The organism is Streptomyces sp. A0958 (genome assembly GCF_004795035.1).
Lineage (GTDB): Bacteria > Actinomycetota > Actinomycetes > Streptomycetales > Streptomycetaceae > Streptomyces.
This window is the reverse complement of the sequence record NZ_SSBK01000021.1, coordinates 1-55180: the sequence shown is the minus strand read 5'-3', so window position 1 is coordinate 55180 and position 55180 is coordinate 1. Positions and strand designations below refer to the sequence as shown.

General features: G+C 72.7%; 55 protein-coding genes, 1 other RNA gene and 2 pseudogenes (1 of these 58 cut by a window edge). 25 read left to right on the top strand and 33 right to left on the bottom strand.

The features are described 5' to 3' along the window. Both E6P78_RS20860 and E6P78_RS20855 read left to right on the top strand, forming a co-directional pair. Nucleotides 1–1009, top strand: the 3' portion of a protein-coding gene (locus tag E6P78_RS20860; RefSeq protein ID WP_136205149.1) for a Zn-dependent alcohol dehydrogenase. It extends 68 nt beyond the left edge of the window; 1009 of the gene's 1077 nt are visible here — the last part of the coding sequence; its start codon lies off the left edge, out of view; it ends in the stop codon at nt 1007–1009. A gap of 50 nt (nt 1010–1059) precedes the next feature. Continuing rightward, complete coding sequence (locus E6P78_RS20855) at nt 1060–2001, top strand: 3-oxoacyl-ACP reductase (RefSeq protein WP_136205148.1); 942 nt, start codon at nt 1060–1062, stop codon at nt 1999–2001. A 132-nt stretch (nt 2002–2133) separates the two neighbouring features. Here E6P78_RS20855 and E6P78_RS32855 read toward each other — a convergent pair whose 3' ends face one another. Beyond that, nucleotides 2134–2307, bottom strand: a complete 174-nt coding sequence (locus E6P78_RS32855; RefSeq protein ID WP_168712664.1) for a hypothetical protein — start codon at nt 2305–2307, stop codon at nt 2134–2136. A gap of 122 nt (nt 2308–2429) precedes the next feature. Next, entirely contained in the window at nt 2430–3755 is a 1326-nt protein-coding gene (locus E6P78_RS20850) for a hypothetical protein (protein WP_206307863.1), read from the bottom strand. A gap of 210 nt (nt 3756–3965) precedes the next feature. Here E6P78_RS20850 and E6P78_RS20845 point away from each other — a divergent pair, with 210 nt between their 5' ends. From E6P78_RS20845 to E6P78_RS20835, 3 genes are read left to right on the top strand one after another with little or no spacing between them, the layout of a single operon-like run. Further along, the gene (locus E6P78_RS20845; protein WP_136205147.1) at nt 3966–4802 is read left to right on the top strand and encodes a Nif3-like dinuclear metal center hexameric protein; all 837 of its coding nucleotides are present in this window, start codon (nt 3966–3968) and stop codon (nt 4800–4802) included. Next, nucleotides 4799–5542: a C4-type zinc ribbon domain-containing protein gene (locus E6P78_RS20840; protein WP_206307864.1), complete on the top strand. Its 744-nt coding sequence runs from the start codon at nt 4799–4801 to the stop codon at nt 5540–5542. Before E6P78_RS20845 ends, E6P78_RS20840 begins: the two co-directional genes overlap by 4 nt. Continuing rightward, nucleotides 5542–6969, top strand: coding sequence for a bifunctional RNase H/acid phosphatase (locus E6P78_RS20835; RefSeq protein WP_136205145.1), 1428 nt, complete (start codon nt 5542–5544; stop codon nt 6967–6969). Before E6P78_RS20840 ends, E6P78_RS20835 begins: the two co-directional genes overlap by 1 nt. Before the next feature lie 200 nt (nt 6970–7169). Here E6P78_RS20835 and eda read toward each other — a convergent pair whose 3' ends face one another. Both eda and yaaA read right to left on the bottom strand, forming a co-directional pair. Then, nucleotides 7170–7790 carry a bifunctional 4-hydroxy-2-oxoglutarate aldolase/2-dehydro-3-deoxy-phosphogluconate aldolase gene (gene eda, locus E6P78_RS20830; protein ID WP_136205144.1) on the bottom strand — a complete coding sequence of 207 codons (621 nt, stop codon included), beginning with the start codon at nt 7788–7790 and terminating at the stop codon, nt 7170–7172. A gap of 64 nt (nt 7791–7854) precedes the next feature. After that, the gene (gene yaaA, locus E6P78_RS20825) at nt 7855–8655 is read right to left on the bottom strand and encodes a peroxide stress protein YaaA (protein WP_136205143.1); all 801 of its coding nucleotides are present in this window, start codon (nt 8653–8655) and stop codon (nt 7855–7857) included. Nucleotides 8656–8935: 280 nt separating this feature from the next. Between yaaA and E6P78_RS34015 the strand changes: the two are divergent. Continuing rightward, nucleotides 8936–9259 (top strand): annotated as a pseudogene (locus tag E6P78_RS34015) (hypothetical protein); the annotation flags it as partial. A 24-nt stretch (nt 9260–9283) separates the two neighbouring features. On the opposite strand, the gene E6P78_RS20810 reads toward E6P78_RS34015, so the two are convergent. Further along, entirely contained in the window at nt 9284–10087 is an 804-nt protein-coding gene (locus E6P78_RS20810) for a hypothetical protein (protein WP_240799303.1), read from the bottom strand. A gap of 26 nt (nt 10088–10113) precedes the next feature. After that, nucleotides 10114–10857, bottom strand: coding sequence for a MerR family transcriptional regulator (locus E6P78_RS20805; protein WP_136205141.1), 744 nt, complete (start codon nt 10855–10857; stop codon nt 10114–10116). Nucleotides 10858–11007: 150 nt separating this feature from the next. On the opposite strand from E6P78_RS20805, the gene E6P78_RS20800 reads away from it, so the two are divergent. Together E6P78_RS20800 and rnpB are read left to right on the top strand one after the other, a co-directional pair. Next, nucleotides 11008–11517 (top strand): helix-turn-helix domain-containing protein, encoded by a 510-nt coding sequence (locus E6P78_RS20800; protein WP_136205140.1) that lies wholly within the window; start codon nt 11008–11010, stop codon nt 11515–11517. A 66-nt stretch (nt 11518–11583) separates the two neighbouring features. Beyond that, an RNA gene (gene rnpB / locus E6P78_RS20795) (RNase P RNA component class A) lies at nt 11584–11983 on the top strand. A 186-nt stretch (nt 11984–12169) separates the two neighbouring features. Here the strand turns inward: rnpB and E6P78_RS20790 are convergent. Continuing rightward, a complete protein-coding gene (locus E6P78_RS20790) occupies nt 12170–12487 on the bottom strand; it encodes a hypothetical protein (protein ID WP_136205139.1) in 318 nt (105 codons plus the stop codon). A 182-nt stretch (nt 12488–12669) separates the two neighbouring features. On the opposite strand from E6P78_RS20790, the gene E6P78_RS20785 reads away from it, so the two are divergent. After that, a complete protein-coding gene (locus tag E6P78_RS20785; protein WP_136205138.1) occupies nt 12670–13470 on the top strand; it encodes a MerR family transcriptional regulator in 801 nt (266 codons plus the stop codon). Then, nucleotides 13467–14681, top strand: a complete 1215-nt coding sequence (locus E6P78_RS20780; protein WP_136205137.1) for a glycosyltransferase — start codon at nt 13467–13469, stop codon at nt 14679–14681. The genes E6P78_RS20785 and E6P78_RS20780 overlap by 4 nt, the downstream gene beginning before the upstream one ends. Nucleotides 14682–14710: 29 nt before the next feature. On the opposite strand, the gene E6P78_RS20775 is transcribed toward E6P78_RS20780, so the two are convergent. From E6P78_RS20775 to E6P78_RS20760, 4 genes are all read right to left on the bottom strand, one after another. After that, the gene (locus E6P78_RS20775; protein ID WP_240799302.1) at nt 14711–15400 is read right to left on the bottom strand and encodes a class I SAM-dependent methyltransferase; all 690 of its coding nucleotides are present in this window, start codon (nt 15398–15400) and stop codon (nt 14711–14713) included. A gap of 91 nt (nt 15401–15491) precedes the next feature. Continuing rightward, nucleotides 15492–16037: an NUDIX hydrolase gene (locus E6P78_RS20770; RefSeq protein ID WP_136205135.1), complete on the bottom strand. Its 546-nt coding sequence runs from the start codon at nt 16035–16037 to the stop codon at nt 15492–15494. Beyond that, on the bottom strand, nt 16034–17485 hold the full coding sequence (locus tag E6P78_RS20765) for an NUDIX domain-containing protein (RefSeq protein ID WP_136205134.1): 1452 nt from the start codon (nt 17483–17485) through the stop codon (nt 16034–16036). Before E6P78_RS20765 ends, E6P78_RS20770 begins: the two co-directional genes overlap by 4 nt. Before the next feature lie 41 nt (nt 17486–17526). Beyond that, complete coding sequence (locus E6P78_RS20760; protein WP_240799309.1) at nt 17527–19374, bottom strand: ABC transporter ATP-binding protein; 1848 nt, start codon at nt 19372–19374, stop codon at nt 17527–17529. 508 nt (nt 19375–19882) lie between these two features. Here E6P78_RS20760 and E6P78_RS33070 point away from each other — a divergent pair. Next, nucleotides 19883–21562, top strand: coding sequence for a cytochrome bc complex cytochrome b subunit (locus E6P78_RS33070; RefSeq protein WP_136205132.1), 1680 nt, complete (start codon nt 19883–19885; stop codon nt 21560–21562). On the opposite strand, the gene E6P78_RS20750 is transcribed toward E6P78_RS33070, so the two are convergent. Continuing rightward, nucleotides 21523–21912: a cytochrome c oxidase subunit 4 gene (locus E6P78_RS20750; RefSeq protein ID WP_136205131.1), complete on the bottom strand. Its 390-nt coding sequence runs from the start codon at nt 21910–21912 to the stop codon at nt 21523–21525. The two genes, E6P78_RS33070 and E6P78_RS20750, sit on opposite strands and share 40 nt — an antisense overlap. Then, nucleotides 21909–23627, bottom strand: a complete 1719-nt coding sequence (gene ctaD, locus E6P78_RS20745) for a cytochrome c oxidase subunit I (RefSeq protein ID WP_136205130.1) — start codon at nt 23625–23627, stop codon at nt 21909–21911. Before ctaD ends, E6P78_RS20750 begins: the two co-directional genes overlap by 4 nt. Nucleotides 23628–23889: 262 nt before the next feature. Between ctaD and E6P78_RS20740 the strand changes: the two genes are divergently transcribed. Beyond that, nucleotides 23890–24081: a DUF2795 domain-containing protein gene (locus E6P78_RS20740; RefSeq protein ID WP_136205129.1), complete on the top strand. Its 192-nt coding sequence runs from the start codon at nt 23890–23892 to the stop codon at nt 24079–24081. Nucleotides 24082–24221: 140 nt separating this feature from the next. Here the strand turns inward: E6P78_RS20740 and E6P78_RS20735 are convergent, their stop codons facing one another. After that, nucleotides 24222–24599 carry a VOC family protein gene (locus E6P78_RS20735; protein WP_136205128.1) on the bottom strand — a complete coding sequence of 126 codons (378 nt, stop codon included), beginning with the start codon at nt 24597–24599 and terminating at the stop codon, nt 24222–24224. A 122-nt stretch (nt 24600–24721) separates the two neighbouring features. Continuing rightward, a complete protein-coding gene (locus E6P78_RS20730; protein WP_136205127.1) occupies nt 24722–25609 on the bottom strand; it encodes a PhzF family phenazine biosynthesis isomerase in 888 nt (295 codons plus the stop codon). Here E6P78_RS20730 and E6P78_RS20725 point away from each other — a divergent pair, their 5' ends adjacent. Then, nucleotides 25610–25840, top strand: a complete 231-nt coding sequence (locus E6P78_RS20725) for a hypothetical protein (protein ID WP_136205126.1) — start codon at nt 25610–25612, stop codon at nt 25838–25840. It abuts the gene before it with no gap. A gap of 48 nt (nt 25841–25888) precedes the next feature. Here E6P78_RS20725 and E6P78_RS20720 read toward each other — a convergent pair whose 3' ends face one another. Both E6P78_RS20720 and E6P78_RS20715 read right to left on the bottom strand, forming a co-directional pair. Then, nucleotides 25889–26356, bottom strand: coding sequence for a lamin tail domain-containing protein (locus E6P78_RS20720; protein WP_136205125.1), 468 nt, complete (start codon nt 26354–26356; stop codon nt 25889–25891). Nucleotides 26357–26444: 88 nt separating this feature from the next. Then, complete coding sequence (locus E6P78_RS20715) at nt 26445–27218, bottom strand: SDR family oxidoreductase (protein ID WP_136205124.1); 774 nt, start codon at nt 27216–27218, stop codon at nt 26445–26447. A gap of 327 nt (nt 27219–27545) precedes the next feature. Between E6P78_RS20715 and E6P78_RS20710 the strand changes: the two genes are divergently transcribed. Beyond that, complete coding sequence (locus E6P78_RS20710; protein ID WP_136205123.1) at nt 27546–29174, top strand: alkaline phosphatase D family protein; 1629 nt, start codon at nt 27546–27548, stop codon at nt 29172–29174. 17 nt (nt 29175–29191) lie between these two features. On the opposite strand, the gene E6P78_RS20705 is transcribed toward E6P78_RS20710, so the two are convergent. Next, nucleotides 29192–30187 carry a Gfo/Idh/MocA family oxidoreductase gene (locus E6P78_RS20705; protein ID WP_206307861.1) on the bottom strand — a complete coding sequence of 332 codons (996 nt, stop codon included), beginning with the start codon at nt 30185–30187 and terminating at the stop codon, nt 29192–29194. A 78-nt stretch (nt 30188–30265) separates the two neighbouring features. Here E6P78_RS20705 and E6P78_RS20700 point away from each other — a divergent pair, with 78 nt between their 5' ends. Beyond that, on the top strand, nt 30266–31582 hold the full coding sequence (locus tag E6P78_RS20700) for a multidrug effflux MFS transporter (protein ID WP_136205122.1): 1317 nt from the start codon (nt 30266–30268) through the stop codon (nt 31580–31582). Nucleotides 31583–31611: 29 nt separating this feature from the next. Further along, nucleotides 31612–32610 carry a small ribosomal subunit Rsm22 family protein gene (locus E6P78_RS20695; RefSeq protein WP_136205121.1) on the top strand — a complete coding sequence of 333 codons (999 nt, stop codon included), beginning with the start codon at nt 31612–31614 and terminating at the stop codon, nt 32608–32610. Here the strand turns inward: E6P78_RS20695 and ddaH are convergent. Continuing rightward, entirely contained in the window at nt 32607–33422 is an 816-nt protein-coding gene (gene ddaH, locus E6P78_RS20690) for a dimethylargininase (RefSeq protein WP_206307860.1), read from the bottom strand. The genes E6P78_RS20695 and ddaH overlap by 4 nt on opposite strands. Nucleotides 33423–33742: 320 nt before the next feature. Between ddaH and E6P78_RS20685 the strand changes: the two genes are divergently transcribed. After that, nucleotides 33743–34489, top strand: a complete 747-nt coding sequence (locus E6P78_RS20685) for a bifunctional DNA primase/polymerase (protein WP_136205119.1) — start codon at nt 33743–33745, stop codon at nt 34487–34489. 36 nt (nt 34490–34525) lie between these two features. Here the strand turns inward: E6P78_RS20685 and E6P78_RS20680 are convergent, their stop codons facing one another. The 7 genes from E6P78_RS20680 to E6P78_RS20650 form a co-directional block, all read right to left on the bottom strand. Then, nucleotides 34526–35434, bottom strand: a complete 909-nt coding sequence (locus E6P78_RS20680; RefSeq protein ID WP_136205118.1) for a hypothetical protein — start codon at nt 35432–35434, stop codon at nt 34526–34528. Next, nucleotides 35385–36353: an iron uptake transporter permease EfeU gene (gene efeU / locus E6P78_RS20675; protein WP_136205117.1), complete on the bottom strand. Its 969-nt coding sequence runs from the start codon at nt 36351–36353 to the stop codon at nt 35385–35387. The genes E6P78_RS20680 and efeU overlap by 50 nt, the downstream gene beginning before the upstream one ends. Nucleotides 36354–36383: 30 nt before the next feature. Beyond that, on the bottom strand, nt 36384–37661 hold the full coding sequence (efeB, locus tag E6P78_RS20670) for an iron uptake transporter deferrochelatase/peroxidase subunit (protein ID WP_136205116.1): 1278 nt from the start codon (nt 37659–37661) through the stop codon (nt 36384–36386). 23 nt (nt 37662–37684) lie between these two features. After that, nucleotides 37685–38821, bottom strand: a complete 1137-nt coding sequence (gene efeO, locus E6P78_RS20665; RefSeq protein WP_136205115.1) for an iron uptake system protein EfeO — start codon at nt 38819–38821, stop codon at nt 37685–37687. Nucleotides 38822–39011: 190 nt separating this feature from the next. Then, entirely contained in the window at nt 39012–39851 is an 840-nt protein-coding gene (locus E6P78_RS20660) for a heme ABC transporter ATP-binding protein (protein ID WP_136205114.1), read from the bottom strand. Beyond that, nucleotides 39848–40945: an iron ABC transporter permease gene (locus E6P78_RS20655; protein ID WP_136205113.1), complete on the bottom strand. Its 1098-nt coding sequence runs from the start codon at nt 40943–40945 to the stop codon at nt 39848–39850. Before E6P78_RS20655 ends, E6P78_RS20660 begins: the two co-directional genes overlap by 4 nt. Then, nucleotides 40942–42021, bottom strand: a complete 1080-nt coding sequence (locus tag E6P78_RS20650; protein ID WP_136205112.1) for an ABC transporter substrate-binding protein — start codon at nt 42019–42021, stop codon at nt 40942–40944. The genes E6P78_RS20655 and E6P78_RS20650 overlap by 4 nt, the downstream gene beginning before the upstream one ends. A 146-nt stretch (nt 42022–42167) precedes the next feature. Between E6P78_RS20650 and E6P78_RS20645 the strand changes: the two genes are divergently transcribed. The 3 genes from E6P78_RS20645 to E6P78_RS20630 all read left to right on the top strand — a co-directional run bounded on the left by E6P78_RS20645 (nt 42168) and on the right by E6P78_RS20630 (nt 46074). Further along, nucleotides 42168–43586, top strand: coding sequence for an HtaA domain-containing protein (locus E6P78_RS20645; RefSeq protein WP_136205111.1), 1419 nt, complete (start codon nt 42168–42170; stop codon nt 43584–43586). Nucleotides 43587–43755: 169 nt separating this feature from the next. Continuing rightward, nucleotides 43756–45318: an HtaA domain-containing protein gene (locus tag E6P78_RS20635; RefSeq protein ID WP_136205110.1), complete on the top strand. Its 1563-nt coding sequence runs from the start codon at nt 43756–43758 to the stop codon at nt 45316–45318. Nucleotides 45319–45402: 84 nt separating this feature from the next. Further along, nucleotides 45403–46074: a PhzF family phenazine biosynthesis protein gene (locus tag E6P78_RS20630; RefSeq protein ID WP_136205109.1), complete on the top strand. Its 672-nt coding sequence runs from the start codon at nt 45403–45405 to the stop codon at nt 46072–46074. 51 nt (nt 46075–46125) lie between these two features. Here E6P78_RS20630 and E6P78_RS20625 read toward each other — a convergent pair whose 3' ends face one another. Beyond that, nucleotides 46126–46788 carry a biliverdin-producing heme oxygenase gene (locus E6P78_RS20625; RefSeq protein WP_136205108.1) on the bottom strand — a complete coding sequence of 221 codons (663 nt, stop codon included), beginning with the start codon at nt 46786–46788 and terminating at the stop codon, nt 46126–46128. A 196-nt stretch (nt 46789–46984) separates the two neighbouring features. Further along, nucleotides 46985–47704, bottom strand: a complete 720-nt coding sequence (locus E6P78_RS20620) for a TetR/AcrR family transcriptional regulator (RefSeq protein WP_136205107.1) — start codon at nt 47702–47704, stop codon at nt 46985–46987. Nucleotides 47705–47844: 140 nt separating this feature from the next. Between E6P78_RS20620 and E6P78_RS20615 the strand changes: the two genes are divergently transcribed. Further along, nucleotides 47845–48732: an NAD(P)H-binding protein gene (locus E6P78_RS20615; RefSeq protein ID WP_136205106.1), complete on the top strand. Its 888-nt coding sequence runs from the start codon at nt 47845–47847 to the stop codon at nt 48730–48732. Here the strand turns inward: E6P78_RS20615 and map are convergent. Continuing rightward, the gene (gene map, locus E6P78_RS20610; RefSeq protein WP_136205105.1) at nt 48719–49576 is read right to left on the bottom strand and encodes a type I methionyl aminopeptidase; all 858 of its coding nucleotides are present in this window, start codon (nt 49574–49576) and stop codon (nt 48719–48721) included. The two genes, E6P78_RS20615 and map, sit on opposite strands and share 14 nt — an antisense overlap. A gap of 58 nt (nt 49577–49634) precedes the next feature. Between map and E6P78_RS20605 the strand changes: the two genes are divergently transcribed. Beyond that, a complete protein-coding gene (locus E6P78_RS20605) occupies nt 49635–49871 on the top strand; it encodes a hypothetical protein (RefSeq protein WP_168712662.1) in 237 nt (78 codons plus the stop codon). Between the two features lie 52 nt (nt 49872–49923). On the opposite strand, the gene E6P78_RS20600 is transcribed toward E6P78_RS20605, so the two are convergent. Further along, nucleotides 49924–51270 (bottom strand): MFS transporter, encoded by a 1347-nt coding sequence (locus E6P78_RS20600; RefSeq protein WP_136205103.1) that lies wholly within the window; start codon nt 51268–51270, stop codon nt 49924–49926. A 102-nt stretch (nt 51271–51372) separates the two neighbouring features. Beyond that, on the bottom strand, nt 51373–51978 hold the full coding sequence (locus E6P78_RS20595; RefSeq protein ID WP_136205102.1) for a hypothetical protein: 606 nt from the start codon (nt 51976–51978) through the stop codon (nt 51373–51375). A gap of 153 nt (nt 51979–52131) precedes the next feature. On the opposite strand from E6P78_RS20595, the gene npdG reads away from it, so the two are divergent. Then, a complete protein-coding gene (gene npdG, locus E6P78_RS20590; RefSeq protein WP_136205101.1) occupies nt 52132–52842 on the top strand; it encodes an NADPH-dependent F420 reductase in 711 nt (236 codons plus the stop codon). Between the two features lie 277 nt (nt 52843–53119). Then, nucleotides 53120–53317 (top strand): hypothetical protein, encoded by a 198-nt coding sequence (locus E6P78_RS20580; RefSeq protein ID WP_136205100.1) that lies wholly within the window; start codon nt 53120–53122, stop codon nt 53315–53317. Nucleotides 53318–53402: 85 nt separating this feature from the next. Here the strand turns inward: E6P78_RS20580 and E6P78_RS20575 are convergent, their stop codons facing one another. Both E6P78_RS20575 and E6P78_RS20570 read right to left on the bottom strand, forming a co-directional pair. Further along, nucleotides 53403–53780: a nuclear transport factor 2 family protein gene (locus tag E6P78_RS20575; RefSeq protein ID WP_136205099.1), complete on the bottom strand. Its 378-nt coding sequence runs from the start codon at nt 53778–53780 to the stop codon at nt 53403–53405. Between the two features lie 174 nt (nt 53781–53954). Next, nucleotides 53955–54743, bottom strand: a complete 789-nt coding sequence (locus tag E6P78_RS20570) for a site-2 protease family protein (protein ID WP_136205098.1) — start codon at nt 54741–54743, stop codon at nt 53955–53957. Between the two features lie 85 nt (nt 54744–54828). On the opposite strand from E6P78_RS20570, the pseudogene E6P78_RS20565 reads away from it, so the two are divergent. Then, nucleotides 54829–55180 (top strand): annotated as a pseudogene (locus tag E6P78_RS20565) (hypothetical protein); the annotation flags it as partial.

The following is a 55180-nucleotide window of genomic DNA, read 5'->3' as shown; positions in this document are numbered from 1 at the left end:
GGGCTTCGGCCCGGGCAAGGTCAGGCTCCGCATCCGGGCCACGGGCTTGTGCCACTCCGACGTGTCAGCGATGAGCGGGGTGCTGCCCCAGCCCGCCCCCTTCATCCCCGGCCACGAGGGCGCCGGCGAGGTCATCGACGTCGGGGACGGGGTGAGCGGGCTGAGCGCGGGCGACCGGGTCCTGGTCTGCTGGCTGCCCGCCTGCGGCACCTGCCCCGCCTGCAAGCGCGGACAGACCCAGCTGTGCCTGGCCGGCTTCATGAACGCCGGCACGCCCAACTTCAAGCGCCCGGGCGGAGACGTCTTCGGCTTCGCGGGCACCGGCACCTTCACCGAGGAGGTCGTCGTCGGCGCGGGCTGCGCGGTGCCGATCCCCGACGACGTGCCGTTCGAGATCGCCGCGCTGATCGGCTGCGGGGTCACCACCGGCCTCGGCGCCGCCATCAACACCGCCCAGGTGGAAGCCGGTTCGTCGGTCGCCGTGATCGGCTGCGGCGGCGTCGGCATCTCCACCGTCCAGGGCGCCAGGGTGCGGGGCGCCGCCCAGATCGTCGCCGTGGACCCGGTCGCCTCCCGGCGCGAGGCCGCGCTGCGGTTCGGCGCCACCGAGGCCGTCTCACCGGACGAGTTCGCCGACGCCAGGCAGCGGATCACCGCGGGCGAGGGCTTCGACTACGTCTTCGAGGTCGTCGGCAAGTCCGCCACCGCCCGCACCGCGTACGAGAACACCCGGCGCGGCGGCACCCTCTGCATCGTCGGCGCGGGCGCCCTGGACGACAACTTCCAGGTCAACATGTTCGAGCTGTTCTTCGACGAGAAGCGCATCCTGCCCTCCATGTACGGGGGAGGGGACGTGCTGCGCTCCTACGAGCGGGCCATCGCGCTCTGGCGGGCCGGCCGCATCGACCTCGCCTCGATGATCACCCACCGGGTGCGGCTCGACGGCATCAACGACGCCCTCGACCAGATGCGGACCGGCGAGTCGCTGCGTACCTGCGTCGAGCTCTGAACCCCGCCCGCACCGCCGCCCGTTGTCTCCCGAGAGGACCCCGAGAACCGATGTCACTTCCCCTGGACGGACTGTCCGCGATCGTCACCGGCGCCGGGCGGGGCCTCGGACGCGCCGAGGCGCTGGAACTCGCGCGACTCGGCGCCGCCGTCGTCGTCAACGACTACGGGCAACCGGGCCGCGACGGGTCGGGCGAGGCGTCGGCCGCCCCGGCCGAGGAGGTCGCCGAGGAGATCCGGGCGGCCGGCGGCCGGGCCGTCGCCCACCTCGGTGACGTCTCCGACCACGAGCAGGCCCGCGCCCTGGTGGAGCTGGCCGTCGAGACGTACGGGCGGCTCGACGTCCTCGTCAACAACGCGGGCATCCTGCGCGACCGGATGATCTTCTCGATGAGCGAGGACGAGTGGGACTCGGTGATACGGGTCCACCTCAAGGGCCACTACAACACCACGCACTTCGCCGCCGCGCACTGGCGCGCCCGCTCCAAGGCCGCCGGCGGCCCGGTCTACGGCCGGATCGTGAACACCTCGTCGGAGGCGTTCCTCGCCGGGTCGGCGGGCCAGCCCAACTACGCGGCGGCCAAGGGCGGCATCGTCGGCCTGACCACCTCCACGGCCCTCGCCCTGGCCAAGTACGGCGTCACCGCCAACGCGATCTGCCCGCGCGCCAGGACCCGGATGACCGAGGACGTCTTCGCGGGCTTCGAGGAGCCGGGGGACGGCCGGCTCGACGCCCTCGCGCCCGAGCACGTCTCGCCGCTCGTCGGCTATCTCGCCTCACCGGCGGCGGCGAACGTCAACGGGCAGCTGCTCGTGGTGCACGGCGGGATGGTCGCGGTCGTGGAACGCCCCAGGGTGGCCGCGAAGTTCGACGCGACGAAGGAGGCGTTCTCCTTCGATGAGCTGGACGAGCTGCTGACCCCGTACTACGCGGACCGCCCGGCGAACGAGACGTTCGCGGCGGCCGAGGTGCTCGGCCTCAAACGCGGCTGACCCGCGCCCGACGCGACCAGACCCGATCCGACCAGACCCGATGCGAACAGAGGGGTGCCCCCGCGACCGGGACCGTGTGGCCGGCTGCGGGGGCACCCCTCTCCCCTCCGTTGTTCTCCTGGCGGGCAGCCGTCAGGCCGCCGCGCTGCCTTCCTCCGCGGGACGGCGGTGACGGCCGGCCGGCTGGGCCGCCGAGTCGTCCGTCGCCACACCCCCTCGGTGCTTTCCGGAGCCGCCGGCGTCGGCCCATTGCGCGTCCGCCCCCGGCAGGCGCGTCTGGGTCGTGTCGGTGCGGGCTTCAGACATGTGGGAAGTCACCCCGTTGTGATCGCTTACGTGTGTGTCGTCCGGAGCGCCACGCCACCGCCATCCGGGTAAAGGCCACGGTCGGTGACCGCGAAGCACGGTTGCGTGAGCCCGGCCCAAGCTTAGTCAGGCGCCGTACGCCCCATGAGAGGCGCCTGCCCCAATGGAACCGGCGTACACACAGGAGGAGGCGCCAGAGCCGCGGAAGGTTGCGTACCGCTTTCGCCGCAGCCGGGGCCGTCCGCCGGCTTCACCTCCTCCGGCATCTCCAGCAGGGCCACCGCGCAGGCCGTCTCCCCGTCCGCGTACGGCAGTTTGAGTACCCCGTCGCGGGACCAGACCCCGCTGCCCGCCAGCCAGCCCCCGGGCGCGGCGAGCTGGTGCAGCCGGCGGCCCGCCGGACGCCACACCCCGACCCAGCTGCCCGCCGCCCCGTCGATCCGCAGGGCGACCGCGCAGCTCTCCGGCATCAGCATCTGGCCCGGCTGCACGGCGAACGGCTTCACCGCGCAGTCCGGCAGGCGCAGGCACTCCGGGAAGCGCACCGGCAGGCAGCTGCCGAGCACGCCCCAGCCGAGCCGGTCGTGTCCGGGCGCGTCCGAGCGGATCAGCAGCAGCCCGCTGTCGGGGTCGGCGAGGAGCAACCGGTCGTTGCTGTCGGGTGTGATCTGTAGCAGCGGAGTCATCTCCGCGCCCCGCCCCAGGTCCACCGCGACGGCCTTCACCGGGCCGCCGCCGGCCGGTTCCCGGTCCAGGGCCAGCAGCCTTCCGGCCCGGTCCAGCCAGACCCCGCCGGAGCAGCGGCCCGGCAGATTCGCGACGTGCTCGGGCCCGGACGCCCCGCCGGCCACCCGCCACAGAGCGGTGGAGTACTCACCGACCGAGAGGGCGTACGCGCTGACGCCGTCCGGCGAGGGTGGCAGCAGGGTCAGCTCGTCGCACTGGACGGCCCCCAGCATCAGCTCACCGGTGCCGGGCCCGGTCGGGTAGAGCAGCGAGAAGGTGTGCCGCTCCGCGACCCGCCGCCGGATCAGCACCCGCCCGTCGGCGAGCGGCAGCACCTGCGACTCGGCCTCCTCGGGCTGGTTCATGGGCAACGGCACGGCGTACGGTTCCGGCCCGTCGAGCGTCCAGCGCTCGGCGAACCACGCGGTGTCGGCGGGCGCGCCGCCCTCCGCGGGCTCCGGGACGGGCGCGGCGGCCGTCAGCCGGGCGGCGTACGCACCGTCGGCGGTGAGCGTGAAGGCGGGCAGGACCGTTTCGGCAGGGGCGGCCGGCGCGGGGACCTCCCCCGGGGCACTCTCCGCGCCGGCCGCTACTGGACCGCTCGGCTCCGGCTCGGGCTCCGGCTCCGCCGACCCACCGGCTCCGGTCGCCTCGGCGGAGCCGTCCCCTTCGGTGGACCCCTCCGCGAGCGCGGTCCCGTCCTCGATGGCACAGGCAGTCATCGACTCATCACCTCCGGCAACCGAAGCTAGTTTTCGCACTTCCAGCCGAACAACACGAGACCCCCCACTTCACACATAAGGGTGGTGATGGCGGGATTCGGCTGTGGGGCCGAGGGTGGGTGTGCTTCGCGAGGGGCCGCTGCCGGGCCGCGGGCGGGCGGTCCGTTCCCGGGGCCCCCGGGGGCGCGGCGGGCAGGTAGCCTTTCCTCCGTGCCCCGTCTGTCTGATGTCATCTCCGAGCTCGACGCCCTCTGGCCGCCCGAGCGGGCCGAAGGATGGGACGCGGTCGGCACCGTCTGCGGTGATCCGGACGCCGAGGTCCACCGGGTGCTCTTCGCCGTCGACCCCGTCCAGGAGATCGCCGACGAGGCGATGAGGCTGGGCGCGCATCTGATCGTGACGCACCACCCGCTCTATCTGCGCGGTACGACGACGGTCGCGGCCGGCACGTTCAAGGGCCGGGTCGTGCACACCCTGATCAAGCAGGGCATCGCGCTGCACGTGGCCCACACCAACGCCGACACCGCCGACCCCGGTGTCTCCGACGCCCTGGCCGCCGCCCTCGACCTGCGCGTCGAGCGGCCCCTCGTACCGGACCCGACGGACCCGGCGGGCCGCCGCGGACTCGGCCGGATCTGCGTGCTCGACCACCCCGAGACCCTTGGCGCGTTCGCGGCCCGCGCCGCCGCCCGGCTGCCCGCCACCGCGCAGGGCATCCGCCTCGCCGGCGACCCGGACGCGCTCGTGCGTACCGTCGCGGTGAGCGGCGGATCGGGCGACAGCCTCTTCGACGCGGTGCGCGCCGCCGGGGTGGACGCCTTCCTCACCGCCGACCTGCGCCACCACCCGGCCTCCGAGGCCACACAGCACTCGCCGCTCGGCCTGGTCGACGCCGCGCACTGGGCCACCGAGTGGCCCTGGTGCGAGCAGGCCGCGGCACAGCTCGACGCGATTTCCGACCGCCTCGGATGGGACCTGCGGGTCCACGTCTCGAAGCAGGTCACCGACCCCTGGACCGCCCACCACTCTTCTGGAGCCCCCAACTGAACGCCGCGCCCGCCGACCAGATCCGACTTCTCGACGTCCAGGCGCTCGACCAGCGCCTCTCCCAGCTCGCGCACCGGCGCAAGTCCCTGCCCGAGCACGCCGAGATCGAGTCGCTCACGGCCGACCTCTCCCAGCTCCGCGACCTGCTCGTCGCCTCGACGACCGAGGAGAGCGACACCGCGCGCGAGCAGACCAAGGCGGAGCAGGACGTCGACCAGGTACGCCAGCGCGCCGCCCGCGACCAGCAGCGCCTGGACTCCGGCGCGGTCACCTCGCCGAAGGACCTGGAGAGCCTGCAGCGCGAGATCACCTCGCTCGCCAAGCGCCAGGGCGACCTGGAGGACATCGTCCTGGAGGTCATGGAGCGCCGCGAGTCCGCGCAGGAGCGGGTCACCGAGCTGACCGACCGCGTCGCCGCCGTGCAGGCCAAGGTGGACGACGCCACCGCCCGCCGGGACGCCGCGACCCAGGAGCTCGACGCGGAGGCCGCCACGGTCACCAAGGAGCGCGAGGTCGTCGCCGGTTCGGTCCCCGCCGACCTGCTCAAGCTGTACGACAAGCTCCGCGCCCAGCAGGGCGGGGTGGGCGCCGCCCGCCTCTACCAGCGCCGCTGCGAGGGCTGCCGCCTGGAGCTCAACATCACCGAGATCAACGATGTGAAGGCCGCGTCCCCCGACACGGTGCTGCGCTGCGAGAACTGCCGCCGCATCCTGGTCCGCACCGCGGACTCGGGCCTGTAGTGAACCGGCCGCGCCAGTTCGTCGTGGAGGCCGACGGCGGTTCCCGGGGCAACCCGGGCCCCGCCGGCTACGGCGCGGTCGTCATCGACCCGGAGACCGGCGAGACGCTGGCCGAGGCCGCCGAGTACATCGGGGTCGCGACGAACAACGTCGCCGAGTACAAGGGCCTCATCGCCGGCCTGCGCGCCGTGAAGGCGCTGCTGCCGGACGGCACGGGGGACGCCGGGGCCCGGGTCCACGTCCGGATGGACTCCAAGCTGGTCGTGGAACAGATGTCGGGCCGCTGGAAGATCAAGCACCCGGGCATGAAGCCGCTCGCGGCCGAGGCGGCGAGTGTCCTGCCGGGCGTCGCCCTCACCTACGAGTGGATTCCGCGCGAGCAGAACAAGCACGCCGACCGCCTGGCCAACGAGGCGATGGACGCGGGCCGGCGCGGCGGCCAGTGGAACCCGTCCGCGTCCACGGCCGCGCTCGACGCCCCCCGCTCCTCGGTGGCCGCCGCCCTGCCCCCGGTCGAGGGCCCGCCCGGCGACGCGACGGCCGGCGCGGCGAGAGCCCGAGCGGCGCTGAACCGCCCGGGCACCGCGTCCGGGGGCGCGGCGGGACCGGGCGGGACGAGCAGTGCTTCGCCGAACCCGGCCGGGACGAGCGGTGCGACGACGCAGGGCCCGGCGGGGACGGACGCGTCGAGCGACAGGAGGCAGGGCCCGTCCGCGACGGTCCCGGCCGCCGCCGTGTCGTCGGGCCCGCCGCCCTCCGACCCCGTCACCCCGCAGGTGGGCTGGGGCATGGCCCCCGACCTGGGCGCGCCCGCCACGCTCGTACTGCTGCGGCACGGCGAGACGGCCCTCACCCCGCAGAAGCGGTTCTCCGGCAGCGGCGGCATCGACCCCGCGCTCTCCGCCGCGGGCCGCGAACAGGCCGAACGGGCGGCCGAGGCGTTCGCCGCCCGGGGCACCGTGCAGGAGATCGTCAGTTCACCGCTGCGCCGCTGCCGCGAGACGGCCGGCGCGGTCGCGGCCCGGCTCGGCCTGGAGGTCCGGGTCGAGGACGGGCTGCGTGAGACGGACTTCGGCGCCTGGGAAGGGCTCACGTTCGGCGAGGTCAAGGAGCGGTACGGCACCGACCTGGACGCCTGGCTCGACTCCCCGGACGCGGCGCCCACCGGCGGCGGCGAGAGCTTCACCGAGGTCGCCCGCCGCGTGGCGGATGCCCGGGACCGCCTCGTCACGCGGTACGCCGGCCGCACGGTCCTCGTCGTCACGCACGTCACGCCCATCAAGACCCTGGTCCGGCTGGCCCTGGGCGCGCCTGCGGAGTCGCTGTTCCGGATGGAGCTGTCGGCGGCGTCCGTCTCGGCCGTGGCGTACTACGCGGACGGCAACGCCTCGCTGCGGCTGCTGAACGACACGTCCCACCTGCGGTAGCCCGCGAAGACCCGGGCAGCACAAGGCCCCACCGGCCGGGGGGGGAAAGGCCGGTGGGGCCGAGGCGGTTCCGGCGGGCTGGGGGAGGCCTGCCGGAACCCGGGTCACCCGGCGTGCGGGTCACGTCCCCTACAAGGTGTCGTGCCCGGAATACCGGGGAGCATGCATGCCGATGCACGACGGGTTCTTCGCCGCCGCGTTCAGGCCCCCAGAGCCGCGGCCTCGGCGGCCAGCCGCTCCACCCGGTCCCAGTCCCGGGCCGCCACCGCGTCGCCGGGCACCATCCAACTGCCGCCCACACAGCCGACGTTGGGCAGGGCCAGATACGAGGGCGCGGAGGCGAGCGAGATGCCGCCGGTCGGGCAGAACCGGGCCTGGGGGAGCGGGGCGGAGAGGGCCTTCAGATAGGCCGTGCCGCCCGCCGCCTCGGCCGGGAAGAACTTCATCTCGGTGACCCCGCGCTCCAGCAGCGCGACCACCTCGGAGGTGGTCGAGACCCCCGGCAGGAACGGCAGCCCGGAACCCTTCATGGCGTCCAGCAACGAGTCCGTCCAGCCGGGGCTGACCAGGAACCGGGCCCCCGCCGCCACGGTGTCGGAGACGTTGCCTGCCGAGATCACCGTGCCGGCCCCGACGACCGCGTCCGGAACCTCCGCCGCGACGGCCCGGATCGCGTCCAGGGCAGCGGCGGTGCGCAGGGTGACCTCGATCGCCGGAAGCCCGCCCGCGACCAGGGCGCGGGCGAGCGGCACCGCGTCGGCCGCGTCCTCCAGGACGACGACGGGCACGACGGGGGCGAGGTCCAGCACGGAGGAGGTCATGCGCCCATCCTGCCTCGCTCAAGGCGCTATGCGCAACGAACGTTGCGCAGAATGCAACGCACTCTCAGTGGATCTCCGTGACGACCACATCGAGCTGCCAAGGGCGCCCCGGCCGGGCGGGGGCCTCGCCCTCGACGACGTACCCGAGGTCCCGCAGGACGGTCACCAGCTCGGCGGGCCCGGACGGCCGGGCCCCCGTGACGAGGAGGTCGCGCACCATCCGGCCCTTGGTGGCCTTGTTGAAGTGGCTGACCACGGACCGCTTCTCCACCCCGTCCACGACCTGCGCGTGCAGCACCCGCACGCTCGCCGTGCGCTCCGCGACCGCCCCCTTGGGCTTCCAGGCCGCCGTGTACGCGGACGAGCGCAGGTCCAGCACCAGCCCGTCGCCCGCCGCCTTGGGCATCACCTCGGCCATCGGCGTACGCCAGAACGCCCCGAGCGCGCCAAGACCCGGCAGCTTCACCCCCATCGAGCAGCGGTACGGAGGAATCCGGTCGCCCACCCGTACCGCGCCCCACAGCCCGGAGAACACCAGCAGCGACGTCCCGGCCCGGCGCCGGGCGGCCGCGTCGAGGGAGGCGAGGCCGAGCGCGTCGTACAGCACACCGGTGTACAGCTCCCCGGCCGGCCGCGTGCCCGCCGTCCGCAGCCCGGCGTTCTTCGCGACCTCACCCCGCAGCCCCTCGCTGAGCCCCAGCACCTCGCGGGCCTTCTCCTCGTCACCCGCGCACAGCTCCACGAGCCCGTCCAGCACGGCGGCCCGCGCCCCGGCCAGACCGGGCAGCGAAAGCGACTCGGGCTTCAGGGGCGCCCCGCGCCCCGAGGCGGCCTTTCCTTCGGAGGGCGGCAACAGCACGAGCACGGCGGTTCTCCTTCATACGTACGGGGAAGGGGCGCCGACCACGGCGTACGGGCCGTGCGGACGCCCCGGAGCCAGCGTACGGGGGCGGCCCACACGGACCCGCGCCGGTCGGTGGCGGCCGGTGGCAGCGTACGGGGGCGGCCCACACGGACCCGCGCCGGTCGGTGGCGGCCGGAGGCAGCCACGGACCGCGCTGCGGGATTCGGCGCCACCGGGGGCGCGACGGACCGCGCCCCGGGGCCGGGGGCGGGGGCGGCTGTCGGAGCCGAGGCCACCCGGGATGCCACGGACCGCGCCCCGGCGGGTCGGTGGCGGACGCAGGAGCCGACGCCACCGGGATGCCCCGCATTCCACCCCGCCCTACGCTCGATCCGTGCCCCGCCGCCATCTGCACATGACCGGCCCAGCCGACACCCCGCTGCGGGCGGCCCTGCTCAAGGACGAGGTGGGAGTGGTCTTCGACGCGTACGCGGTGGACGTGAAGGACAACGAACCGACCACGGGCACCGTCCACATCGACGCCCCGGCCGTCGTCGCCCGCATCGAGGACGGCCCCGCCCGCCTCCCCCCGGGTGAACGCCGCCAAGTCCACCTCAACCAGGCAGCCCCGCGAACGGTAAAGGCATTGTCACCCCGACCCGAGGGCTGCGAGGGCGGCGGGCGGGTCATCGACGTGGAACCGGACCGCGCGCGCCAGCCCTCGGCCTCCGAGCGGCCGTACGAAGCCGAGCGGCGCGTTCAGTTCCACGGTCACGGTGGTCTGGCCGCCGACGGCGAGGTCGAGCACGTCATCCGGGCCGAGCCGCACCAGCGCGCCGCGGCCCTCGGAGAAGCGCCGTTCGACCCGGGCGGTGGCGATCGCGTCGGCCGGAACCCGTAGATCGAACAGGGCGCCGTAGCGAATCCTCAGCGATCCGTCCGCGCCCACGACATGCGGCCGCGTCGCACAGGCGGCGTGCAGGGCGAGCACCAGCAGCATCCCGTAGACGTCCAGGACCAGCAGGACCCGCTGCACGGCGAGCCAGGGAATCAGCAGGGCGAGCATGACCGTCTCCACGGCCGAAACGAAGAGCAGGCCGTACATCATCGCCGTCTGCGGCCCCGTGTACGGGACGGCCAGCGCCCCCGCCGGGACGCCGTGGCGCCGCCGCACCACCCACAGCCCCAGACTCTGCAGCGCCCGCAGTTCGTGTGCGACGAGCCTGCGCGCCTTCACCGGTACGACCGCGCGCAGTACCGCACCCGTCGCCTCCCTCCGCCCGCCACCCGCCCGGCGCCGCACCCGCCACAGCCGCCCGACCAAGAAGGCCTCCACGACCAGCGCCGCCAGCACCGCCCCCTCCGCCCCGGCCAGTACGACACCCGGCACGCGCACGCCAGCGACCAGGCACACCCCCACGGCCGGCTCGACGGGCAGTACGGCCCCGGCCACGATCCGCGCACCCCGCACTGGCCCCCTCACCCGGCCCCTCCCCCCATCCGCACGGTCAGCGCCACCATCACCCGCCGCACCACCTCGGCCTGCGCGGGCGGACAGTCCGCCAGCAGCGCTTCCCCGAACCCCGCCACCGCCGGCCCCTCGTGCGCAATCGCCGCCAGCACCTCAGCCGGTACGAACGCAGCCAGCCGCCGGGCCAGTGGAGCAACACGCGGATCGTCCGCGGGCGCCGCGACGAGCGCGTCCAGTTCCTCGTACAGCCCGAGCACCGCCGGATCGTCGGCAAGAGGCCGCAGCGCCGCGTAAATGTCGCCGCTGCCCCCGTCGGCCGTGTCCAGCAGCGCCAGAAGCTCCCGGTCCCTGGCGGCGGTCGCCGAGCCGGTGACGGGCCCGGCGGCCAGGAGCGCGGCCAGCGCGGGGGAAGCGGTCTCGACAGTGGCCGGCGCCCCCTCCAGCAGCCCCGCCAGCCGCAGCCTCCGCCCCCGGATCTCCTCCTCCTGCCGCGCCAGATCGGCGTCCAGCTCACGCAGCACGTCCCCGAGCGGACGACCCGCGTCCCCGGCCACGACCTCCCGCACTTCGCCCAGGCCCAGCCCGAGCTCGGTCAGCCGCCGGATTCTTGCCAGCACCACGGCGTCGCGCACGCTGTAGGAGCGGTAGCCGTTGGGCCGGCGCCCGGGCTCGGCCAGCAGACCGACCCGGTGGTAATGCCGCACGGCTCGCGGGGTCAGCCCGACGAGCGCGGCGATCTCTCCGATGCGCATGGCGCCAGTAGAAACCCTGACGCTGCGACAAGGTCAAGACACCGTCGTCCCACACCGCGGCCTGGGGGCGGCCGCCGCCCTCCATCTCGTACGATCGCGAGTTCGGCCCCGCGCCCCCGCGCCCCGCGCCCGTACGACGGAAGGACCGGCGTGACCGACCGCGCCCGCCAGACCCAGATCCTGGCCGCCGCCCGCACCCTTTTGGAGCAGGAGGGCCCCGAAGCGCTGACCATGCGCCGGCTCGCCGGCCGGGTGGGCATCACGGCGCCGTCCCTCTACAAACACTTCCCGGACAAGTCGTCCGTGGTGAACGCCCTGGCCGACGCGATGCTGCGGGAGACCACCCAGGCGCTCGAAGCAGCGGAGACCGCCGCCCCGGGCTCGTTCCCGGCCCTGGCCGCCGCCTACCGCGCCCACGCCCTGGCCCACCCCCACCTCTACCGCCTCACCACCGCCCGCCCCCAACCCCAGGAACTGGAAGAACGCGCCGCCGCGCCCCTCTTCCGCGCCCTGTCCCACGACGAGGCCCGCGCCCGAGCGGCCTGGGCCTTCGCCCACGGCATGGTCGTCATGGAACTGAACGGCCGCTTCCCCACCCCCGCCGACGTCACCGCGGCCTGGACGGCAGGGATCGCCGCCTTCGCCGCGGGCCGCCTCTGACCTCCGGCACCGTTCCCGCCGGACCGGCGCCCCCGGCCGGGCGGGTAGCATGGGCGGCACGGCAGACGAGCCGGGCGGACGGCCGCGTGAGGATCTTCGGACCCTCCCGAGGAACGTCCGGGCTCCACAGGGCAGGGTGATGGCTAACGGCCACCCGGGGTGACCCGCGGGACAGTGCCACAGAAAACAGACCGCCTGGGACTCCGGTCCCCGGTAAGGGTGAAACGGTGGTGTAAGAGACCACCAGCGCCTGGGGTGACTCAGGCGGCTAGGTAAACCCCACCCGGAGCAAGGTCAAGAGGGAGCACCCCGGTGCTCCTGCGCGAACGCTTGAGGGCTGCCCGCCCGAGTTCGCGGGTAGACCGCACGAGGCCGGCAGCAATGCCGGTCCTAGATGGATGGCCGTCTCCCCGGCCGCCGCGAGGCGACCGGGTGACAGAACCCGGCGTACAGCCCGACTCGTCTGCCGCTACCGGCGGTGTCGCCATGCGGTCTGAAGCACGTGCACTTGTGGTGCGTAGGCCATCGGTTCGAATCCGATAGGGGCTCCAGGGGAAACCCGGGCCACGCAGCCCGGCCTCGGCGGTGCTCTTGCCGACCTGGGGCGGACGCTCTCCTGGAGAGCACGGCCTGTCGGGTGGTGACGTGGCGCCTACCAGTACGTACGCGTGATCTCGTCAGGCAGTCGCCCCTGCCGCTCCCCTTCCTGGAAGATCGCCGATGCCGCGATCAGGAAAGCACGGCGGAGCTTCGGGTCCGGGTCGGGGTTTTCCACGTTCCCGACGTTTTTGTCGAGGAGCATGTCGCCGAAGGTCGTTCCCTCCAGCGTGCAGGGGCGGGCGACTGATCCCTCCGGGTCGATCAGGATGTTCCCGGTGACACCTTCTGCGGTTTCCCAGGCGTAGACGGCTCCCGCTTCGAGAGAAGCGGTCCTCCTGCACGTCAGTGATGCTGTCACGGGGATGTCCACCGGTTCGCTGGTGCCAGGGGTTCGAGCACCGGAAATCCTAACCGTCCGCCGCGGAACAGCCGTTCGACCTTCCGGCGCCCGCGCAGCGAGAGGGACTTCGAGCTGGAATGGGCGGACCACGCACGGGTTGACTCTCCCCTTACGTCAGGCCCGATGCTTGGCGGCGACGAAAGGGCAGGTGGATGAGCTATTCCGTGGGGCAGGTCTCGGCCTTCGCCGGAGTGACGGTGCGTACGTTGCATCACTACGACAAGGCGGGGCTGCTCTCGCCCAGCGGCCGTAGTCAGGCCGGCTACCGGCTCTACGGCGACGCCGACCTGGTCCGGCTCCAGCAGATCCTTTTCTACCGCGAGCTCGGCTTCGCACTGGACGAGATCGCCGATCTCTTCAAGGACCCGCAGGCCAACGCCCTGGATCACCTGCGGTCCAGGCAGGAGCAGTTGCAGGCGGAGATCGCCAGGCTGCAACGGCTGTCCGAGGTGGCGCAACGGGCGATCGAGGTGCAGCGGACCGGGGTCTCCCTGACCCCGCAGGAACGCTTCGAGGTGTTCGGGGAGATCACCTTCGACCTGAGCTACGCCACCGAGGCGGAGCTCAAATGGGCGCACTCGCCGGGTCAGCGCGAGGCCATGGCCCGCGCCGCAGCCCACACCAAGGAGGACTGGCGGCAGCTCATGGGCGAGGCCACGGCCTGGCGCGCGGAGTTGCTGGCGGCCTTCGACGAGGGGGAGGCGAGCGACGGCGAGCGGGCCATGGACCTGGCCGAGGAGCACCGCCTGCACATCTCGCGCTGGTTCACCTCCTGCCCGCCCGACATGCACCGGCGCATCGCGGACGACTTCGCCGCCGATCCACGTGCCTTCGCCCTGGTCGTACCGGCGCCCCAGCAGCGCCCGGGCCTGGCCGCCCATCTGTGCAAGGCCGTCCACGCCAACGCGGCCCGTCGGGCCGCCGACCGTACCGGTGCCGAGGAGGAGCGATGAGGATACTGATCGCCGCGGCCGGATCGCGTGGCGATGTCGCGCCCTACACGGGCCTGGGCGCCGCACTGCGCGCGGCCGGCCACGACGTCGCTCTCGCCACCACGGACGCCTTCGCGCCCCTCGTCCGCGATGCCGGGCTGGAGTTCCGCGGCCTCCCCGCCGACCCGCACAAGGGGGGTGCGGGTACGGGGCGACGAGAACTCATGCGGACCGCCGCCGCGTTCATCGCCGACTTGGGCCAGGGGTTCGCCGACGCGATGGCCGACGGTACGGATCTGCTGCTGCTGTCGACCACGACGGCCCCGCTCGGCTGGCACCTCGCCGAAGCCACCGGCGCCCCGAGCCTCGGCGTGTACCTCCAGCCCACGGTCCCGACCGGCGACTTCCCGCCCGTCGTCACCGGCTCCCGCTCACTGGGCCGCCCCGCCAACCGCGCGGCCGGGCGCTTCGCCCTGCGGATGACCGACCGCCTCTACGCGCCGGCGGTGGCCCGGCTGCGCGACCGCCTCGGGCTGCCCCCGGCCTCGCCCGCCGAGACGCGCCGGCGACAGGAGCGCGCGAACCGGCCCATCGTGCACGGCTTCAGCACGGCCCTGGTGCCCAGGCCCTCCGACTGGCGTCCGGGCCTGCACGTGGTGGGCAACTGGTGGCCCCACCACGCAGCGGCCGAACGGCTGCCCACGGACCTGGAGGACTTCCTGCGCGCCGGACCCCCGCCCGTCCTCATCGGCTTCGGGAGCATGGCGGCCGGTGAGGGGGAACGGCTGAGCGGGGTCGCCGTGCGGGCCCTGCGCCGTGCCGGGTTGCGCGGCATCCTCCAGGCCGGCAGCGCCGGGCTCGCCGCCGACGGCGACGACGTGCTCACCGTCGGGGACGTACCGCACGCCCTGCTGTTCCCTCGGCTGGCCGCGGTCGTCCACCACGCCGGGGCCGGCACCTCGGCCGCCGCACTGCGCGCCGGGGTTCCCGCGGTCACCGTCCCGGTGACGGCCGACCAGCCGTTCTGGGCCCGGCGGCTCGCCGCCATCGGCGCCGCCGACGAGCCGATCCCCTTCCGCTCCCTCACTGCCGAACGGCTCGCCGACGCACTCGGCCGCGTCGTGCGACAGAGGGCCTACGCGGAAGCCGCCGCGAAGGCCGCCCACCACATGGCGGGGGAGGACGGTGCAGGGCGAACCGTCGAGGTCATCCAGCGGCTGACCGAGGGGTGAGAGACGGCAGACCCCCGGCCGTTCGCGGCCTACCGCCGGCCCCGAAGGCCACCGGGAAGGCCGGGAAGGCCGAGAAGGTCAGGAAGGTCAAGAGGGTCACCAGCAGAACCCGGCCCGCGCTGGTTGGTGACCACGGCCGTCGCACCCAGCACGGCCTGCGGCGCCGGGCGGAGCTTCTCCACGGCGGTGAACGAACCGCCGGGCCCGCGCAGCACCAGCAGCGCCAGGCCCTCCGCGTCGAATCTCTCCGCCTCATCGAAACCGTCCGCGAGGAGGCTCAGCTCGTCCTCGTCCGGGGCGATGTGCCGACGCGCCTCCGGGGTGTGCTCCGCGACGGGGGTGATGACGACGAGCGCGCCGCCCTCGCGTAGCCGTGTGCCCAGTGCGTGCAGGAGGCGGGTGCGGTCGTGGATGAAGGCGATGCACAGCCGCATCGTGATCAGGTCGTACCCGGGGGCGGTCTCCCCGGGCGGATCGGGCAGCTCGTCGTGCTCGACGTCCAGGCAGAGGAAGCGAACCTCCCGCACTGCGGCGTACTGCGCGCGGGCCCGGATGAGCGCCTCCTGTGTGAAGTCGACGGCGTCCACGTCGTAGCCCATCGCGGCCAGGGCGGCGGCGAGTTCACCCGTACCGCAGCCGACCTCCAGGGCGCGGGCGGCCCGTCCGCCCTCGGGGGCCGGTACGTGCTCGGTCAGCAGCGCCCGTTCACGTGGACCCAAGGGGCGAAACCCCAGACCTTGCGCGTAGTGCTTCCGCCATGTCTCCGTGCGGTCCTGCTTCAACGTCCGTCTCCCCTCGTCACCGCGCTGTTCATGCGTCCCCCCACCCCCACGCGTCGAAGTACGCGGCCGTGCCCGTCAGCCTGGCCGTCATCACCGCTTCGAGGCGGGCGAAGTCCTGCGGGGGCATCAGGGGGTACCACTCCTCCAGGGACAGGGCCCGGACCGCGTCGTGCTCGTCCGGGTCCAGGACGATGGCGCGGATCTGGTCGTCCGTGAGCCGGCCGCCGTCGAAGACGCAGCCCGAGGTACTGAACGGCCAGTCGGGGCCGGGCGGGCCGAAGACCGAGGCCAGCAGGCGGGGCGGGCCCGGGACCTCGATGCCCGTCTCCTCCCGGCACTCCCGCCGCGCCGTCTCCCAGGGCCGCTCGCCGTGGTCCATCGTGCCGCCGGGGAACTGCCAGGGGTGCGTCCGGGAGTACGTGGCCCGCAGCTGCACCGGGCGGTCCTGCCTGTCGGTGAAGAACACGCAGGCGAAACCGGTCGACTTGGGCACCGAGCGGGCGTACTCCTCCGGCGGGAGCATGACCCGCCCGGGCGCCTCACGGGGGCCGGGGAACGTGCCGGTCTCGTTCATGCCGACCCCCAGCCCAGCTCGGTGAACAGGCGGCCGGCGCGGATGCCCTCGATCGCGGCGCGGGTGTAGGGGACGATCGGGTCGGGAAGGGCGTCCACGGGCCACCAGCCCCAGGACACGCACCGGTCGGGTTCGTACACCGCCGGCTCGCCCCGGGCCTCCGCGCGGAGGAAGAGCTGCATCCTCGGCGGCCCGCCCGTGGCGTCCACCAGGTGCACCACGTGGACCAGTTCGGCTGCGGCCGGGTCGACGACGAGGCCCGCCTCCTCCCACGCCTCGCGCGCCAGGCAGTCGGCGGCGCTCTCCCGCTCGCAGTGCCCGGCCAGGACGTGGTGGACGTTCCCCGCGTACGCGCTGTCCGGGTGCCTCAGGCCCAGCAGGACCTTGCCCTCGCGCTCCAGGTAGAGGTGCACGCCGACGACGCGCGGCACCGCTCCGGTCCCCGATGCCGGTTTCGGGGGGCCGGCCTGCCGCGCGTGCCGTTGGACCAGCGCGAGGGTCGAGGGCGCCATCCGCAGCCGGGGCATCATCTGCGGGTCGAACCAGGCCAGCATGACGCCCTCCGTCAGGGGCAGGGCGGCGGCGTCGCCGTTCCAGCGGCCGGTGAAGATCTGGATGAGGACGGTCGTGCCGTCGAGGCCGATGGCCTCCTCCACCGCGAATGGTTGGAGGTGGGGGAGCGTGAGGCCGGTCTCCTCGTGCAGTTCGCGGCGGGCCGTCGCCTCCGGTGAGGTGTCCTGCCGTTCCCGGCCGCCGCCGAGGACCGACCAGGCGCCCGGCTCCCAGATCCGGCCCGGGTAGTGGTCGCGCAGATGCAGCAGGTACTCGCCCCGGTCGTTGCGGATGAGGACGGAGGCGTTCAGCGGCTCCGGGCCCGTGTCCAGGCGTGCGGCGAGGAGCTTGGCGCGCAGGGACGGGCAGGTGGCCTCGGTGAGCGGCAGCCAGGTCGCCGCCGAGACCTCGTCCGCCCGGAGGGTGGTCCCGACGGCCTCCGGTACGAGGTGGAACACGTACCGGAAGTCGTAGTGGCGGTGCGCGGGTTCGCCCTTGGCGGGGTTCGCGTCGATGTCGTGTACGTCGATGTCGGCCGGCTCGGTGAGGAAGGCGGCGGTGTGGCAGAGCTGTGCGGCCGGGATGCCGGTCTCCTCCTCCACCTCGCGCAGGGCGGCCCCGAGCAGGGTCACGTCGCCCGGCTCCACATGGCCGCCCGGGGCGAGCAGCAGGCCGCCCGTCGCGTTGTGGCGCACGTGCAGGACCCGCCCGTCGCGGTCGACGACGGCGGCGCTGCACGTGATGTGTCCGGGCAGCGTCGTCCGGGCGGTGGGATCGTCCGGCGCGTCCAGTGCCGCCAACAGCGGCGCGAGGGCGTGCCGTTCGGCCGGGTGGCGGGCCAGGTAGGCGGTCACCACGGCGTGGATGTGGGAGCGGGAGGGGGGTGGTTGGGGCATGGTGGCGCCTTTCGTTGCGGGGGAGCGGTGTCGTCGGTCGGTCAGGGGGTGGCCGGGTCCTCGCCCGTGCGTTGTTGCAGGTCCCACAGCGTCCTGAACAGGCCTGGCTCGCGGGTCAGTTGTTCGTACGTGCCCTCCTGCACGATCCGTCCACCGTCCAGGACCACGATCCGGTCGGCGATGCTGACGTTGCTGAGGCGGTGGGTGATCAGCAGGACCGCCCGGTCCTTGGCCAGGTCCCGCAGGCCGGTGAAGATGCGGTACTCGGCCCGGGCGTCCAGCGCCGCCGTGGGCTCGTCCATCACCAGCAGGGACGCCTGGCGGTGGAACGCCCGGGTCAGGACCGTGCGCTGCCACTGCCCGCCGGACAGTTGCTGGCCGCCGAACCACTCCGCCGTGAGCAGCGTGTCGAGGCCGGAGCGCAGCGCGGGCAGCATGTCGACCGCCCCTGACGCCTCGCAGGCGGCGAGGACGGCCGCGTCGCTGGTGTCGCCCTGGCCGAAGGTGATGTTGTCGCGCATGGTCAGCGGCAGGTACGTGTACTTCTGCGGGACCAGCGCGACGTGTCGCCACGCCTCCCACGGGTCGAGCTCGGCGGTCGTGGTGTGGCCCCAGGCCACCGCGCCGGTCGTCGGCAGCAGCAGCCCGCACAGCAGCCGGGACAGGGTGGTCTTGCCCGAGCCGTTCTCCCCGACCAGGGCCACGATCTCGCCGCGCTTCACGTGCAGGGAGATCCCGGCGAGGCTGTCGGCGGGCGCGCCGTCGTACCGGTAGGTGAGGTCGCGGGCCTCGAACCGCTCCGGCGCGGCCGACAGGGTCCTGGTGCCCCGGGAGACCACCATCGCCTGGCCGTGGGCGTTGTCGAGGAACCGCTGCCAGTCCTGGACGTACCAGCCGGTACGCACCAGCCGCGCCCCGCCGTTGATGATGCCGCGCACGGACGTGGTGGCCGTCTGGAGCGCGAAGACGGCGCCGCCGCCCGCCGCGAGGTCCATGCGGCCGGTGGCCAGGAGGTACAGCAGCGCCGCCCACACGCCGGCCGAGGCGACCCCGCCGACGGCGGCACCGGCCAGACCCATCCACGCCCCGGTGTCGGCGGCCCTGCGTTCGGCGGCGTTCACGGACGTCGCGAGACGGCGGTACCGCCCGGTGAGGAACGGGCCGGCCAGGCAGGCCCGCATCTCCTCGCTGGACTCCGTGTACGCCATGTGCCAGCGCAACTTGGACAGCATGCGGCGACGCCCGGACGTCTCCAGGCCCGCCAGGTACAGGACACGGGCCGCCCGTACGTACGCGGCGGCCTGCGGCAGGCACGCGACCAGGAGCAGCGGCAGGAGCGCCGGGTGCAGGACCGCGAGCACGGTCGCCCCGGCGGCGAGCGTGGCGGTGGCGGCCAGCACGTCCTGGGACTCGGCCACGAGGTCGGGGGTGACCTGGGCGCCCCGGTCCGCGATGTCGTAGAAGTCGTTGTACCCGGGCATGTTGTTCGCCGCGAGCTCCGCACCGAGCGCGGCCTCGATCATCGTCAGCTCCGCCGCACGGGCCAGGACCGGCCGCAGCCTGCCCGTCAGCCACGTCACCACGACCCCCAGCAGCGCGCGCACCCCGGCGGCCGCCGCGATGACCGTCAACTGCGGGGCCGCGTCCCACAGCCGGTCCGTGATGTCACCGGAGGAGACCAGCGCGGTGATGGTGCTCGTGACCGCGAGCAGCCCCAGCGCGGCCAGCACCCCGCCGCCCACCTGGCAGGCCAGCAGACCCGCCGTCGCCGCCCGGTCCACCTGCCAGGCCATCCGCAGCGACCGGAGCACCAGCGCGGGCAGCCGCCGCGCCATCGTGCCGCTCGTCAGCTGCGCACCGGCCTGCAGCCGGGACTCGTCCCGGTACAGGAACTCCTCCCGCCGCGCCGCGCTTCCGCTTCCGCCCGCGCTTCCGCTTCCGCCCGCGCTCCCGCTTCCGCCTTCCGGTGGTGCTTCCGTCTCCGTGCTCGCTGTGTCCGCACTCAGCTGTTCAGGCGTGCCGGCCGAAGTCAACGTGGCCCCCTCTGTGGTCGGTCGCGGCTGGGTCACCTGGCCTAACGACCGCCCCCTGAACTCGAACACCTGTGTTTCGGTCGGCCTCCGAGCCCCGCCGTGCAGGGCCGTACGGGCGTGCGGGATACATCCACCCGTGCCCCGCACGGGGCCCGCCTCGGTGAGAGGTTGGCCGAAACGCCGAGAGCAGCGCGCGCCGGCACCCGAGCCTCCCGCTCGCGCGCCGGTGCACGCGGGCGTCGGCCGAGCGGCGCAAGAGCGCGGCACCGTTGCGACGAACCCGGCGCGCGCCCCGTGACAGCGGACGATCCGGGGGTACCCCTTCCGTCGAGCGCGGAACAACCGGCCGACCGAGAGGCGACTCGTGCTGCTGTCGAAGAAGAGGGCGCGTGCGAAGGGCAAGGCGCGGCGGATGGGGGAGGAGGCGGCGAACGCCGTCGACGCGCGGCTCCCGCTCGCCGAGGCGGCCAGGGCACTCCTGCGCAAGGCCTTCCCGGACCACTGGTCCTTCCTCCTCGGCGAGCTGGCCCTCTACAGCTTCGTCGTCCTCCTGATCACCGGGGTGTACCTGACGCTGTTCTTCCAGCCGTCGATGACCGAATCGGTGTACGTCGGCTCGTACGCGCCCCTGCACGGGGTCCGCATGTCGGAGGCGTACGCCAGCACGCTCCGCATCAGCTTCGACGTACGCGGCGGGCTGCTGGTCCGGCAGATCCACCACTGGGCGGCGCTCGTCTTCGTCGCCTCGATCGGTGTGCACATGCTGCGGGTCTTCTTCACCGGCGCGTTCCGCAGGCCCCGCGAGATCAACTGGACGGTGGGGGTGACGATGTTCCTCCTCGCCCTCCTGGAGGGCTTCGCCGGCTACTCGCTCCCCGACGACCTGCTCTCCGGCACGGGGCTGCGCACCGCGCAGGGCATCATGCTGTCGCTCCCGGTCGTCGGGACCTATGTGAGCTTCTTCGTGTTCGGCGGCCAGTACCCGGGCGACGACATCGTCTCGCGGCTCTACCCGGTGCACATCCTGCTCGTCCCCGGCCTTCTCCTCGCCCTGGTCAGCCTGCACCTGCTGCTCATCGTGCACCTGAAGCACACACAGTGGGCCGGGCCGGGCCGGACCGGCCGCAACGTGGTCGGCCAGCCGTTCTTCCCGCAGTACGTGGCGAAGTCGGCCGGTCTCTTCTTCATGGTCTTCGGCGTGCTCGCCCTGCTGGGCGCCCTCGCGCAGATCAACCCCGTCTGGAACTACGGGCCGTACCGCACCGACCAGGTCTCCACCGGCGCCCAGCCCGACTGGTACGTCGGCTTCCTGGAGGGGGCGCTGCGGCTCATGCCCGGCGTCGAGACCCGGCTGTGGGGCCACACCCTGATGTGGAACCCGCTGGTGCCCGGGGTGCTGCTGCCCGGCGCCCTCTTCCTCGTCCTGTACGCCTATCCCTTCTTCGAGCGTTGGATCACCGGGGGCTCCGGCGAGCGCCACGTCTGCGACCGCCCGCGCGACCGGCCGGTCCGCACCGGGCTCGGGGTCGGCGCCCTGACGGCCTACGCGGTGCTCCTGCTCGCCGGTGCGCAGGACGTGATCGCCGACATCTTCGACGTACCGGTGCACGCGCTGACCTGGGCGTTCCGCATCGCCCTGTTCGTCCTGCCGCCGGTGGCGTTCGTGGTGACCGACCGGCTCTGCCTGGCCCTCCAGGCGCGGGACCGGGAGCTGCTGGAGGACGGCGAGGAGACCGGGGGCGTACGCCAGTCGGTCGAGGGCGGCTACCGGCCGGAGCACCAGCGGCTGCCCGACGACAAGCGGTACGTCCTGCTGGCCAGGGACCTGCCCCGGCCGCTCGACCTGCCCGCACCCCGGCGCGCCCCCGCCCGCACCCGCCTCGTCCTGCGGCTGCGGTCCGCCCTCAGCCACTGGTACTACCGCGACCAGGTGCGGCCCGGGCTGACTCCGGAGCAGGAGGAGCAGGCCAGGGCGCTGCTGGCCGGGCCCCGGCGGTCCGGGCGTCAGCGCGCGGGGTCGGGGTTCTGGAAGACGAAGCCGTAGACGCCCGGGATCAGCACGCCGACCCCGATGAGGAACAGCCACAGACCCTGGACGGTGCCCAGGCCGAGCAGCGCCGTACCGGCCGCGCTGATGGCCGGGTAGTAGCTGCGCGCGGGGAAGTAGCCGCGCCGGCCGCTCACTTCATGGACGCGCACGTCCTTGCGGTCCTCGGGGCGCGGGCCCGTCCGGTAGGCCTGCCGCCACAGGAAGGCGGCGATCAGCGCCCCCATGAGCCCGGACACGGTGAGCGCCGCGATACCCGCCGGGTCGGGTGCGTACACCGCGTAGATCGAGCAGGTCACCGCGAAGAACAACGCCACCCCGGTGAAGAGCCACGCCTCGCCCCTCATCGACCCGCCCTCCCCGCACCGTCGGCGGCGGATTGCCGGGGCACCGGGGTGCCCGCCTCCGGGTGGTGCAGGTCGAAGGCGGGCGACTCGGAGCGGATACGGGGCAGCGCGTGGAAGTTGTGCCGGGGCGGCGGGCAGCTGGTCGCCCATTCCAGCGAGCGGCCCCAGCCCCACGGGTCGTCACTGGTGACCTTGACGCCGTACCGCCACGTCTTCCAGACGTTGTAGAGGAACGGCAGCGTGGACAGGCCCAGCAGGAACGCCCCGATGGTGGACAGGGTGTTGAGCGTGGTGAACCCGTCCGCGGCCAGGTAGTCCGCGTACCGGCGGGGCATGCCCTGTTCGCCCAGCCAGTGCTGGACGAGGAAGGTGAGCTGGAAGCCAACGAACAGCGTCCAGAAGTGGATCTTCCCGAGGCGTTCGTCGAGCATGCGGCCGGTGAACTTCGGCCACCAGAAGTAGAACCCGGCGAACGTGGCGAAGACGATCGTCCCGAACAGGACGTAGTGCAGGTGGGCGACGACGAAGTACGAGTCGGTCAGGTGGAAGTCCATCGGCGGCGACGCCACGAGCACGCCCGTGAGCCCGCCGAGCAGGAAGGTGACGAGGAAGCCCACGGACCAGAGCATCGGCGTCTCGAACGACAGCGAGCCGTGCCACATCGTGCCGATCCAGTTGAAGAACTTCACCCCCGTCGGCACCGCGATCAGGAACGACATCAGCGAGAAGAACGGAAGCAGCACCCCGCCCGTCGCGAACATGTGGTGCGCCCAGACCGTGGCCGAGAGCCCGGTGATGGCGACGGTGGCGCCGACCAGGCCGATGTAGCCGAAGGCCGGTTTACGGCTGAACACCGGCAGGATCTCGGTGACCACGCCGAAGAACGGCAGCGCCACGATGTACACCTCGGGATGGCCGAAGAACCAGAACATGTGCTGCCACAGCAGCGCCCCGCCGTTGGCCGCGTCGAAGACGTGCGCCCCGAACTTCCGGTCCGCCTCCAGGGCGAGCAGCGCCGCCGTCAGCACCGGGAAGGCGAGCAGCGCCAGGATCGAGGTGAACAGCACGTTCCAGGTGAAGATCGGCATCCGGAACAGCGTCATCCCCGGGGCCCGCAGGCAGATGATCGTGGTGATGAAGTTGACCGACCCGAGGATCGTGCTCAGCCCCGAGACGACGAGCCCCATCACCCACAGGTCCGCGCCCGTCCCCGGCGAGAACACCGGCCCGTTCAGCGGCGCGTACGCGAACCAGCCGAAGGAGGCCGCGCCGTTGGCCGTCAGGAACCCCGAGACGACCATCAGCCCGCCGAAGAGGTACACCCAGTACGTGTACGCGTTCAGCCGGGGGAACGCCACGTCCGGCGCCCCGATCTGCAGGGGCATGATCGCGTTGGCGAAGCCGGTGAAGGTCGGGGTGGCGAACAGCAGCATCATGATCGTGCCGTGCACGGTGAACAGCTGGTTGTACTGCTCGTGCGAGACGATCTGCATGCCGGGCCGGGCGAGTTCGGCGCGCATCACCATGGCCAGCGCGCCGGCGAACAGGAAGAACGTGAACGAGGTGACCAGGTACATGTTGCCGATGACCTTGTGATCGGTCGTCGACAGCAGCTTCAGCAGCCGCGCGCCCCCGCCGACCCGCCGCTCGGTCCCTGCCCGCTCCCCCCGCCCTTCCGTCGGCGCCGTTCCTCGTTTTTCGTCCAGCGACGCCATACACCCTCCCGATCGGAGCCGGTCCGCAGACGGCACGGCGGCGGCCACCGGCCATCATGGGCCCGGCGGGCCGCCGAGCCCGTCACCAGCGGCGTGTACCCGGGTTAGCGCTACCCGAACGGACGACGGGGGGAAGGTCGGGGCGGTCTCCACGGCTGCCGGAATCCCGTGGAGGGCTCCGTTGTGGTTACGGCGACCGGGCATTCGGGTCACGGGCGGCGCGGCGGTGACACACGGCGCCCGGCACGGGTACCTCGTTCCCATGAACGCGAACCCCATTGAACTGCAGAAGTGTCTCAGCGGCGTCGGCTACCCCGCCGGCAAGGACGCGATCGTGGAGCAGGCACGCAAGAACGGTGCCGGTGACGAGGTCATGGCAGCGCTGAAGGGCCTGCCGGAGAAGCAGTACGAATCGCCCGCCGAGGTCAACAAGGAGGTCGCCCAGGAGAGCTGAACCAGGCCGTCAGCGGGCGTCACGCAGGGGGCCAGGGGTGGTCGGGCCGCTGATCGGGAGGCGTCGAGCCGCCTTCCCCGCCACCCTTGTCCCCCTTGTCCGTCCCGTGCGCGTGCCTCCCGGCCCCGGGTGGCCTCGGATCAGCGATGCGTCAGCACGTTGATCACGCGCCCGTTCGGGTCGCGTACGAAGAAGCGGCGCACGCCCCACTCCTCGTCGTGCAGGCCGTACACGATCTCCGCGCCGGCGCCGACCAGTGCGGCGTGCACCGCGTCCACGTCCTCCACCTCCACGCTCAGGTCCGGGGTGACCGGTCCCGTCCTGTCGGCGGTCATGACGCTGATCTGGGCCGCGGGCCGGGTGGGCGACGCCAGGGTCATGATCCAGCCGTGGTTCATGACCTCCTCGAAGCCCAGCAGGCCGTAGAACGCGGCGTTGTCCCGCAGCGCCGCCGCGCCGGCCTCCGTGTCGTCGCTCGCACCGACCGGGATGTTGGGAACCACACGGCGGATGGACATGAGGCACTCCTGTCACGTTGATGACGTCCAGTCACTCGCCCCAGACTAGGACCTGTCGTCGGATTCCCGTGGTTCGCCCGGATGGCGGGCCGGCCCCGGCGGCGGCCCCGTGCTCAGGCCGCTCAGGCCGGTTCCGGGAGGCGGGTGCCCGTGCCGCTCACCCGCACCCGCGCGTCGCCCGCCCGCAGCGTCACCGTGAGCGTGCCGGGGCGGCCCATGTCCTCGCCCTGGTACAGGGTCAGCTGGGCGGTCTCCGGTACGAGGGACAGCGCGCGCAGGTAGGCACCGAAGGCGGCCGCCGCCGCACCCGTCGCCGGGTCCTCCACCACACCGCCGACCGGGAACGGGTCGCGGACGTGGAACACGGCGGCGGAGGCCCGCCGCACCAGCTGGAGCGTGGTCAGGTCAAGGCGGTGCATGAGCGCTTCCAGGCGCGCGAAGTCGTAGTCCAGCGCGGCCAGCCGTTCCCGCGTCCCGGCGGCCAGCACGAGGTGGCGGGCGCCCGCGTAGGCGATCCGGGGCGGCAGGTCCGGGTCGAGTCCGGCGGCCGGCCAGGCCAGGGCCGCCAGCGCCTCCGCCAGGTCGGCCGGGGCGATCTCCTCGATGTGCGGTTCCACACTGGTCAGGGTGGCCCTCAGCTCGCCGCCCTCACGGGCCACGGTGACCGGCACCGTACCGGCGCGGGTGGTGAACTCCATTTCCCCGGGGCCGTCCCGCTCGGCGAGGGCCAGGGCCGTCGCGACGGTGGCGTGGCCGCAGAACGGCACCTCGGCCTTCGGGCTGAAGTAGCGGATCACATACCCGCGCGCGCCGGGCGCCGCCGCCTCGGTCCGCCCGGTCAGAAAGGCCGTCTCGCTGTAGCCGAGCCCCGCCGCCACGCCCAGCATGGCCGCGTCGTCCAGGCCGCCGGCGTCGAGCACGACCCCGGCAGGATTACCGCCCTCGGGGTCGGCGGAGAACGCGGTGTAGCGCAGCACCTCGGGAAGCCCGGCCGCGGGGAGATCGCTCATGTGCCGCACAACCCCGGGCCCGGCGGCGGCATTCCCGGGGCCCGCGCCCTCCTCTCGGACGCTGTTGGTCAGACCAGTCTCCAGCACCAGCTCACCGGCGCCGCCATCAACCTCGCCCGCATCGACGCCCACCTCACCGACACGCCCCGGGCCCGCACCCGAACCAGCCGCTTCGCAGCACTTCGCCCCGCCGACCAAGTCGGCGGGGCGAAGCAACAGGGCCCGAATTAACCAACAGCGTCCGCCGATCGCGGTCCGGGCCCCGGGGTGGGCGCGTGCTCAGTGGCAGTTCTTGGTGCCCTTGCCGGACTTCGTCCAGGAGCAGGAGTCCAGCAGCGCGCCGCCCGGCTTGATCAGCCGCGCCTTGTCACCGGTGTTGTTCCAGACGTACGAGCCGCGGTTCCAGTACACGTGGCCGGGGCTGGTCGTGCCCTTGCCGGTGTGGACCTTGACGGTCTTGCCCGGGCTGACGTTGTAGCTGCCGAAGGTGTACGTGTAGCCGGTGTTGTCCTTGAGCTTGTAGCCCTTGAGCTGGAACTTCGACTTGGTGTTGTTGTGTATCTCGACCCACTCGGCCTTCAGCGAGGCGTTGGACCGGGTGTCCTTGCCGGGGCTGTCGTACTGGATCTTGCCGAGGTGCACTCCGCCCTGATGCTTCGCGGCCGAGGCCGGCGTCGCCAGGAGCAGCGAACCGGCGAGGGCGGTCGTGGCGACCAGAGCGAGGGGCGCCGCGGTGCGTATGCGCATGCTGTGTTCCTTGTGTGGAGTTCCGGTGAAGGACTGTGAGCATAAGGGCAGTGCGCACACGCCGGGCCCGATACGGCGGAATCCGGCGTCAGCCGCGCCCCACGTACGGCATCGCCGTCGCCATGACCGTCGCGAACTGGACGTTCGCCTCCAGTGGCAGGCCGGCCATGTGGAACACCGTCCGGGCCACGTCGTCGGCCGCCATCACCGGTTCCACGGCGAGTTCGCCGTTGGCCTGGAGCGTGCCGGTCCGCATCCGCTCGGTCATGTCGGTCGCCGCGTTGCCGATGTCGATCTGGCCGCAGGCGATCCGGTACGGGCGCCCGTCCAGCGACAGCGACTTCGTCAGGCCGGTGATCGCGTGCTTGGTCGCGGTGTACGCCACCGAGTGCGGGCGGGGCGTGTGCGCCGAGATCGAGCCGTTGTTGATGATCCGCCCGCCCTGCGGGTCCTGCTCCTTCATCTGCCGGTACGCCGCCTGCGCGCACAGGAACGCGCCCGTCAGGTTCACGTCGACGACGCCGCGCCAGTCCTCGTACGCGAGGTCCTCGACCGGCACCGAACCCGGCCCGAAGGTGCCCGCGTTGTTGAAGAGCAGGTCGAGGCGGCCGAAGCACTCCCGTACGGAGGAGAACAGGGCGTCCACGTCCTGCGGGCGGGTCACGTCGGCGGGGACGGTGATCACCCGGGCCTGCTCGCCGGCCATCGCGGCGGTCTCGGCGAGCGGGTCCGGGCGCCGGCCCGCCAGTGCGACCGCCCAGCCGGCACCGACGAGGGCGAGCGCCACCGCGCGGCCGATCCCGGAGCCCGCGCCCGTGACCACGGCCGTCCTCGTCGTGGAGTTCAACAGTCCGTTGCTCATGCCGCCGCAGCGTACGCGCAACGGCGGCGGCCGGGGGTGTCCGGGGCGGGGCCGAGGGGCGCGGCCTCCTGTGCGCGGGCCCGACCGCCGGGGCGCTGCCGATTCCCGTCCTCCCAGGGGTGATTCCGGGACCCGGACCGGCGATTCCCGCCCCCTCGCGGACCCACGCGATGATCATGGTTTGGCCGCGTACGCGGAGTTTGCCCTCGGGGGCACCATCCTGCCGCACTCCTCATCCAGGCGACGCCCGCACGACGCGAGCACGACAACCGCAGGATGCGCCGGCCCGGTGGACTTCCCCCCCAACACCAGTCAGGGGAGGGACAGATGACGCACTCATCGCCACAGCAGGAGCTGCGCGACGCCGCCCGGCACACCGACCGCCGCCGCTTCCTCACCGTCACCGGAGCCGCCGCCGCGCTCGCCTTCTCGGTCGGCCTGCCCGCCGCCGGGACGGCGAGCGCCCGCGAGATGCAGGCCCGGCAGATCGGCGAGGACCCGTTCACCCTCGGCGTCGCCTCGGGCGACCCGCTGCCCGGCTCCGTCCTCCTGTGGACGCGGCTCGCGCCCCGCCCGTTCGAACCCGGCAGCGGCCTGCCCGACGCCCGCGTCGAGGTCCGCTGGGAGCTGGCCCACGACGAGCGCTTCACCCGTGTCGTCCGGCGCGGCACCGCCTACGCCCACCCGGAGTTCCACCACAGCGTGCACGTCGAGGTGCAGGGCCTCGCCCCGGACCGCGTCCTCCACTACCGCTTCCGCGCCGGACAGTGGACGAGCCCCGTCGGCCGGACCCGCACCGCGCCCGCCACCGGGGCCCGCAAGCGCCAACTCAGCCTGGCCGCCGTCTCCTGCCAGGCCTACCACGACGGTTACTTCACCGCCTACAAGCACCTCGCCCAGGAGGACGTCGACGTCGTCTTCCACCTCGGCGACTACCTCTACGAGTACGCCGTCAACGCGTCCGGCGGTGCCCGCGACTACACCGACCGCACCCTGCCCGCCCTCTTCGACCGGGAGACGACCACGCTGGAGGACTACCGCCTGCGGTACGCCCTCTACAAGTCCGACCCCGACCTGCGCGCCGCCCACGCCGCGCACCCCTTCGTCGTCACCTGGGACGACCACGAGACCGAGAACAACTACGCCGGGGACATCTCCGAGGACGACGTACCGCCCGAGGAGTTCCTGATCCGCCGGGCCGCCGCGTACCGCGCGTACTGGGAGAACCAGCCGCTGCGCGCGCCCCAGCGGCCGACCGGACCCGACATGCGGCTCTACCGCCGCCTGCACTTCGGCCGGCTCGCCCAGTTCGACGTCCTCGACACCCGCCAGTACCGCAGCGACCAGGCGTACGGCGACGGCTGGCAGACCCCCGGACCCGAGTCCGAGGACCCGAAGCGCACCCTGACCGGCGCCACCCAGGAGCGCTGGCTCATCGACGGCTGGCGCCACTCGCACGCCACCTGGAACGTCGTGCCGCAGCAGGTCACCTTCGCTCAGCGGCGCGACGTGCCGACCGACGCCTTCAAGCTGTCCATGGACTCCTGGGACGGCTACCCGGCCTCCCGCGACCGCATCCTGAAGGGCGCCCGGAGCGCCGGCGTGGACAACCTGATGGTGCTCACCGGCGATGTGCACGTGAGCTACGGCTTCGACCTGAAGCAGGACTTCGACGACCCGGCGTCGCGCACCGTCGGCACCGAGATCGTCACCACGTCCATCACCAGCGGCAAGGACGGCTCCGAGAAGCCGTCCAACCACAACAACCTCATGCGGGCCAACCCGCACCTGAAGTTCTACAACGGGCGCCGCGGCTACGTCGTCGTCACCCTCCAGGAGCGCCGGGCGCGCGCCGACTTCCGTACGGTCTCCGCCGTCACCAAGCCGGGCGCCCCCGTCACCACCGCCGGCTCCTACGTCACCGAGGCCGGAAACCCGGGCCTGAAGCCGGCCTGATCCCTACGGGCCGGCGCCTACGCGTCCACCGGGTAGCGGACGCCGACGCGGTCACGTACCGCGTCGAGCGTCCGCATCACCGCGAGCGAACCCTCCAGCGGCACCAGCGGGGACTCCGTCTCGCCCGCCCGGACCGCCCGCATCACCTCGGCCGCCTCGTACTGCATCCCCGAAAGCCCCTGCGGACCCGGGCCCGAGGTGATCTCCTCGGGCTCGCCGCCCGCCCGGTGCAGCACGAAGCTCTGCGGGTGGAAGAAGCTGTGCGGGATGTCGATCCGCCCGCCCGTGCCGATGACCGTGGCGGCGGTCGGGTGGTGCCCGACGATCGAGCAGGACAGCAGCGCGGTGGCGCCCGAGTCCCAGCCCAGCAGCATCCCGGTGTTCAGGTCGACGCCCTCCGGCGACAGCAGGGCCTCGGCCTGCACCCGGTCCGGCTCACCCAGCAGCAGCTGCGCGAACGCCACCGGGTACACGCCCAGGTCCAGCAGCGCTCCGCCGCCCAGCCGGGGGTCGCGCAGCCGGTGCCCCGGCCCCAGGTCGCCCGCGAAGCCGAAGTCGGCCTGCACGGTACGGATCTCGCCGATCGCCCCGTCCCGCACCAGCTCGGTCAGCCGACGCACGACCGGATTGCAGTACGTCCACATCGCTTCCATCAGGAAGACCCCGCGGTCCCGGGCGAGCTTCACCAACTCCCGGGCCTCACGCTCGTTGAGCGTGAACGCCTTCTCGCACAGCACGTGCTTCCCGGCCTCCAGCGCGAGCGCGGCGGCCTCCCGGTGCGCGGAGTGCGGCGTGGCCACGTACACCACGTCGACCTCGTCGTCGGCGACCAGGCCGGCCCAGCTGCCGTACGCCCTCGGTATCCCGAACCGCTCCGCGAAGGCCTGCGCCGACGCGTCCGTACGGGAGGCCACGGCCACCACCTCCGCATCGGGCATGGCCCGCAGATCAGCGGTGAACGTCGCCGCGATCCCGCCTGTCGCCAGCACGCCCCAACGGACAGTCCTGCTCATGCACGCTCCCAAAAAGGTGTCGACCACTCCCGCTGAGCTGAGAGCATAGAGCCGGATTCAACAACTATGGAGATGAGAATGCCGGAGAGCGGCGTCAGCCGGGCCCAGCAGATACGTACCACCGACACCACCGAAACCCCCGCCGCTCCTCACGGCGGGGCCCCACTTCCCGGCAGAGCCACCCCCGCCGCCCGGCGCACCGGCCTTCTCGTCACCCTGGTCCTCGGCGGCCTGACCGCGCTCCCGCCGCTGTCCATGGACATGTACCTCCCGGCGCTCCCCGCCGTCACCGACTCGCTGCACGCCCCCGCCTCCACGGTTCAGCTCACCCTCACCGCCTGCCTCACCGGCATGGCGCTCGGCCAGATCGTCGTCGGACCGATGAGCGACCGCTGGGGCAGGCGCCGCCCGCTGCTCCTCGGCATGGCCGTCTACGTCCTGGCCACCGCGATCTGCGTCTTCGCCCCGTCCGCCGGGCTCCTCATCGCCTTCCGCCTGATCCAGGGGCTGGCGGGCGCGGCCGGCATCGTCATCTCCCGAGCCGTGGTGCGCGACATGTACGACGGCGTCGCGATGGCCCGGTTCTTCTCGACCCTGATGCTGATCTCCGGCGTCGCCCCCGTCATCGCGCCGGTCATCGGCGGACAGGTCCTGCGGCTCACCGACTGGCGCGGCATCTTCGCCGTCCTCACCGCGGTCGGCGTCCTGCTCACCCTGGTCGTCTGGAAGTGGCTCGGCGAGACCCTGCCGCCCGCCGAGCGCCACACCGGCGGCATCGGCGACGCGCTGCGCACGATGCGCGGGCTGCTCGCCGACCGCGTCTTCACCGGCTACATGATCGCGGGCAGCCTCGCCTTCGCCGCCCTCTTCGCCTACGTGAGCGCCTCGCCCTTCGTCATCCAGGAGATCTACGGCGCCTCCCCGCAGACCTTCAGCCTGCTGTTCGGCATCAACTCCATCGGCCTGATCATCGTCGGCCAGATCAACGGCAAGCTGCTCGTCGGCCGGGTCAGCCTCGACAAGGCCCTCACCTGCGGGCTCGTCGTCATCGTGGCCGCCGCGGTCTCCCTGCTCCTGATGACGTCCGGGGTCTTCGGCGACATCGGTCTCGTGCCGGTGGCCGCCGGGCTGTTCGTGCTGATGTCGGCGATGGGCCTGGCGATGCCCAACACCAACGCCCAGGCGCTGATGCGGACCAAGCACGCCGCCGGATCGGCCTCCGCGCTCCTCGGCACCTCGCAGTTCCTGATCGGGGCCATCGCCTCCCCGCTCGTCGGGATCGCCGGCGAGGCGACCGCGGTGCCCATGGCCGTCGTGCAGCTGGTGTGCGCGGCCGGCGCCCTCGCCTGCTTCCTCGGCATGTGCCGCCCCTGGGAGGTGTCTCCTCGGTCATGACCGGGTTCCCGCCCGCCTACAATTCCTCGGTGAACGCCACCCTCCCCACCGCGGAAGCCCTGCGCGCGGCCCTGGCCGGACTCCTCGACGGGCTGCCGCCCAAGCAGGCGGGCACCGCCGTCGACCGGCTCATCGCCCACTACCGGGGCACGATCCCCACCGACGCCCCGGTGCTCCGCGACCGTTCGGACGTGGCCGCGTACGCCGCGTACCGGATGCCGGCCACCTTCGAAGCCGTCCGGGCCGCCCTCGACGCCCTGCGCGCGGCCGCCCCCGACTGGGCGCCCGCCACGCACACCGACGTCGGCGGCGGCACCGGGGCCGCGAGCTGGGCCGTCGCCGGGGAGTGGGAGGGCCACCGCACCACGGTCCTGGACTGGGCCGAACCCGCGCTCGCCCTGGGCCGCGAACTGGCCGGCGCCTCCGCCCCGCCCGCCCTGCGCACCGCCGAGTGGCGGCGCGCCCGCATCGGCAAGGACCTGGACCTCGCCGCCACGGACCTGGTGACGATCTCCTACGTACTCAACGAGCTCACCGGCCAGGCCCGCACCGCGCTCATCGACGCCGCCGCGGCAGCCGCCCAGGCCGTCGTGGTCGTCGAGGCCGGCACCCCCGACGGCTACGCCCGGATCATCGAGGCCCGCGACCGGCTGACCGCCGCCGGGCTCACCGTCGCCGCGCCCTGCCCGCACAGCGGCGCCTGCCCCATCGAGCCGGGCACCGACTGGTGCCACTTCTCGGCCCGGGTCAGCCGCTCCTCCCTGCACCGCCAGGTCAAGGGCGGCTCGCTGCCGTACGAGGACGAGAAGTTCAGCTACGTCGTCGCCACCCGCTTCGCCCCCCGGCCCGTGGCCGCCCGGGTCATCCGACGACCGCAGATCCGCAAGGGCCAGGTGCTCCTGGAGCTCTGCACCCGCGACGAGGGCCTGGAACGGGCCACGGTCACCAAGCGGCACGGCGAGCTGTACCGCGCCGCCCGGGACACCGACTGGGGCGACGCCTGGCCGCCCCCGCAGGACGCCGCCTAGGCGCGCAGCTCCTGCGTACAGCACTTCACGCTGCCGCCGCCCTTCAGCAGCTCGCTCAGGTCCATCGGCACCGGCTCGAAACCGCGCGCCCGCAACGGGTCGAACAGGCCCGTCGCGGCCTGCGGCAGCAGCACGTGGCGCCCGTCGCTCACCGCGTTCAGACCGAGCGCCGCGGCGTCCGCCTCCCCGGCGATCAGCGCGTCCGGGAAGAGCCGGGCCAGCACCGCGCGGCTGCCCGGTGAGAAGGCCGGCGGGTAGTACATGACCTCGTCGGCCGCCTCGTCCAGCACGCTCAGGGCCGTATCGAGGTGGTAGTAGCGCGGATCGACCAGATCGAGACCGATCACCGGACGGCCGAAGAACTCCTGCGCCTCCGCGTGCGAGAGCGGACTCGACCGGAAGCCCCGGCCGGCCAGGACGTACGAGTCGGTCACCGCGAAGTCGCCCTCGCCCTCGTTGACGTGGTCGGGCTCATGGATCTCGGTGAAGCCGTGGCCGCGGAGCCAGTCGCGGTGGGCGGCGGCCTCCTCGAACCGTTCCCGGTAGGCGAACCGGGCGCCCAGCACCCGGCCGTCGATCACCGTGGCCCCGTTCGCCGCGAAGACCATGTCGGGCAGGTCGGGCCGCGGCTCCAGCAGGTCGACGGTGTGGCCGAGCGCACGGTAGCGGTCGCGCAGGTCCTCCCACTGGGTCTGCGCCAGCGGCAGGTCGACGGGCTTGGTGGGGTCCATCCAGGGATTGATGGAATACGTCACCCTGAAGTGGGAAGGGGCACACATCAGAAAGTGCCGGGGTGTGGCTTCACGAGGCAACGAAGGCTCCTCACGAAAATCGTCGCGGCGGCTGGTGGCCGCTGCGGCCGGTGCGTCGCACGGGTGTGTGCGTGAGCCCATGGTGCGCCGTACGGGGCCCCCGGCACAGTGGTCCGATCGGGTGGTTCGGTCGGGCGCGGAACGGCCGTGTGCGCCGTTTCCCGACTCCGAACGGGGTGCATACACGCTCTTTCGTGACAAAGCATGTGATAGTGCCCACCGTGCGGCATCGGCCGTCCCACCCCGCTTCCGGACTCTGGCCACCCGAGGCGCAGGATGGTGGGACCATGGGCAGGGGCAACGCAAAGGCAAGGGGATAGATGGGCGCCGATTTCGGCCGTAATCGCGGCTCAGAGAGCAAGTTTTCCCAGTGGCTGCGGCGACGACCCAAACCGCAGCAGCGCGAGGTCGACGACACCGCACGGGAGGCGCTGCTCCTGGCTGTCGCCGAAGCCGGAATGCCGATCGCGCCCGCCGCCCACCCGGTCGGCTACCGATGTTCGTGCGAACGCATCGGCTGTCCCACCCCGGCCCGCCATCCGATCTCCTTCGCCTGGCAGACGCAGTCCACCACCGACCGCGCCCAGATCGAGCGCTGGGCCGCCAGCCAGCCGCAGGCCAACTTCATCACGGCGACCGGCATGGTCCACGACGTGCTCGACGTCCCGCTGTCCGCCGGCGCCCAGGCGCTGGAGCGGCTGCTCGAAGCCGGAGTCGAGGTCGGCCCCGTGGCCCGCTCCGGCGACGACCGGATGCTCTTCTTCACGGCGACGCGCGGCACGCCGGAGGACGAGGACGAGTGGTGGCCGTGCGAGCTGGACTGCCACCCCGAGACGATGGACGAGCACCCCGGCCTGCGCTGGCACTGCCGGGGCAGCTACGTGCTGCTGCCGCCCGCCCTGCTCCCCGGGGAGCAGGACGTCGCCTGGCTGCGGGGCCCCGAGCACCCGCTGCCCGACCCGCTGACGCTGCTGGAGACGCTGACGGACGCGTGCGCGCGGTTCGTGGGCTCCGCCGAGCAGAGTGACGTCGACCACGACGCGGTGGCCTGGCCGCTGCGCCGGTAACCGGGAGCGGGCCCCCGAAGATCTGCTGGACAGGCCCTACGAGCCCTTCGCCGCCGTCAGGCCGGGCAGCCGGTTCAGCACGGTCACCTTGCGCGCCTCGGCTCCCTTCCCGGGGACGTACACCAGCTGGCTGGAGACCCGCTCCTTGGTCAGGGTGCTCTTCACCTCACCGGTGAGCAGCGCCTCCACATCGGGCTCCACGGTGGGGCGCAGCCCCTTCGCCGCGGTCTGCCGTTCGAAGTGCTTGCTGCTGAAGAAGACCAGCGCCCCGCCGTCCTCGGTGGCCAGCCCGAGGGGCGCGTACATGCCGCTGTCCAGCGGCTGGTCGACGTACTGGTACGAGAACCCGGCCCGCTTGGTGTTCAGCCGGGCGTCGCGCCACTGGGAGGTCGCGGCGCCGGGGGCGAACACATCGGGCGTGCCCTTCTGCAGGTACTGGGTGTACCGCGTGCCCAGGTCCTTCGGGGCCACGGCCAGGTCGGTGCCGTCCGCCGCGACCGGCTCGGCCCGGCCGTCGCCGTCCTTCGCGAGGACGGGTATCCGGTCCGGGGCGACGACCGACAGGTAGGCGGCCTTCCAGCCCGCGTCGGGGCCGGACTTGACGAAGGCCAGCAGCCAGCGGGTGTCCTGATCGCCCGCGTCCCGGTTGGAGTCCGTGTCGGCGAGGAACCAGCGCGGCCAGCCCGCCTTCTTCGGGATGACGAAGCGGGCGTCCGTCAGCTCCAGCGGCTGGTGCCGGGCGTTGCCGGTCGGCTCGATCGTGTGGCGGGCCTTCAGCCCCGCCTGGTTGATGGCGCCGAGCGAGCCCGTCACCAGGTCGGCGTCGAGCGCCGGATCGTACGCCTTGTCCGCGGCGTTGTACGCGGCGGTGAACTCCCTCAGGGCCTGCGCGGCCTCAGACTTCGTCGCCGCCGGTACGACTTCCAGCTCGCCGTGCACCGTCATGCACCCGCTCGCCGTCAAGCCCAGCACCGTCGCCACCGCGAGTCCCGTCACCGGCCGTGCCGGCTTCAGACTTCTCATCCGTTGCTTTCCGCGCCTTCTGATCCGTCGCCACTGACCGTCCGAACCCTACCGGGGACAGGAACAGCGCGAGGGCCGGGACCAGATACAGGGCCCACACCGTGAGTTGGAGGACGGTCGGGTCCGGCTGGAAGTTGAACGTGCCCTTCAGCAGGGTTCCGTACCAGCTGTCCGGCGGGATCGTGTCGCTGATGTCGAACGCGACGTTCCGCAGACCGCCCAGGAACTCCGCCTCCTGGAGGTCGTGCACCCCGTAGGCGAGCACACCCGCGGCGACGACCACCAGCATCCCGCCGGTCCAGGTGAAGAACTTCGCCAGGTTGATCTTCAGCGCGCCCCGGTAGAACAGCCAGCCCAGCACGACCGCCGTGACGATCCCCAGCACCGCGCCGATCATCGGATGCCAGCCGTCGTCCGCCGCGTGCACCGCCCGCCACACGAACAGCGAGGTCTCCAGGCCCTCCCGGCCGACCGCGAGGAGCGCGGTGGCGACGAGCGCGCCGGTGCCCATCGCGAGCGCCGCGTCGAGCTTGCCGTGCAGCTCCGCCTTCAGGTGGCGCGCGGTGCGCCGCATCCAGAAGACCATCCACGTCACCAGGCCCACCGAGACGATCGACAGCGAACCGCCGAGCGCCTCCTGCGCCTTGAACGTCATCTCCTGCGAGCCGAATTCGAGCCCCGCGCCGAACGCCAGGCTGACCACGACCGCGATGGACACACCGATCCAGATCGGCGGCAGCTTGTCGCGGTTTCCGGTCTTCACCAGGTACGCGATGAGGATGCAGACGACCAGGCTGGCCTCAAGCCCCTCGCGCAGGCCGATCAGGAAGTTGCTGAACACGTTTCGGTTCCCTTTCCGCTTCGAGTCCCGTTACGAGAACAGCGCCCGGCCCCACCAGTCGTCCGTGTCGCGGACGCCCGGCGGGACGGCGAAGTGCGCCGAACCCACGTGCTGGATGTACTCGTTGAGTGCGTCGTGTGCCGCCAGCCGCCGTTGCAGGGGGACGAACCCCTTGCGGGTGTCGCGCTGGTAGGCGAGGAAGAACAGCCCCGCGTCGAGCCGGCCGAGGCCGTCGGTGCCGTCCGTGAAGGAGTAGCCGCGGCGCAGGATCATCGCCCCGTCGTTGCTGTCCGGGTGGGCGAGGCGCACGTGCGCGGTCGGCAGCATCGCCTTCAGGAACGGCTCGTCCCGCTCCTTCGACTTGCCCACGGGAGCGCCTTCGCCCTTGTCGCGGCCGAAGACGTCCTCCTGCTCCTGGAGCGAGGCGCGGTCCCAGGTCTCGATGTGCATCCGGATGCGCCGGGCGACCAGGTACGAACCCCCGGTCATCCAGTCCGCCCCGTCCTCGGCCCCGGCCCACACGTGCCGGTCGAGGGCGGCGGTGTCGGTGCCGGAGATGTTCCGGGTGCCGTCCTTGAAGCCGAGCATGTTGCGCGGGGTCTGGGCGTCGGGCGTCGTGGAGGACGTCTTGCCGAAGCCCAGCTGCGACCAGCGGATCGCGGTGCGGCCCATCCCGATCCTGGCGAGGTTGCGGATGGCGTGCACGGCGACCTGCGGGTCGTCCGCGCACGCCTGGACGCACAGGTCGCCGCCGCTGCGGGACTTGTCGAGGTTGTCGCCGGGGAACTTCGGCAGGTCGACGAGCGCGTCCGGGTGCCGGTCCTCCAGGCCGAAGCGGCCCTTGGCGAACAGCGAGGGCCCGAAGCCGAGCGTCAGCGTCAGCCGGGACGGCTTGAGGCCCAGCGCCTCGCCCGTGTCGTCCGGCGGCGCCTCGGGCAGGCCCCCGTACGCGCCGTCGCCGACCGCGTGGCCGGCGGTCATCCGCTCGGCCGCCCGGGTCCACTCCCTGAGCAGCGCGACCAGTTCGGCCCGGTCCTTCGTCGTCACGTCGAACGCGGCGAAGTGCAGCCGGTCCTGGACGGCGGTGGCGATGCCGGCCTGGTGCGCGCCGTGGAACGGCACCGCGGCGCCGCTGTCCGCGGCGGCCACGGGCGCCTCTGGGGAGCGGACCGCGGCGACCGTACCGCCGGCGGCCACCGCGCCGACCGCGAGACCGGCGCCGCCCCAGCCCAGCAGCGCCCGCCGCGAGGGAGCGCCCGGCGAAGGCTTCCCGTCTCCGGCCGGTGTCTGCCGCGTCTCCTCGGACATCCCCGCAACCTCTTTCCGGCCCGTTACTTCGTCACCGCGGCGGCCAGCTTGGACAGCGGCTCGGCCAGCGCGTTGACCGCGTCCGACAGCTCCTTGCGGTCCGCCTTGCCGACCTTGTCGTAGGAGGTGAACTCGTACGAGGAGGTGTCCTTGCGGTACTTGTCGAGCAGCTTGTTCAGCGCCGCGAACCGCTTGTCCAGGGTGGCGGTGAGCGCGGCGTCGTTCTTCGAGGCGATCGGCTTCAGCAACTGGTAGGACTGCTCGGCGCCCTCGACGTTGGCCTTGAAGTCGACCAGGTCGGTGTGGCTGTAGCGCTCCTCCTCGCCGGTGACCTTGCCGGTCGCGACCTCGTCCAGGAGCTCCTTGGCGCCGTTGGCCATCGAGGTCGGGGTGATCTCGGCGGTGCCGACCCGCTTCTGCCAGTCGACCAGGTCCTTGTACAGGGCCGGGGCGAGGGCCTTCTCCTCGTCACCCAGCTTCTTGTCCTGCCACAGCGCCTTCTCCAGGCGGTGCCAGCCGGTCCACTTCTGGCCGTCCTCCAGGCCGTCCGCGCGCACGTCGACCTTCGGGTCGATGTCACCGAAGGACTCGGCGACCGGCTCGGTGCGCTCCCAGCCGATGCGGGAGTCGGCGTACGCCTTCTTCGCGGCCTCGATGTCACCGGCGGCGACGGCGTCCGTGAAGACCTTGACCTTCGGCAGCGTCTCGTCGGCCTGCGCCTGGACGTAGGTGCGGTACGCGGCGACGGCCTTGTCCATCTCGGGGCTGCGCTTGGCCACCTTGCCGCCGCTGACCTCGATCTTCTGGCGGATGCCGTGGCCCTTCATGCCGGGCTTGCAGGCGACCTCGTACGAACCGGCCTTGATCTCGGCCGTGATGGTGGCCTTGGTGCCGGGGCCGATGTTCTCGCGCTCGGCGACGATGCGGTCGTCCGGGAACAGGACGTAGACCTCGGTGACCTTGGAGCCCTTGTTCTGCACGGCCAGCTCGATGTGACCGGCCGGCAGCTTCTTCTTGGACACCTCGCAGGAGTCGTCCTTGGCGACGACCTGGACGGCCCCCTCACCCTTGCCGTCGCTCTTCTCGGCGCAGCCCGTGACAGCGGTCAGAGCGGCCACGGTGGCGGCAGCGGTGACGACGGAGAGACGAACGGCTCGCATACGGGCTCCACATGAGGATGAAGGAGAAGGCGGGAAGGGTCGGACAAAGGTGAGTGAGGCGGACCTAACTTAACCGAGGCTTACCTGCCCGATACCCGCCCGCGCAGTGATTCAGCTCTCACCGCGCGGGCCCGGGAACGGTGCGATCACGGCCGACCCATGGACGAACCCCGCACTGGTAATGCCCAGGTCAAGCGGTGCGGTCCGGCACGACGAGCGGCACCCCGGTCCGCGGGTGCGGGAACACCTCGACCGGCTGCCGGTACACCTTGCCGAGCAGCTCACTGGAGAACACCTCGGCCGGCGGCCCCGCCACCGCGATCCGCCCCTCGTGCAGTACGGCCGCCCGGTCCGCGTACGCGGCGGCGAGCCCCAGATCGTGCAGGACGACGACGACCGCGTCCCCGGCGGCGGCCCGCTCCCGGCAGATCCGCAGCACCAGCTCCTGGTGGCGCAGGTCCAGCGCGGCGGTCGGCTCGTCCAGCAGCAGCAGCGGGGCCCGCTGCGCCAGCACCCGGGCCAGCGCGACCCGGGCCCGCTCACCCCCGGACAGGGCGGAGAAGGGGCGTCCGGCGAACTCGGTGACCTCGGTGGCCGCCATCGCGGCGGCGACCGCCGGATCGTCCTCGTCCGCCCGGCCCGTACCCGCCCAGGGCGCGCGCCCCATCCGTACGACGTCCTCCACCGGGAACGGGAAGGCGAGGGCCGCGGTCTGCGGCAGGACGGCGCGGCGCAGGGCGAGTTCGGGGGCGGACCAGTCGGTGACCGGCCGCCCGTCGATGCGTACGGCACCGCTCTCGGCCGGCAGGTCGGCGGCGAGGGCGGCCAGCAGGGTGGACTTCCCGGCCCCGTTCGGGCCGACGAGCGCCACCACCTCGCCCGCGTGCGCGGTCAGGTCGATCGACTCCAGCACCTGCCGCCCGCCGAGCCGCACCCGCAGCCCGCTCACCTCGGCGACCGGGTCACCGGCAGGTACCCGCACGGGCAGCTGCCGGCTGTGCGGGGCGAAGAGGGTCCGCAGCGTCTTCATGCCCAACCACCTTGCTTGCGACGGGTTCTGCGCAGCAGCCAGAAGAAGAACGGGCTGCCGAAGAGTGCCGTCAGCACACCGAGCGGCAGCTCCGCCGGGTCGGCGACGGTACGGGCCGCGAGGTCGCCCGCGACCAGGACGAGGGCTCCGCCGAGCGCGCTGCCGGGGACGAGGAAGCGGTGACCGGGCCCGTTCGCCATGCGCAGCAGATGCGGCACCAGGAGCCCGACGAACGAGATGATCCCGGCGACCGCCACCGCGGCCGCCGTCAGCAGCGCCACGACGAGCACCAGCACGAGCCGCAGCCGTTCCACATCGACGCCGAGGTGCCGGGCGGGCCGCTCACCGAGCGCGAGCAGGTCCAGCTTGCGCGCGTAGAACGGGGCGATCAGCAACCCCAGGGCGGCGCAGGGCAGGACGGCCAGCACCTTGGGCCAGGTGGCCTGGGCCAGCGAGCCGAGCTGCCAGAAGGTGATCTGGGTGACCTGGGCGTTGTCGGCGAAGAAGACGAACAGTCCGATCAGCGCGCCCGCGAAGGCGTTGACGGCGATCCCGGTGAGGATCAGCGTCACCACCTCGGTCCGGCCGCCCGACCGCGACAGCGTGTACACCAGGAGCACGGTCAGCAGGCCGGCGGCGAACGCGCAGACGGTGATGGTCCAGTTGCCGAAGAAGCTGAGCCCCAGCGCGATCGAGGCGACCGCGCCGACCGCCGCGCCCGCGGAGATCCCGATGACGCCGGGTTCGGCGAGCGGATTGCCGAACACGCCCTGCATCAGGGCGCCCGCGCAGCCGAGCGAGGCGCCGACCAGCAGCGCGAGGACGACCCTCGGCAGCCGTACGTTCCACAGGACGCTCTCGCCGACCCGGTCCAGGGCGTGCCCGCCGAGCCCCATCCGGTGCTGGACGGAGGCGAGGACGTCACCGAGCGGGATGTTGTACGCGCCGAGCCCGGCGGACAGCAGGCAGCCCAGGACCAGCGCGGCGAGCAGTCCGGCGGTGAGGGTGACGGCGGTGGAGCGCCGGGCGCGGGGCGGGGCGGGGACCGGTTCCGCCCCGGCAGCCTTGGCGGGTGCTTCGCTGGAGGTGGTCACTTGCCCGACCCGCTCTCCGGGTAGAGCTGGGCGACCAGTTCGTTCAGTACGCGGTCGGTGCGCGGGCCGTAGTTCAACAGCACCCCGTCGTCGACGGAGACGATCCGCCGGTCCATCCCGGCCGGGGTCTCGGCGACGCCCGGGATCTTCACCAGGCCGTCGATGCCGCCGACCGAGTCGAGGCCCTTCGTCATGACGAGGATCGCGTCGGGGGCGGCCTTGGCCAGGGCCTCGCTGGTGATGGCGGTGAAGTCCTTCTTCAAACCGGACTCCTTGCCCGCGTCGACCGCGCCCGCCGCCTCCAGCAGCGAACTCGCCCCGGAATCCCGGCCGCCCAGCAGATAGACGGACGCGGAGCCCCGCAGGTAGAGGAAGGCGACGCGCGGCTTCTCGGCCCCGTCGGCCGGTGCGGGCACGGTCTCGCGCACGGCGTCGATACGGTCCTGGGTGCGCTTCTTCAGGGTCTCGCCGGACTGCGGCACGCCGAGCGCCGCGGCCACGGTGTCGATCCGGCGGCCCACGTCGGCGAGTTCCTTGGCGGGTTCGACGACCACCAGCGGAACGCCGGCGTCGCGGATCTGGCCGATCGCCTCGGCCGGGCCGGTCGTGGTGTCCGCGAGGACCACGGTGGGCTTCAGCGACAGGACGCTCTCGGCCGACACGTCGTGAGCCCGGGTCACCACGGGAAGCTTCGCGGCCTGTTCGAAGGCGGCGGTGATGTCGCGGGCCACGACCTGCTTGCCGAGCCCCAGCGTGAACACGATCTCGCTCAGGCTGCCGGTCAGCGGCACGATCCGGTCCGCCGATGTGACGGTGGTCCGCTTGCCGTCCGCCGACGTGACGGTCACCGGGAGCTTGGGGGCGGCCGTGCCGGCCAGCGGTTCTATCCGGTCGGCGTCCGCCGCCGACGAGGCCCCGGTTCCCTCGGACTTCGCCGAGGGCGACCCCGTACCGCCGCAGCCGGACAGGAGCAGGGCCGAGGCCAGGGCGAGGGCGGTGGCCAGGACGCCGGTGCGCCCGCGCCCGGTCCGCCGGGCGCTGCGGCCCGGCGGGGCGAAGTCCTGCGAGAAGCGCACGGGGCACCGTCCTGTCGTTGTGCGGCTCGTACTACGGCGAGCAGTTGGTGAGGTCTGCGAAGAATGTGACGGAAGGGGGGTACCGACACAGGATGCACATATCTTAGGTTAGCCTTACCTGTGTTTCCAGACCTCGGAGGGGCCCCATGCCACCGTTCAGACCTGCCCGCGCCCTCGCCGTCGCGCTTCTCGCGGTCCTGCTTGGCGCTCTGCTCCCGGCGACCGCCGCGCAAGCGGCGAGCCGCACGGTGCAGGGCGGACGGCTGGACTGGGGCATCAAGTCCTCGTTCCAGAGCTACGTCACGGGCCCGATCGCCCAGGGGAGTTGGGGGCTGACCGGCGGCGCCGCCACAGTCGGCGCCAGCCAGTTCCGCTTCCACTCCGCGACCGGCTCCTACGATCCGGCGAGCGGCACGTTCCGGGCCGGCTTCTCGGGCGGTGTCCACTTCACCGGGCACAAGAAGTCCGACGGCTCCTACGAACTCGACCTCACCATCAGCCGCCCCACCGTCCGCATCCAGGGCGGCAGCGGCACCCTGTACGCGGACATGGTCAGCAGGGAACGGGGGAGCGGACGCGTCACCTCCGCCGCCCAGGTCCCGCTGGCCACGCTCGGCCTGTCCGGGATCGACATGCGGGGCGGTTCCACCCCCATCGCCCTCACCAACATCCCGGCCACGCTGACGGCACAGGGCGCCAAGTCCTTCGCCGGCTACTACACGGCCGGTACGCCGCTGGACCCGATCAGCCTCTCCGTGGACACCATGGGCCCGGCCGCGAAGCCCAGCCCGTCGAAGTCCTCGGCCACGCCCGGCAGGAGCGCCGCGCCGAAGAAGAGGACCGCGACCGGCCCGTTCGAGGACGGCGCCGTCGACTGGGGCGTGCGCCGTACCTTCCGCGAGTACGTCACCGGGTCGATCGGCAAGGGCGAGTGGACCCTGGCCGACGGCGCCCAGGACGGCGGCGCGCTCTTCCGCTTCCCGAAGGGGCAGGGCACGTACGACCCCGAGAAGCAGAGCCTGGCGGCCACCTTCGCTGGCAGCGTCCGCTTCACCGCGGCCGACGGCCTCGATCTGAAGCTGTCCCGGTTCGCGGTGGCCCTGAAGGCGGGCAAGGGCACGCTCCGCGCCGACGTCCTGAGCGACGGCGCGACCACCAAGGCCGTTCCGCTCGTCACCTTCACCGCCAAGGACTTCGCGCCGAAGGACGGCCTCGCGGTCCTCACCGAGGCCCCTGCCACGCTGACCGCCGACGGCGCCAAGGCCTTCGGCACCCTCTACAAGGCGGGCACCGCGATGGACCCGGTCTCGCTCGCCGTGGCCACCGACGCGAAGGCGAAGCTGCCCGCCCTGCCCGACCTGGGCAGCGACGCCACCGCCACGCCGGAACCGTCCAGCAGCCCGGCGACGAAGACCGCCGCGGTCCCCACCGCGGCCGAGGCGGACGACGACTCGCGGACCGGTCTGTACCTGACCCTCGGCGGCGCCGGAGTGCTCGCCGCGGCGGCGGTCGCCGTGCTGATGCTCGTACGCCGCAACCGCGCGAAGCCGGACGCCTCTTCCTGACCCCCTCACCCCCTCCGCACCACCCCCTCCGCACCACCCCCCTCCGCACCACCCCCCTCCGCACCACCCCCCTCCGCACCACCCCCCTCCGCACCACCCCCGTCCCCATCACCCCCGTTCCCATCACTCCCCCCGTGATTTCGCACATCCCCTGAGGAGACCACCGATCATGGCAGCCACCCGCCGCCCCATAACCCTCGCCGCAGCCGTCGCCACCGCCGCCGCACTCGGCGCCACCCTGGCGCTCCCGGCCCTCGCGGCCGACCGCTCCGCGCGCAACGCCACCGCCGCCGCGCCGACGATCGAGCTGAAGGACGGCAGGCTGGACTGGGGCTTCAAGGAGTCCTTCCGCAAGTACATCGGCGCCGTCGGCAAGATCACGGTGAAGGACGGCGCCACCCAGGCCGACGGCAACGGTGTCTTCACCTTCGTCAACGGCAAGGGCACGTACGACACCCCCACGCACGGCACCGACACCGCCTTCGAGGGCGGGGTCAACTTCTTCGCGCACGGCGGTGTCCTGGACATCACGCTCTCGGACGTCAAGATCTCCACGGCCGGCAAGGGCGGCGCGATCACCGCCGACGTGTCCACTCCGCAGGGCACGCAGAACGACGTGGCCGTCGCCGACCTCGACCTCTCGGCGGTGAAGCCTGGCGAGGGCGCGGGCGGCGCGATGGTCTTCAAGGACATCCCCGCGAAGCTGACCAAGGCCGGCTCCGACGCCCTCAACGGCCAGTACAAGGAAGGGGAGACGCTCGACCCGGCCACGCTCACCGTGACGGCGGCCCCCACCCCGACCGAGGAGCCCACGGACCCGGCGACGCCGACCGAGGAGCCCACGGACCCGGCGACGCCGACCGAGGAGCCCACGGAACCTGCGCCCCCCACCGAGCCCACGCAGCCGACGACGAAGCCCAGCCCGACGGCCACGGCGACCGCCACCGACAAGCCGGCCGTCGAGTCCGGCCCGATCGTCGACGGCACCCTGGACTGGGGCGTCAAGGCGTCCTTCCGCTCGTACGTCACGGGCTCCATCGCCCAGGGGAAGATCGAGACGACGGGCGGCGCGACCGCGACCGCCGGCGGCTATCGCTTCTCCGACGCCACCGGCAGCTTCGACGCCGCCGGGCAGGCTCTGAAGGCCGAGTTCGGCGGCAAGGTCCGCTTCCTCGGCCACAAGGAGGACGGCGCCTACACCCTCGACCTGTCGCTGACCAACCTGGCGATCCGGGCGGACGGCACCAGGGCCCAGCTCGTCGCCGACGTCTCCGCCAAGGACCGGCAGTCCAAGAAGGTGTCCCGCTACACCGCTCTGGCCATCGCCGATCTGAAGCTGCCCGCGGGCAAGCTCGCCGCGAAGGACGGTGTGGTGACCCTGACCGGCGTCCCGGCGACCCTCACCGCCGACGGCGCCACCAAGGCGTTCGGCTCGATGTACGACCCGGGCGAGCGGCTGGACGCGCTGACCGTCGCGGTCTCCCTGGACAAGGACGCCACCCTCCCGTCCGGCTCCACCACGGGCGGCTCGTCCACGACCGGCGGCTCGTCCACCGGCGGCAGCGTGGGCGGTTCGGGCAGCGTCGGCGGCGCCGGTACGGTCGGCGGCTCGGGCGCCCTGGCCTCCACCGGCTCCGACATCCCGGTGGGCTCGCTGTTCGCCGCCTCGGGCCTGGTCGTGGCCGCCGGCGCCGGTGCGGTTGTCGTCGCCCGCCGCCGCCGTACCGCCTGACACCTCGGCACCTGGTGACACCACCGCCCGGGTACCGGCCCTCTCGTGGGGCGGGTACCCGGGCGGTGATGCTTGAATGCGCACGTGAACGACTACGACGTACCCGCCGGCATCGACGTCCTGCGCGTGTTCTGCGGCCCCGACGGCCGGCACGGCAACGCCCTCGGGGTCGTACGCGACGGGCGCCGTCACCCCGGCCGGCCCGCCCGGCAGGAACTCGCGCGCCGACTCGGCTTCAGCGAGACCGTGTTCGTCGACGACCCCGAGCGCGGACAGCTCGACATCTACACCCCGGGCCTCCGGCTGCCGTTCGCCGGACACCCCGTGGTCGGCGCCGCCTGGCTGCTCGACCTGGAGGTCCTGGAGCTGGAGGTGGGCGACGTGTTCGCCCGCCAGGACGGCGAGTTCAGCTGGATCGCCGCCCGCCCCGAGTGGGCGCCCCCGCGCACCCTCCAGCGGTACGCCTCGGCCGCCGAGGTCGACGCGCTCCCGGCCCCGCCGCTCGGCGAGGGCTGGCTCTACGCGTGGGCCTGGGAGGACGAGGCGGCGGGCCGGGTCCGGGCGCGGGCGTTCCCGCGCAGGGACGACAACATCGCGGAGGACGAGGCGACGGGAGCCGCGGCCCTGTTGCTGAGCGCCCAACTGGGTCGCGCGCTCAACATCACACAGGGCCGCGGCTCCCAGATCCTCACGGCACCCGCGCCGGACGGCACGGTCGAGATCGGCGGCAGGGTCCTCCTGGCCCACCACGGTTAGGGTCTGTCAGCCGGGCCCGCGAAGATCCGCCGGACAGGCCCCGGTGGCTCGTCAGGCGGCCCGGAACACCTCGCCCAGCTCCCGGAACACGGCCGTGTTCAGCGCGAAGGCGCGCTTGCACTCGTCCACGATCCGCTGCTTCTCCAGGTCGTCGGCGTTCACCGCGTCCAGCAGCTCCCGGTAACCCCGCTTGAAGGAGGCGGGGTTGCCGATCTCCTCGAAGACGTAGAACCGCACCCCGTCGCCCTTGCGCGCGAAGCCCCAGGTCTTCTCCGCCTTGTCACGGATGATCTGACCGCCCGACAGGTCGCCCAGGTACCGCGTGTAGTGGTGCGCGATGTACCCGGCGGGCCAGGTACGGGCGCACTCGGCGACCCGTGCGGCGTACGCGGCGGTGGCCGGAAGCGGCTCCAGGCCCTCGCGCCAGTCCGCGCCCCGCAGATGGGCGAGGTCGCGCTCCAGCTCGGCGGTGCGCATCAGCTCGGGCTGTATGAACGGCCCGGCGACCGGGTCCGCGGCCAGGGCCTGGGCGCCGTCCTCCAGGGCGCGGTACACGAACCACAGCTGCTCGGTGTAGCGCGTGTACGCGTCCACGCCGAGGCGCCCGCCGAGCAGATCGCTCATGAAGGTCGAGGTCTCCGCCTCGGTGTGCTGCTCGTGCGACGCGGCGCGGATCAGCGTCGAGAAGGGCGTGGCGGTGACGGTTGCGTCCAAGGCGGGCCTCCGGGGCCGAGGGGGACGGGAAGTCTAGAAAGAGACGGAAATATCGGCCCGCCGCAGTTGCCCGCCGCAGCGCCTGCCGATGGCTCGATCTTCCTACTTAGGCATACCTAAGTCAACTCCTTGCCGACGACTTGTCGGTAACTCTGACGCCGCTGTGGCACTGGGGGACGCGCTTACGGGACGTTCGTCAGGCGCCCTCGTCGGGTGCCGCCGAGATGCGGTCGAGCAGTTCCGCGAGCAGGGCACGCTCGCCCGCGGTCAGCGCGCCGGTCCGGGGGAGGAGGGCGTGCAGGGCGACCGCCGCCGCCGCGGGGCCGGGGGGAGGGGTGGTCGGGGCCTCGGTGGTGATCGCGGCGATCACCGCTTCCCGCGCCAGGTGGGACACGCTCATGTCCCGGTGGTCCTCGGGGGTGGCGATGAGGGAGAGGGTGGTGCCGCCGCCCACGGCGTGCACCAGGTGGGTGGCGCGCGTCTCGTCGATCCGCAGGCGCCCGGCCTCGGCGATCCGGTGGACGTGGGTGGCGAGGACTTCCAGCGCGGCGGTGGCCGCGGGGGAGGGGGTGCCGGGGCTGGGCTGGGCGTACATCAGGGTGTACAGGGCCGGGTTGGCCAGGCCGAACTCCGTGTTGAAGTTCCAGCCGGTGCGCAGGTCCTCCACCGGGTCGCCCGTGAGTTCGAGGGAGTCCTTCTCGCCGAGATGGCTTGCGAAGCCGTGCGCGGCGACGGCGTCGAGCAGGCCCTGCTTGTCGCCGAAGAGCCGGTAGATCGTGGGCGCCTGGACGCCGGCCGCGGCGCTGACCGCGCGCGTCGACACCGCCTCGCGCCCCTCTTCCGCGAGCAGCCGGGTGGCGGCGGCGATGATCCGTTGGCGGTTGTTCCCGGTGGGGGTGGGGCGATCGATCTCCATGGTTTCCGATGATAACGGAATTATGTTAGCGGTTTGCGGTATCGACGTTAGCGTGCAATCGTTATCAGCGGAAACGGTGTGCGGCCGGTGACCGGCCGACGCGCCACATCCCTGTCCGCGACCATGCCCCGGAGGCTTCCGTGATCGTCATTACCGCTCCCACCGGCCGGATCGGCCGCCAGGTCCTCGACACGCTGCTCGACGACGGCCGGCAAGTCCGGGTGATCGCCCGCGACCCCGCCCGGCTCACCCCGCGGGCGCGCCGCGGCGCCGAGATCGTCCGGGGCTCCCACAGTGACCCCCAGATCCTCGCCCGGGCGTTCAAGGGCGCCGACAGCGTCCTGTGGCTGGTCCCGCCGAACCCCGTCGCCGACGACATCCAGGAGCACTACCTCGGCTTCACCCGCCCGGCCTGCGAGGCCATCCGCGTGCAGGGCGTCCGCCGTGTCGTCGGCGTCAGCAGCCTCGGCCGCGCCTACGGCCCGGGCGCCGGGCAGTTGTCGGCCGCGTTCGCGATGGACGAGCTGATCGAGAGCACCGGGGTCGGCTACCGGGCCCTGGCCATGCCCTTCTTCATGGAGAACCTTCTCCACCAGGCCGAAGCGCTCACGGCGCAGGGCGTGCTCTCCCTGCCGGTGGCCGCTGACCGCCCCCTGGCGCTCGTCGCCACCCGCGACATCGCCGCGACCGCCGCCCGACTCCTGGCCGACGACTCCTGGTCCGGGCAGGCAGCCGTCCCGGTGATCAGCCCCGATTCCCTGTCACCCGAGGACATGGCCCGGGTCCTGTCGGAGGCCCTGGAGCGCCCGGTCCGCTTCGAGCAGTCCGACCGCGAGGCGTACAAGGCTGCGATGGTGCGGTACGGGATGAGCGAGGCCTGGGCGCAGGGCCTGTTCGACATGGCGGACGCCCAGGACAACGGCGTCTACGACGCGGAATGGCGGGCCCTGACCACCCCGGCCCCCACCGGCTTCCGCCAGTGGTGCCGGGAGGTGCTGATACCCGCCGCAGGGACTACGGCAGCGTGAGGATGTCCGCTCCGGTCTCCGTCACCACGAGCGTGTGCTCGAACTGCGCGGTGCGCTTGCGGTCCTTCGTCACCACGGTCCAGCCGTCGTCCCACATGTCGTAGTCGTGGCTGCCGAGCGTCAGCATGGGCTCGATGGTGAACGTCATGCCGGGCTTCATCACGGTGGTGGCGCGCGGGCTGTCGTAGTGCGGCACGATCAGCCCGGAGTGGAACGAGGTGTTGATCCCGTGCCCGGTGAAGTCCCGTACGACGCCGTACCCGAAGCGCTTCGCGTACGACTCGATGACCCGCCCGATCACATTGATCTGCCGGCCCGGCCGCACCGCCTTGATCGCCCGGTTCAGCGACTCCTCGGTGCGCTCGACGAGCAGCCGGGACTCCTCGTCGACGTCGCCGCAGAGGTAGGTGGCGTTGTTGTCGCCGTGCACGCCGTTGATGTACGCGGTCACGTCGAGGTTCACGATGTCGCCGTCGCGCAGCACCGTGGAGTCCGGGATGCCGTGGCAGATCACCTCGTTGAGCGAGGTGCACAGCGACTTGGGGAAGCCCCGGTAGCCCAGCGTCGACGGGTAGGCGCCGTGGTCGCACATGAACTCGTGGGCGACGCGGTCGAGTTCGTCCGTCGTGACGCCTGGGGCGATGTGCTTGGCCGCCTCGGCCATCGCCTGCGCGGCGATCCGTCCCGCGATGCGCATGCGCTCGACGGTGTCGGCGTCCTGGACCTCCGGGCCGGTGTACGGCGTCGGGGCGGGCTTGCCCACATACTCGGGGCGCCGGATGTTTCCGGGCACGGAACGGACGGGAGTGAGCTCCCCTGGTACAAGCAGCGACTGGCCAGACATGCCAGCGAGTCTAACCAGCGTGTCTGGGGCAGCATGGCACAGAGGAAAGGAACGGACGATGGCCCTGTTCAAGAAGCGCACGGTCGGCAAGCCGGGCGAGTGGTTCTACTGCCTGGAGCACAAGAAGGTCGAGGAGGGCCCGGAGTGCCCGGCCAAGGACCGCTTCGGCCCGTACGCCACCCGCCAGGAGGCGCAGCACGCGATGGAGACGGCCCGGGAGCGGAACCTGGAGTGGGAGACCGACCCCAAGTGGCACGACCGCCCGGGCCCGGACGAGGGCGAGGCGGCCGGCTGAGCGAGCCCGTCGGGCGCCCGGGGGCACGTGAGCCCGGGCCCCCGGCCCCGGCTCAGCCCGCCGGCGCCGCGTCCAGGCCCTCCGCGCCCTGGGCGCCGTCCGCCTCCCGCGCGTGCCGCGCGCCCTGCGCGCGCCTGCGCAGCGCGTCCTCGTCCGTCGCCGAGTCGTACGTGAGGAGCTTGGGGAGCGCCGCCGCCAGCAGCGCCACGGAGGCGACGCAGGCCACGCCGCCGGTCCAGATCGCGGGCCGGGTTCCGGTCCACCCCGCCATGCCGCCGGCCCGGACCTGGCCGAGCTGCGGCCCGGCGCTGTACGAAAGCACCTCGATGCCCGCGAGACGGCCCCGCAGCTCCTCCGGGATCGTCTGGTTCCAGATGGTGGAGCGGCCGAGCCCGCTGAGCATGTCGCCCGCCCCGGCGAACCCGAGGCAGACCAGCACCAGCCACACGTTGCCGAACCAGCCGGCCGCCGCGATGGCCGTGCCCCAGACGGCGGCGCCGAACACGACGAACAGCCCGTGCCTGCGCACCCGTGAGGTCCAGCCGCTGGTCAGGCCGAGGGCGAGGGAGCCGACCGAGCCCGCCGCGTACATCAGGCCGAGCGACCACTCGGCGTCCAGCTCGTCGGCGAGGAACGGGAAGATCGTGTTGGGGAAGGCGAAGAACATCGCGGCCATGTCGATCGCGTACGTCCCGAGCAGCACCGGCCGGCTCCAGGCGTAGCGCGCACCCTCCACGATGCCGCGCAGCGACGGCTTCTGCCCCTTCTCGGCGGGCGGCGCGGGGGCGAGCCTGCGGCACATCAGCACGGAGACGGCGAAGGTGACCACGGTGACGGAGTACGCGGTGGCGTGCCCGGCGTAGGCCACCACCAGGCCCGCCAGCGCCGGGCCCATGATCGCCCCGGCCTGCCACCGCAGCGCGTTCAGGGCGGCGGCCGCGGGCAGTTGCTCGTGCGGCACGATGCGGGCCATCAGCGAGTCCAGGGCGGGCCGTTGGAGCCCGGCGAGCGCGGAGACGCCGCCCGCCACCAGGTAGAGCGGCCACAGCAGCGGGTCGGGCAGGGCCGCGTTCACGAGGAGGACCAGGGCGAGCAGCCCGAGCCCGGCCTCGGTGGCCAGGATGATCTTGCGCCGGTCGGCGGAGTCGGCGAGCGCGCCGCCGTACAGGCCGCATATGACGAGCGGCACCAGCTCGACCGCGCCCATCGCGCCGACGGCGAGGGGGGAGCCGGTGAGGTCCTTGATCTGGAGGGGCAGCGCGATCAGCGCCATGAAACTGCCGAAGTAGGTGACGAGCCCCTGCACCCACAACAGCCGGAAGTCGGCCGATGACCGCCACGGCGAGAGATCGGGAAGGAGCGCGGCAAGCCTGGTGGCGAGGGAGGAGCGAGAGGTCACGAGGAGACATGGTCTGTCGGGATACGTGCCCAATGCAAACGGTATTCGCGCAGTGGCTGGGGACGGCCCCGGGCGCCGGGCTCAGGGCGGCGCCCCCTCACCTCACCACCGAGGGGGCGGAGGGGCGGTCAGCTGGTCGGCGAGGCGGGAGAGCCGGTCGCGGAACGTGCGCCGGCCGCCGCGCGGGACGGGCGTGCCGTTCTCCCCGGCGGCGGCGCTGACCAGGTGCTGGACGGTGTCCAGGTCCACGTCGTCGCCGTCCGTCACGGACAGCGCCTCATGGGCGAGCCCGCGCACCTGCGGATCGCCGTTGTCCAGCGAGAGGACCGTCGCCCCGGCCCGGCGGGCGTCGTGGACCCGCTCGAGAAGCCCCTCGCCGGGCCGCTCCGGCACCACCACGAGCAGCGTCTCGCCCCGCCCGGCCGCCTCGATCCGGCCGAGGCCGACCGAGAGGTGCGCCGGGACGTCCGGTTCCACCCGGTGGCGTACCAGGGTGGGCCGGAGTTCGGGCAGCCCCGACCAGGTGGACTCGTCGACCAGATGGGCCGCCAGGTGCCAGGGCTCGTACACCTCGGTACCCACCAGCAGCAGCCCGCCGCCGTGCGGGACCACGGAGGAGCGCAGGGCCCCGGCGAACTGCCGGGCGGCGGCCGGCCACTGGGTCCTGGCGAGCACTTCACGCAGCAGCGCCACACGTACGGCATCCATGGCCCGGCATCATGCACGAGCCCGGACCCCGCCACGGGCGAACGGCCGCGCAATCGTCCGTACGGGTGGCGGTCCGGAAGGCTGTCCGGTGATCCGTCCCACTGGCCGGGGACACAGGGTCCTCACCCCGTACCTGGCAGTAGTGTCGAGGCCATGACTACGAATGAGAGCGGCAGCGCGTCCAAGCCCCCCGCCAAGGACCCCTGGGACCTGCCCGACGTCTCCGGCCTGACCATCGGCGTGCTCGGCGGCACCGGCCCGCAGGGGCGCGGCCTCGCCTACCGGTTCGCCCGCGCCGGCCAGCAGGTGATCATCGGCTCCCGCGCCACGGACCGCGCCGAGGCGGCGGCCCAGGAGCTGGGGCACGGCGTGCGGGGCGCGGACAACGCCGCGTGCGCCCGCGACAGCGACGTGGTGATCCTCGCGGTGCCGTGGGACGGGCACGCCAAGACGTTGGAGTCGCTGCGCGAGGAGCTGGCCGGAAAGCTGGTCGTCGACTGCGTCAACCCGCTCGGCTTCGACAAGAAGGGCGCCTACGCGCTGAAGCCGGAGGAGGGCAGCGCCGCCGAACAGGCCGCCGCCCTGCTGCCGGACTCCCGCGTCACCGCCGCCTTCCACCACCTGTCCGCGGTGCTGCTCCAGGACGAGGCGATCGAGGAGATCGACACCGACGTGCTGGTGCTGGGCGAGACCCGCGCCGACACCGACATCGTCCAGGCCCTGGCCGGCCGCATCCCCGGCATGCGCGGCATCTTCGCCGGCCGGCTGCGCAACGCCCACCAGGTCGAGTCGCTGGTCGCCAACCTGATCTCTGTCAACCGCCGCTACAAGGCCCACGCCGGACTGCGGACCACCGACGTGTGAGCCGGGCCCACCGCCGGGCCCACCGCCGGGCCCACTGCCGGGCCCACCGCCGGGCCCACCGCCGGGCCCACTGCCGGGCCCACTGCCGGGCCCACTGCCGGGCCCACTGCCGGGCCCACTGCCGGGCCCACTGCCGGGCCCACTGCCGGGCCCACTGCCGGGCCCACTGCCGGGCCCGCCGCCGGGCCCACTGCCGGGCCCACCCTGCTCCGGGCGGCCGGGGGCATGGGGGACACTGGAGGGGACCGCGCATCATCCCCCGACAGGAGCCACCCCCATGCCCCGCCTCGCTCTCTACGCCCTCATCGTCTGCGTCCTCGCCGTTGCCGCGGCCGTGACGTCCTTCGTGGAGGGCATGTGGCTCATCGGGGCCGTCTGGGTGCTGCTCGTCGGGCTCTCGTCCAACATGGCCTGGTACTACCTGCGCCGCCGCCGCGCCGAGACCCCCCGGCAGCCGGCGGACCAGAGCCTGTAGGGCCACCGCCCGGGTCGCGCCCGTCTCGCGGCGCCCCGGTGACGCACTGGGCCCAGTGCCGTGACGGGACGCGCTACTGCAAGATTCAGGTGCCGGAGGGCTTGATCTCCCCCGCGAAGACGATGACCTGGTCGATGAGGCTCCGCCGCAGATGGACGACGTCCGTTCCCGCTAGTCGGGGACCTCCATCGGGCGTGGTGAAGACCCACCGGTACCGGGCCCACTCGTCCGGCATGTCCACCGCCGAGCAGCGCACCATCGTGCCGGCCCCCGCCGGGTGGCGCCGGATGTCCAGCACGAACCGTTCAACCGCCTCGATCCCCTCGCTGCGGCCCAGCGGTCCCCAGAAAATCACGTCCGAGGTGAGGGCCTGGGAGAGCAGCTCGGTCACATAGCCGTCGTCCGAGGCGTTGAACGCGGAGATGAACGTGTCGATCGCGGACCGCGCCGTCTCTTCATGCATGCACCAGTAATACCAGCCCATCCGCGGCTCGTTCGTCCTGTGTGCCGTCTTCCGTACACGGCGAACTGCTCCGGATCGCGGGACAGCTCTCAGCGGCCCCGGACACGGGCGTGCGGGTGCATGTCGTGCCGGCCGTCCTCGTGCGGGAGGGGCCCGGGCCAAGCGGCGCGATACTCACCCGCCCATCTCGCACACCGGATTGGCCCCCTGCCAGAACCGGTAGGCGTCCAGGCCGCAGTCCACCCAGAACCCGTGCACGCCCAGCGACCTCAGCACCGCGTAGACCGCGTCGAAGAAGACCGCGTTCAGCTCGGGAACCCACAGCAGGGCGAAGACCGCGATCAGCCCGAACGGCGCGATCGGCTCCACCGCCCGCCGCACGGAGTACGACAGCCACGGCTCGATCACCCCGTAGCCGTCCAGCCCCGGCACCGGGACGGAGTTCAGGATCGCCGCCGTCACCTGGAGCAGCGCCAGGAAGCCCAGCGCGTTCCGGAAGGCCGCCGGAACCCCGTCCAGCGCGTGCAGCCAGAACGGCGCGGTGCACACGAGCGCGAACAGCACATTGGTCAGCGGCCCCGCCGCCGAGATCAGACTGTGCCTCCACCGCCCCCGAATCCGCCCCCGCTCGATGAAGACCGCCCCACCCGGCAGCCCGATCCCTCCCATGATCACGAACAGCACCGGCAACACGATGCTCAGCAGCGCGTGGGTGTACTTCAGCGGATTCAGCGTCAGATAACCCTTGGCCCCGATCGAGATGTCCCCGCTGTGCAGCGCGGTCCTGGCATGCGCGTACTCATGCAGACACAGCGACACGACCCAGGCCCCGGTGACGAACAGAAACGTCGCGAACCCGGGCTGCGCCGCGAAGTCCGTCCACACCCCCCACCCGGCCACGGCGGTCACGGCGGCGATGCCAAGGAAAACCGGACTGATCCGCTGCTGCGCTGCGCTGCCCATCCCCCGACCCTAAGCCTTGATCCGCCGAATCGATGCCTGTGGATAACTTTTCTTGGAACGAGAAAGTGCCTTGTGACCTGCGATGATGGGAGTTCTTCAGGCTTCCAGCACGCACGATCAGCAAGGCACTTCCGAGATGCAAGTTTCCCATACTCCGGCGGCGGTCTCCGCTGCGTTCGATGACCCGAATCTGATCGCGTATGGCGGGCTGGTCCCGGTGCTGCGGCTGGCCGAGCGGTGCGGGCTGTCCCGGCTGGTGGCCGAGAAGGTGAAGCTGAACGGGGCGAGGAACGGGGCGGGGGCTGCGGCGGATGCCAAGGTCACCAGCATCGTCGCGGGCATGGCAGCCGGTGCGGACAGCATCGATGACCTGGCGATGTTGCGCCACGGGGCGATGCCTGCCGTGTTCGGTGGCATGCGCGCCCCGACCACGCTCG

Bases quoted from the DNA above. Each gene is read 5' to 3' on its own strand.
- E6P78_RS20855 (WP_136205148.1), top strand. From the start codon at position 1,060: ATGTCACTTCCCCTGGACGGACTGTCCGCGATCGTCACCGGCGCCGGG.
- E6P78_RS32855 (WP_168712664.1), bottom strand. From the start codon at position 2,307: ATGTCTGAAGCCCGCACCGACACGACCCAGACGCGCCTGCCGGGGGCG.
- E6P78_RS20850 (WP_206307863.1), bottom strand. From the start codon at position 3,755: ATGACTGCCTGTGCCATCGAGGACGGGACCGCGCTCGCGGAGGGGTCC.
- eda (WP_136205144.1), bottom strand. From the start codon at position 7,790: ATGACCTCCTCCGTGCTGGACCTCGCCCCCGTCGTGCCCGTCGTCGTC.
- E6P78_RS20805 (WP_136205141.1), bottom strand. From the start codon at position 10,857: ATGCGCATCGGAGAGATCGCCGCGCTCGTCGGGCTGACCCCGCGAGCC.
- E6P78_RS20785 (WP_136205138.1), top strand. From the start codon at position 12,670: ATGAGCTATTCCGTGGGGCAGGTCTCGGCCTTCGCCGGAGTGACGGTG.
- E6P78_RS20780 (WP_136205137.1), top strand. From the start codon at position 13,467: ATGAGGATACTGATCGCCGCGGCCGGATCGCGTGGCGATGTCGCGCCC.
- E6P78_RS20770 (WP_136205135.1), bottom strand. From the start codon at position 16,037: ATGAACGAGACCGGCACGTTCCCCGGCCCCCGTGAGGCGCCCGGGCGG.
- E6P78_RS20765 (WP_136205134.1), bottom strand. From the start codon at position 17,485: ATGCCCCAACCACCCCCCTCCCGCTCCCACATCCACGCCGTGGTGACC.
- E6P78_RS20750 (WP_136205131.1), bottom strand. From the start codon at position 21,912: ATGAGGGGCGAGGCGTGGCTCTTCACCGGGGTGGCGTTGTTCTTCGCG.
- ctaD (WP_136205130.1), bottom strand. From the start codon at position 23,627: ATGGCGTCGCTGGACGAAAAACGAGGAACGGCGCCGACGGAAGGGCGG.
- E6P78_RS20740 (WP_136205129.1), top strand. From the start codon at position 23,890: ATGAACGCGAACCCCATTGAACTGCAGAAGTGTCTCAGCGGCGTCGGC.
- E6P78_RS20735 (WP_136205128.1), bottom strand. From the start codon at position 24,599: ATGTCCATCCGCCGTGTGGTTCCCAACATCCCGGTCGGTGCGAGCGAC.
- E6P78_RS20730 (WP_136205127.1), bottom strand. From the start codon at position 25,609: ATGAGCGATCTCCCCGCGGCCGGGCTTCCCGAGGTGCTGCGCTACACC.
- E6P78_RS20720 (WP_136205125.1), bottom strand. From the start codon at position 26,356: ATGCGCATACGCACCGCGGCGCCCCTCGCTCTGGTCGCCACGACCGCC.
- E6P78_RS20715 (WP_136205124.1), bottom strand. From the start codon at position 27,218: ATGAGCAACGGACTGTTGAACTCCACGACGAGGACGGCCGTGGTCACG.
- E6P78_RS20710 (WP_136205123.1), top strand. From the start codon at position 27,546: ATGACGCACTCATCGCCACAGCAGGAGCTGCGCGACGCCGCCCGGCAC.
- E6P78_RS20705 (WP_206307861.1), bottom strand. From the start codon at position 30,187: ATGAGCAGGACTGTCCGTTGGGGCGTGCTGGCGACAGGCGGGATCGCG.
- E6P78_RS20700 (WP_136205122.1), top strand. From the start codon at position 30,266: ATGCCGGAGAGCGGCGTCAGCCGGGCCCAGCAGATACGTACCACCGAC.
- E6P78_RS20685 (WP_136205119.1), top strand. From the start codon at position 33,743: ATGGGCGCCGATTTCGGCCGTAATCGCGGCTCAGAGAGCAAGTTTTCC.
- E6P78_RS20680 (WP_136205118.1), bottom strand. From the start codon at position 35,434: ATGACGGTGCACGGCGAGCTGGAAGTCGTACCGGCGGCGACGAAGTCT.
- efeB (WP_136205116.1), bottom strand. From the start codon at position 37,661: ATGTCCGAGGAGACGCGGCAGACACCGGCCGGAGACGGGAAGCCTTCG.
- efeO (WP_136205115.1), bottom strand. From the start codon at position 38,821: ATGCGAGCCGTTCGTCTCTCCGTCGTCACCGCTGCCGCCACCGTGGCC.
- E6P78_RS20660 (WP_136205114.1), bottom strand. From the start codon at position 39,851: ATGAAGACGCTGCGGACCCTCTTCGCCCCGCACAGCCGGCAGCTGCCC.
- E6P78_RS20645 (WP_136205111.1), top strand. From the start codon at position 42,168: ATGCCACCGTTCAGACCTGCCCGCGCCCTCGCCGTCGCGCTTCTCGCG.
- E6P78_RS20635 (WP_136205110.1), top strand. From the start codon at position 43,756: ATGGCAGCCACCCGCCGCCCCATAACCCTCGCCGCAGCCGTCGCCACC.
- E6P78_RS20620 (WP_136205107.1), bottom strand. From the start codon at position 47,704: ATGGAGATCGATCGCCCCACCCCCACCGGGAACAACCGCCAACGGATC.
- map (WP_136205105.1), bottom strand. From the start codon at position 49,576: ATGTCTGGCCAGTCGCTGCTTGTACCAGGGGAGCTCACTCCCGTCCGT.
- E6P78_RS20605 (WP_168712662.1), top strand. From the start codon at position 49,635: ATGGCCCTGTTCAAGAAGCGCACGGTCGGCAAGCCGGGCGAGTGGTTC.
- E6P78_RS20595 (WP_136205102.1), bottom strand. From the start codon at position 51,978: ATGGATGCCGTACGTGTGGCGCTGCTGCGTGAAGTGCTCGCCAGGACC.
- npdG (WP_136205101.1), top strand. From the start codon at position 52,132: ATGACTACGAATGAGAGCGGCAGCGCGTCCAAGCCCCCCGCCAAGGAC.
- E6P78_RS20580 (WP_136205100.1), top strand. From the start codon at position 53,120: ATGCCCCGCCTCGCTCTCTACGCCCTCATCGTCTGCGTCCTCGCCGTT.
- E6P78_RS20575 (WP_136205099.1), bottom strand. From the start codon at position 53,780: ATGCATGAAGAGACGGCGCGGTCCGCGATCGACACGTTCATCTCCGCG.
- E6P78_RS20570 (WP_136205098.1), bottom strand. From the start codon at position 54,743: ATGGGCAGCGCAGCGCAGCAGCGGATCAGTCCGGTTTTCCTTGGCATC.